The organism is Shewanella sp. YLB-07 (assembly GCF_009377275.1).
In genome coordinates this window covers 346,029-403,699 of record NZ_VOQB01000004.1, presented here as the reverse complement: position 1 = coordinate 403,699, position 57,671 = coordinate 346,029, and the positions used below count along the sequence as shown (strand labels likewise).

Below are 57,671 nucleotides of genomic sequence, written 5' to 3'. Positions count from 1 at the left end.
CATCAAGTCGTCGAATGGTTTAGGTCGGCAAATTAAAAAACCTTGCAAGCGTAAGTTATCAATTTTCTCCAGATAGTTAAGATCCCTCAGATCTTCGACTCCCTCGGCTACCAGCTTCACCCCTAGTTTATTACTGATCTCTTGTAAGGATTTTAGAATCGTTTGCGCTAGAGGGTCATGGTGAATCCCCCTAACCAGACTCATGTCTAACTTCAACTCGCTGATGGGTAAGCAACACAACTGAGTGAGATTAGTGTATCCGGTGCCGAAGTCATCGATAGCGACCCCGAAGTCATGTAAGCGTAGTCGACTGATACTTGAATATTGACTCTGCTCACTCAATGCCTGGTTCTCGGTGATCTCTATGGTGAGTTGCGCTGCCTCCATTTGATTGTCATGGCAATACTTTAGCAATCGATTGGGCCAGCTAGCTTGATTCAGTTGGCTGGGGCTCAGATTGATGGAGAGGCTGCAATTAGCACAGGAGTCATCTTGGCTTATCAGCTTCCATTGTGACAAGGCCTTCTCCAGTAACTTTTCAGTCAATTCGTTGAGAAGATTTTGAGATTCGGCTAGTTCAAGAAAGTTTGCAGGAGAAAGCAGTTGCAGCTTATTGCCCAACTGAATACGGCATAGGACTTCAAACCCGACAATGTCTCCCGTTTTGGCATCCATCTGAGCCTGGAAATAGGGGACCACCTTATTTTCATTCAAGGCCCGATGTAACTCATCAAGAGAGATAGAAACAGGCTTAGGCGCCAGGTCTGATTCCATCATAAATAGCCGCTCGATACACAGCTTAAGTTGCTTAGTTGAAACTGGTTTAGTTAATGCGCCTAAGAGACGAAGACTTGAATTAATTACAATTTTATCTGCCGCTTCTATGATGCGATTTTCCATCGCAGAAGCTATAATGACGCCTCCCTTATAACCTAGGTCACTTAGCTTCATCAAGAGTTCGATACTATCCATATTTGGCATGTGCAGATCGACGACAACAACTTGATAGTCCTTGATATACTTGGTCAAAATTTTAATCGCCGAGTCAGCATCGGTGCAATATTCCACACGATTAACATCAAGTTGCATTAGGTATTCGCTGAGAACACGGCAGCAAGTTAAGGAATCATCGATAACGAGTACATTGATAGACATATTAGTTCTCTAGTGAGATAGCGATGGGCAGATGAATACTGCGAAAAGAGACTGGTAGCCAAAAATGAAACAAGCGAAACAAGGTGAAAATAGATCACCTAAAGTATGACGAATTATCCCTTTCAATACACAATGAAAAAGTGCCATATAGCCTCCATGCGTTATATCAAGCCTACTGACCAGATAATAGGATTAATATGAATCCAATAAAGCCTAGTCCAAAGCCTCAAACTGTCAAATCCTTCGCCTTTTCTCTCTATATATCGGCTCAAAAATAATTCAAAGAAAGCTAGCATGGGCCTGATATAGAGCAGAAAATGATATGCTGTTAAAACCGGCTAAAAATTGCTATACTCCGCCGCCGCGAATTATTCGTGGTTTAGGCGCTCACCGCCTGATGAGTAGATAAGATTACCTGCGTATGGTCAGGTGAATGAACAAGTTAAATAGAGGCCCCAAGATGAGATTTGAATCTTTTAGTTTTGCTCCCGAGATTTTGCGCGCTATCTCTGAATGCGGTTATCAAAAAATGACGCCTGTTCAGCAAGAAGCCATACCGGCGATCCGCCGTGGTCAGGATGTCTTAGCCAGTGCTCAAACCGGCACAGGTAAAACCGCAGCCTTCGCACTGCCTATTCTGCAGAAAATGTTCGATAACCCGATGCAGACACAGAGATCGAATACTCGGGCGCTGATCCTCACACCGACACGTGAACTTGCCTCTCAGATCGCCGACAACATCAGTGATTACAGCAAGTATATCGATATCTCCGTCTTGACCATCTATGGTGGGGTAAAGTTAGAGAGTCAGGCACAGAAACTTAAACGTGGCACAGACATCATAGTCGCTACCCCGGGCCGCCTGCTCGAGCACCTTCAAGCCTGTAACTTAAACCTATCTAATGTCGAATTTTTGGTGTTGGACGAAGCCGACCGCATGTTAGATATGGGCTTTATTAGCGATATCCAAAAAATAATGCAGGCTGTCAACAAGCAGCGTCAGAACTTACTCTTCTCGGCGACATTCTCCAGTGCCGTGAAGAAACTGGCTAACGACATGTTAGTCAAGCCTAAACTTATCAGTCTAAACAGCCAAAACAGTACAGCTGACACAGTTAGCCAGGTCATTTATCCTGTTGAACAACGTCGCAAGCGCGAGCTACTCTCCGAGCTTATCGGTAAGAAAAACTGGCAACAGGTACTCGTCTTTACCGCCACTCGTGATGCCGCCGATAAGCTGGTTAAAGAGCTCAACCTGGATGGTATTCCTTCATCTGTGGTCCATGGTGAGAAGGCCCAAGGCAACCGTCGCCGCGCCTTAAGAGAATTTAAAGAGGGTAAGGTTCGCGCCTTAGTTGCCACCGAAGTGGCAGCACGCGGCCTTGATATTCAGGATCTCGAATACGTAGTTAACTATGATCTGCCTTTCCTTGCCGAAGATTACGTTCACCGTATCGGTCGTACCGGTCGTGCGGGTAAATCTGGAGTAGCCATCTCTCTGGTGAGCCGTGAAGAGGAGCGCACCCTATACGATATCGAAACATTAATCGGCAAGAAACTGCGCCGTATCACAATCCCCGGATATGAAGTCGGTAGCCGAGACCTGCTAATCAAGCAACTACAGAATCGTCGTAGCTTCGCCAAGAAACAGCAGCGTGAAGATAACGCAGGTGCCCAGATCGTCGGTGAGAGAAACATGGAAGGCCGTCGAGTAAAAGTGAAAAACTCCTCTAACAGACCGGCCACTAAGGCCAAGAAAATCCGCTAAGGCTTAAGGGAATAAATTGATGACTAATTATAATCAGGCCCTCATCGAAATTACTCAAGCAGGCCTTGCAGCGCTCGAAGAGCGCAGCAAGAGCAAGAATGTCGTTAAAACGGCCGCGGCCGAGAGTCACTTCCTGTGTAATTGGATGGTTCAAGCTCTGAAGGAGCGACGCTTCTCTAAGTTGATCGCCAAAGAGCTTAACCAGTGGATCCGTGATGCCCGCAGCATGGGTGCTGCAGCTCAACTGACCTCTGTGTTGCAACGCATAGAAGGACAATATCTGGCAGCAGAACAAAATCAGGCAGTGGGTGCATCTCTGAACGCCATGTTAAGTGAGCTTAAAGAAAATGACTGGGTCGTTATCTTAGATTCTGAAGTCACCACTAAGCTAAAGCTAGATAGCAGTGGCCAAAACAGCCTGATTATCTCGAATAAACAATATGATGGACACATAGATGGCGATCAGTTGACTAAAACCATCACCCTCTATGTCCGCGCCAATGAGCAAGAGTTGGCAAAAATGGCAGCCAAACATGGTTTGCTGCTAAGCCAAGGCAATAAGAAAGCTAGCCTCATTAAACATCATAAGGCCTATCTCATCTGCCCCGATAATCAGCTACCGGCCATGGCACTTCTTGTAGAATAAGCAAGTTAACCTATCGCTTTACTCAAGACATTAAAAAAGCACCTTAAGGTGCTTTTTTAATGTCTTTCTTATCTCTTATCTATCTGATATTAGCAGCGCAAAGCTCCCCAATATCTTGAACGGTTAAGAATCAAACCTTGCTGCAGACCATACAGTCCCTTCCCTTCTTAGCAACACGACTTGAGTACCACGACTAAATTCGATGCCAGCTAATTCCGGCTCCACCAGTACATAATGTTTCTGTTGATACTGATCTTTGACTAAGGCCTCACTGGGATTGCCTTTAATCGCACAACCTATGGTCACTGTGCCAACACTGCCGAGTAGGCCATCGATAGACACGGCACTGGATTCATTTTTAGGTAATATACTGGCAACGAGTGCACCGATATAACGGCAGGAGAAGGCCGTAAAGAAGAGTGCTATGGGCAGAGTTGCACTTTGAGGAAGTAGCTCATTATTGATAGCCAATGAGATGTAATTACTAATATAGCCAGTGATTGAAAAACTGACCAACACCAGCACAAACCAGATAAGTAATGGCAACCTATCCAGACAAAGCCAAGCGGCAATCTCGGTTAAGCCACTCCCGCCCGCGGAACTATCCGCATCGGAGTCAATATCGAGATCGCTGGGCGCCCAATCATCCAGAGCCCCCACTAGGCTGTAACCAATGCACAACGACAGTGCTTCGAACACGCCGAGTATGAGTACAAACGTAAGAGAGAGTGTAAAAGGTAAATTAGCTTGGGTGAGTAGAAAGTCCACCATATTGTCGCCTCCATGTGTATTACCGCATCCATTTTATTGAAACTTAACGAGATTAGTGAACTTACCTTGTTCACAAACTTAATCCGTATTGTTTAAAATAATAGCAAAGCCAAAACAATATAGAAACAATATTAAGATTAAGCTTTTTACATATCACTAAGCACTGCTGAAGATTGAGTGATAACATAACGCAAGTGAAAATTTGATGAAGAGCCAGCATGACACACTCACCGAGTACGCCCCATTACCTGCATTTAACTGAACACTTTCAGAAAATCGCCCACTTCGAACATCTTAGTGCCTTAGGTGATTGGGATCAGGCCACCATGATGCCTATTGGCGGCAGCGAAAGTCGAGGGGCCGCTATGGCCGAACTGGCTCGTCATATTCATGAGCTAAAAACAGATTGTTTTATCGAAACCAGTATCGAACAGGCCGAAGAGGAGCTACTCGATAGTCACCAAATGTCTAACCTCAGAGAGATCCGTTATCAGTTCATGCAAGCCAATGTCGTTCCCGCCGACCTCGTTCAAGCTAAAACACAGCTGGCTTACCGCTGCGAACATGCTTGGCGTGAGCAGCGAGCTAATAATGACTGGCAGGGATTCAAACCTAATCTTGAAGCCCTGATGAAACTGGTAAAAGAGGAAGCTTCCATACGGGCACAGGCGCAAGAGCTCACTCCCTACGACGCCTTGTTAAATAAATTTGAGCCAGGCATGACCACCAAACGCCTCGAGCATATTTTTGGCGATCTTAAATCCTGGCTACCTGGATTAATAGAGACGGTTCAAGGGCTGCAAGTCGGTGACAGCAAGATATCATTGGCTAAATATTCAGCCCGAAGCCAGGAGGCACTGGGCCGGGATGTGATGGCATATCTGGGGTTTGATTTCACCCAAGGTCGTTTAGATGTCAGCAGCCACCCTTTCTGTGGCGGCGTACCCGGTGATATACGTTTAACCACGCGTTACGATGAAGCAGACTTTACCAGCGGCTTAATGGGAATAGTCCACGAAACGGGGCACGCGAGATATGAACAGGGACTCCCGAAGGAGTGGCGTGGTCAACCTGCTGGCGGTCATCGTTCAATGGCGATACATGAGAGTCAGAGCCTATTTTGTGAGATGCAGCTAGGCCGCGGCGAAGGTTTTCTCACTCAGATCCAGCCTAAGCTACGCAAGCACCTAAACAGCCAACTCACCATAGGTGAACTCAATCACATCTATACCCGAGTCAAGCCAGGTTTAATACGAGTCGATGCAGATGAAGTCACATACCCATGTCATATTCTATTGCGTTTCGAGGCCGAAAAGGGCTTAGTCGACGGTAGTTTAGACGTTGCTGACCTTCCCGAGTTCTGGGCGGAGCATATGAAGTCGTTGTTGGGTATAGATACCCGAGATGATTACCGTAATGGTTGTATGCAAGATATCCACTGGGCCGTAGGTGAACTAGGTTACTTCCCCAGTTATACCTTAGGTGCCATGTATGCGGCGCAATTTAGATTCGCCATGGAAGCGAGCTTAGGTCCGGTTGATGAACTGCTGGCCCAAGGTAACATAGCTCAGGTTTTCGATTGGCTGGACAAGAACATCTGGTCTCAAGGCAGCTTATTAACCACCGAAGAACTGGTTAAGCGCGCTACAGGAGAGACCCTAAACCCTAAATTCTTTAGGCGTCATCTAGAGCAAAGATACCTTAAATAACGTATCATACGGGGATAAATTAGGCTGTCAGGATAAAATGATGCACCTGCGAAATATCGACTCCGGAGACTGGGCGTCTATCCTCTTGATTCAGGAGGAGTGTTACCCTGAAATAGCGCCTGAGTCTCTGAGTGTGTTGCAGAGTAAATGGCAATGTTCCCCACAAACTTGCTTCGTCATAGAGGCAGAAAAACACCTGGTTGGATACTGCCTGGCACATCCCTGGATTCTCGGCTCGCCACCCTCACTGGAACAAGTGGTCAGTCAGGTTAAGCAAGCCGATACCTTGTATCTGCATGACATAGCCCTATCGGCAGACGCTCAAGGAAAAGGAGCCGGACGCGCCGTTTTCGAAAAGCTGTTAACATTGGCTCGGCAGCTCTCATTTAACAGTATCTCCTTAGTGGCAGTCCAAGGCGCGAGTAGCTACTGGAAAAAACATGGCTTCGTGCCGCAGTCTATCGATAAAAGCCTGGAAACTTATACTGCGGATGCCTGTTATATGGTCTTGAAAATATAGGCATATGACAGTGTTATTAGAAGTTTTATCAGATTGAATAAACACTTAGTACAAGAGAATCAATAGAGTAAATTATGGCAGTAAGAGTAACGTACAGATATAAGAAACAAGCGAAAGAGATCAACTTTGCTTACGACAAGCATCATGATATCCATGAGGCCATTGCAGCCGCCGAAGGCGTCGACCTTACCCGCTACCATATGATGGAGCAGCAAGTCGCCATGACATCGAAAGGCTCTGCAGCAGTGAGAGACTTCAGAGATAAAGAGTTCGCTCGTATGGGCTTTAGCGATATCTATTACATTAAAGATGACCCAAAAGCCAAATAGCTTTAGCTTAGAATCTTAGTCTTAGAACTTAGACTAACAACTACAGCAACGACAAACTGAATGTGAGAGTGAACACCAAAATGACCGAGAGTTCAATGCCAAACCGCGAACACGCTAACTTTCCTCGAGCAGGTTTCTTTCGCCGCTGCGGTGCTGCCGTCTATGATCTTCTACTCGCGGTAGCCGTCTATATGATAGCCGGCGCCATAGGTTTTGGCGTGTTTACCGCCCTCACCTCTTCGGGTTTGATAGACATGGGGACCTATGAGCATGTATCAGATTTGCTCAATAGCGACTCGCTTTACAAGGGGCTATACCAGCTTTGGATAGCAGTGTGTGTAGGTCTGTTTTACATCTCCTTCTGGAGCTACGGCGGTCAAACTCTAGGCATGCGTGCCTGGCAACTAAAAATCCAGCACCCAAACGGCCAATGCCTGAGTATGATCACAGCCTCGGCTCGTCTGGTATGGTCTCTGTTAGGCATTGGTAACCTGTGGATCCTGATCAACGGTGATAAACTTGCCCTGCAAGATATGATGACCCGCTCAGAAGTCGTGGTGTTGTCGAAAGAAGCCAACAAGATGCGTAACTGGCGCGGCGTTTAACAGCAGCAATAAGCCAAATAAACAGCATAGAAAGTTGCGAGCCGCGAGCTAGTGCAAAGAATATTAGCTCGTTGCTCGAAACTCGTAGCTCAACACTCAGCCTTCTTTTGCACTTCATTAGCTACAACATAATCCGTCGATAACCTTCAATTTCAATCGTCTGTTTTAGAAACGGCATCGCTGCCATAGCTCTGAAGCCTTTGTTGGCCCTCTTATCGCCCCAGATTCAAACGCAACGACCATAGCCAGTAATCACGATCTGGATGACACTTCCGATAATGACTTAAGTGTATTTGAAACCACAGGTATCAATGGTCATACAGGAAAATTTAAGAGATCAAGAGGGAAATCCGGTGCAATATAACTTCTCGGCGCTAGAGCAAGCAGATCTTGTCGCCTTCCTGCACACCTTGACCGATGAGAGTTTTCTAAATGATGAGAAGTTCAGCGATCCGTTTAGGTAAAAACAAAGCTCCTAAAGCCTAATTTGCTTATCTAAAGGCATAAAAAAATCCGAAGCTAGATTAGCTTCGGATTTTTATATTTAAAAGATGAGTCAAGCGTTCCTAATCTGAACACCATCTCTCTTTATAAGCGAGCTTAATCACTGCAGCCTACTATCTTTAAACTGAGTAGAATGACTCATGCTTAGTAAGTCGCTTCACGCTTCTTAGCTTCTGCATCCCACTTAGGCAGTACAGTCTTCTTGAACTCTGCTTTATCGGCATTCAGCTTCTTCATATCCATGCCCATGGCAGCTTGTGCCTTAGCCTTGGTAGAAGTGTCAGGGTATGAGATAGGCTGTTTAACACCTTTATTAGCAAGCAGGTGCGCCAGCTTAACACGAGCATCAGCCGCCTTATCTACCGCTGTACCTAAGATACGTAGGGCTTCAGCAGGAGCGTGAGCCGCAACACCGTGAGAGGCTGTCGCATAATCCCAGCGCCACTGTGAATGACGAATATCGGTCAGAATAGGCTTCATCTCGGCTTCGGTAGCACCGGCTTCCCAAGCTGCACCAGCCTCGAAGTGTGCCTTAACCAATTGACCTTCCGCTGCCATCTTAAGCTCTTCAACTTTCGCCTTGCGCTGATTAGTCAGGTCGACCATGAACTCTTTGCTCTGTTCATGACAAGAACCACAAGTTTCTTCGAAGCGATCGAATGGGTTACCCACCTTGTGATCGGTATACTTACGGCCTTCAGCATTCTTGACTCTAGGCATGTGACAGTCAGTACAACTTACATTGTTCTGTCCATGTACGCCAAGCTTCCAAGTTTCATAACCAGGATGCTGTGCTTTCAACATAGGTGTCTTAGAGATCTTGTGAGTCCAATCAGCAAACTCAATCCCATCATAATAGGCTTCTGCAGCATCTACGGTAATACCTTGATCCCAAGGGAACTTAACAAAACCTTTCTTATCTTTAGTCTTCTCGAAGTAGTATTCGACATGACATTGGCCACAGACCATAGACTGCTTATCTTTACGAGAAGCTTCATCGAATGGCGTACCTATGGTTTCCATCGCGCGCTCGGCGAAAGGACGAGAGATACGTAGCTTAGACTTACCGCTCACGTGACAATCACTACAACCGATAGTGTTGACTATTTCAGCACCGCCTTTATACCACTTACCCGTGAAGTAACCGTCTTCCCCTTGCTCCTCGATCATGCGAGGTACATCCGGGCCCTTACAGCTCCAACATGCCATAGGCATTGGGCCATCTTCATCTGACTTAGGTGCACCGGTACGCAGTGTATTGCGCAAATCAGTTACCGCGTAGATATGGCCACGGGCCTTGTTATAATCTTTAGCGAAGCCATAGCCTGCCCACAAAACCACTAGATTAGGATCGGCTTCCAGTGCATCGACAATCTCAGAGCTCTCAGAGGTTGCATGCCAGCTGTTGTACTGCTTAGAAAACTTATCTTTATAGACTTCGCTTCTAGGCTCAGTTTTATTATCTGCCATCACGCCGGAAGCCATCAGGCTCGCTGCGACCATTGCACTTAGTACAAAGGATTTTTTAGTTAATGTTCTCACCATCTCATCTCCGTGTTACTTTTATAATAGTCTTAATAACCACATCATCTCCAAGGCCAAAGTTAGACCCTTAACACCATTTAGAATATACCCCCAAGTGAGTATACGATGTAAAGTTTGCGGTAGATCAAAATGTAAACGTGTTGTTGTTCACACTTTTGCCAATTTGTTAACGGGCTTAAGTGGGAACTAAATTAGAACGAGTCTAACAAATAGACTATTCAAAATAATTTAGCGAGTTTTTAACTAATGAAAAAAGGCAGTTTAACGTCGACCATTTTGGGTCTAATGTTAACTTTAATATTATTATCGAGCGGTCTGGCGACCTTCGCCATCATCAACTTAGCCTATAGTCTTGGGGATGCAAGGGCCATCAATGCATCCGGTTCTCTGCGAATGCAGAGCTATCGTTTAATGTTCTATGCAAACTCTGGCAGCGAAAATGCCTTACAAAAGATAGAAGAATTTGAAAATACTCTATATTCAGATGCGCTTAAGCGTTCACTCGACTGGAAAACCCCCGACGAGCTCGGCGAGCAATATCGTCTGGTTATTCACAAATGGAAGGTGATGAGATCGTATATCGAAGAGGAGAATTCACGCCTCTACGCTGCCGCACTGAAAGACTTTGTCGATACTATCGACCTATTGGTTCTGGAAACTGAGCACTACGCCGCATTCAAATTGAAATTGTTAGCCGTGAGCCAAATTATCGGGCTGGCCTTAATGTTATTTATCGCTTTCATCGCGGTACGTTTCACCAAACGAAAAGTGGTCGCGCCCCTCAATCAGTTAATGGAATCAGCCAATACCATCTCCAAAGGAAACTTCAATGTCGAGATGCCTAAATCTGAGTATATTGAACTCAGCGCCTTAAGTAATGCATTCCAATCTACAGCTAAAGAGCTGTCGGCCCTCTACCAGGGTCTGGAGAGCCAGGTAAAAGATAAAACATTAGCCCTGACACGCAGTAATAACGAGTTAACCCTCTTGTACGATAACCTGGTCATGCTCCATTCGGGGAAGCTCGAAATTAGCAGCTTGAAAACCGCACTCAATCAGCTCAGAGCTCATGAACCTGAGACATTCCTTCGCCTGGTGATAGTGCAGGACAATGAAGAGGAATTAGTCATAGAGGCCGACGGTGGTTGGCCTCTGAAACCGAATATCCAGACCCATTTCCCGCTTAAGTTTGAATCCAATGAGCTGGGTTACTTAGAGGCTAACTCCAGCGAGGAGCCGAATTATCAACTGTTCGAAAATTTTGCCATCATGTTGGCTCGCTCGATCGTCATCTATAATGCCGGAGAGCAGAGGCAACAACTCGCGCTTATGGAAGAACGAGGCGTCATAGCCAGAGAGTTGCATGACTCCTTGGGTCAAATCCTCTCCTTCTTAAAGATCCAAGTCAGCCTGCTGTCTAAAGGGCTGGACAGTGCTTGCCGCAGCCCCCAGGTCGAACAACAGATATCTGAAATCAACGAAGGGGTAAACACCGCCTATGTGCAATTAAGAGAGTTATTATCGACCTTTAGGCTGACCGTCAAAGATCCAAACTTGCACCATGCCATCGAAGCCATGTTAGAACAGCTTCGCAGTCAATCCGACGCTAAGCTCACCTTAGATTATAAACTGCCCATGCAACTGCTCGGCGCCCATCAACATATCCATGTGTTGCAATTAACCCGAGAAGCGACGGTTAACGCCATCAAGCATGCCCAAGCAGATCAAATTAACATTCGATGTTTTAAAGACTCAGATACCCATGTCACCATCACCATCAGTGACAATGGCATCGGCATAGATAGGGTGAAGAAACGTGATCAGCATTTCGGCATAGGCATTATGCATGAGCGTGCAAGCCGCTTATCGGGTATAGTGGAGTTCAACGGCAATCCCGAAGGAGGAACGAGAGTAACACTGACTTTCCCTCCTCAGCAGGAACCAGCCTAGATAAATGATTAACTTCATATTTTTCTTTGTATGTAATACAAGGCATAAGAAAACACCCTTGCAGGAGGCGCTTTAAAAAATGGGCAAACCTTACTCAGTGCTCGTTGTCGATGATCACCCGCTGTTACGCCGCGGTATTTGCCAATTAATCACTTCTGACTCAGATTTCACTCTCTTTGGTGAGGCTGGTAGCGGATTAGATGCCCTGTCGGCTATCGAAGAAAGTGAGCCGGATATAGTGCTACTCGACCTCAACATGAAAGGGATGACTGGATTAGATACCTTAAACGGTCTGCGTCAGGAAGGAGTCACTTCCCGCATCGTTATTCTAACGGTTTCCGACGCCAAACAGGATGTCATTCGTCTGGTTAGAGCCGGTGCCGATGGTTATCTATTGAAAGATACTGAGCCCGATCTCCTGTTAGAGAAACTAAAGCAAGCCATGCAGGGACATAGAGTGATCAGCGAGTCCGTTGAGGACTACCTCTATGAACTCAAAGATGCAACCGATGAGAAGGACTGGATCGATAACCTGACCCCCAGAGAGTTACAGATTTTACAACTCGTGGCTCAGGGAAAGAGTAATCGTACAATCTCGGAGCAATTGCATATCAGCGAAGGCACGGTCAAAGTTCACGTTAAAAATTTACTGAGAAAGGCCAACGCCAAATCGAGAACCGAGATGGCGGTTAGATACCTCAGTCAATAACAGTTTCAAATCGAGAAAGGCAGCCTATGGCTGCCTTTTTTATGGGTGACGTTATTTGAGGAGAAAGCCTCTAACGAGTCTCGTCGAGAAACTCTCGCCAGCTCAATAATGCCGACTGGAAATCTTCTAAACCACAAAAAGCCTCTGATTCACCGTTATAGAGTGACATGTCATCTTCAAATTCATGATCTAATCCATCGTCTAATTCGTTGGCGAACACCCTGACCTCTTCACTGTCCAGCTCCAGTGATAGCGCCTTACCTAGCCAGCGCTTTTGGGTAAGTGAACCCACTTGTAACTGTTCGATTATCTGACTGAGCGCCTTGAACTTATCTTGGCACTCACCCAACTCCTCGACGAACCAGAAACCTAATACCTCGTGATCCATACTAAAATTCGCAATCACAGTAGCTGTCATGGTATTACGCCGAAACTCATATTCCATACTAAAACCTATTACTCAAAAATTTAACCGTATCTCTCCCATAATTTTACCCTAAAGTCAGTCTCTATGTGTAATTCATGCTTCACTAACCCTAAATATCAGGCAATAAAAAGGACGCCTAAGCGTCCCTATGTCAATCTCTGCCAACTTAAAATAAGCGAGAACTAGTGAGCGTGGCCATGATCTTCGCCAGCGGCTGCAGCTTCGGCAGTCGGTGCACCAGCCTTTTCGATAGAAAGTAACTCGACCTCGAATATCAAGGTTGAGTTAGCCGGGATAGTCCCAGTATCGCGCTCGCCGTAGGCTAGGTCAGCCGGAATAACGAACTTGTACTTAGCGCCAACAGGCATAAGCTGAAGGCCTTCGGTCCAACCAGGAATCACACGGTTTAGCGGGAACTTAGCAGGCTCGCCGCGAGCGACTGAGCTATCAAATTCAGTGCCATCGGTAAGTGTACCAACATAATGAACTTCGACCATGTCTTCGGCAACAGGCTTCTCACCCGAACCTGGAGTCAAGACTTCATACTGAAGACCAGATTCTGTGGTGACAACGCCTTCTTTAACCTTGTTAGCCTCTAAGAATGCAGAGCTATCGGCTAAAGCTTTCTCAGCAAGAACAGTCGCTTGAGCCTCACGCTTCTCATTTAACTTCTCATCGAGACCCTGAAGGACTGTCTGCATCTCTTCTTCTGTCAGCTTAAGCTGGTCATTCAGACCGCTACTGAAACCTGACACGATAAGGTCACGATCGACTGGCATACCAAGCTCTTCTTGCTCTTTGATATGACCAGACATGTATTTACCGATAGATGCACCAACACTGTACGCTTCTTTCTGTGCCTGTGTCTTCAACTCAACATTGGCCGCGGCTTCCGTTGTTTGTTGCTCTTGGTTACAAGCTGATAGACCGATAACGGCCAAAGCAACCAGTGATAATTTATAAATAGATTTCATTAAAAAGCTTCCTCAGGATCTTCTAGTCGAGACAATAACCTTATCTTATAAGGCGATCCACTTTATACTAGTTAAATACGTTATTCCAATTACATTACTTATGTTTAATAATCGAATGTAAATGCAGGTTCACTAGAGCTAGAGACAACAGCATTGAGGGCAAGTTCATGAAAAGTTTCTTTTCGATTGTTTTTTGCACTCTCGCCATTTCAGCTTGTCAGCCTGATGCCATAGACACACAGGCATTGATCACCGAGCCTAGCTATGATGCCAGCCTGTCTCAGAGTGGACAACTAGTCCTGGTTAGCACGGCCAATAGCGGCATACAGCTTTGGGATATCGACACTGGCAGGCAGAAATATACCTGGATACACAGTGAATCCGATAATGACGCCTTCGATGTCGCCATCTCAGCCAATCAAATGTTTGCAGCTTCCCTAAGCAGAGACTCAGTCGCCCTCTGGAGCATCTTAAATGGTTCATCTCTAGGTTGGTGGTCATTGCCATCGACCGGGCAAAGTGTGGCGGTATCCAACTCAGGTTCATTGCTCATAGGTCTCACCGATGGCAGTGTCATGTCTCTGATGCCGTCCGTCTCCACCAAGACCCCCTCCTTAATTAAGTTTCTCGGCCATTCAGAAAAAGTGAATAGCGTGGCCCTTTCCGCCGATGGCAAACTGGCCCTAACCGGCTCAAATGATATGCAGGCCATCTTGTGGCGCACCACCACAGGTCAGCCCATTCATAGCTGGAAGTTCGATAACCGAGTCATTAAGGTGAGCTTAAATGAATCAGGAAGCCTGTCATTTATTGGTGACAGCACTAAAATAGCCAAGATTATGGATAATCTCACAGGCGAACAAATCAGTCAGTTGAAAATCAACCGCAGAAAAATGAACTTTTCGGCGGCGCGCTTTTCAAACCATGATACATTGCTCCTGACGGGCACTCCGGCGAGAGAAGTTCGGGTCTGGGACATCAAAACAGGTCGTTCCTTGGCCAACTGGCAAGTTCAGCGTACCAAACATGCCAAAATCAAGAGCGCCGTTGTATACTCTGTCGCGAACCTGGATTCAAACCAGATCCGTACCATCAGCAGCAATGGCTTAGTCGAAACTTGGCCAGTACCTGTCCATTAGAGGTAAAAATGGAACAATTAGAACAGAGAGTCGAAGATCTTGAGATGAAACTGGCATTTCAGGATGCCACCATAGAAGATCTTAATCAGCAAGTGATCAAGTTAAATGATCTGCTATCTGATCAGCAGCAAGCAATACGACTCTTAGTCAGTAAATTACAAACCGCAGAACCGAGTAACATAGTAAGTCAGTCAGATGAGAGCCCGCCACCTCACTATTAAATATGACAGCAAAAAATTGAAGGATCAAGATGTTAGCCATAGCTCAAGTTGGTGAGTCCATACTTAATAGACAAGCACAAAAGGTGATAGAGTTTTCACCGGCATTAATGCAACTTGCCAATGATATGCTCGACACTATGCTACAGGCCAAAGGTGTGGGCATAGCAGCGCCTCAGGTTAATCAAAGCCTATCACTGTTTATCATGGCTTCCAGACCCAATGAGCGATATCCAGACGCCCCTTTTATCGAACCAAGCATAGTAGTTAACCCTAAAATTATTGTTTGTTCGGATGAAAAAATATCCGGTGAGGAAGGCTGTTTGTCCATCGCAGAACAAAGATTCACTATCTTGAGACATGAATGGGTTGAAGTTAGTTTTCAAGATCTTAATGGCCTAGAGCATCATCAGACCTTAACGGGCTTTATTGCCCGGATTTTTCAACACGAATATGATCATCTTCAAGGTATCACCTTGATTGAAAGGAGCGCTATGCAAGCCAGTAATAGCCTCAATGAGGCTGTACGATGAAAAGTACCATAAAGAGCACAATGAAACATTGGCTATTAATCCCTCTGTTGACTCTCAGCCTATCTGGTTGTGCATTTAACAGCATTTTCATCAATTATCCGTCGCAAATTGCCCCGGTAAAAGCCCAGCTCAACACTAATACCCCCATGAAAGGGGTTCAAGATGTGGCATCGAATATCTCCGGCGCAGATGGCCTACTCTATGCCCAAGAGGCTGGGCGGGTCGCTCAGATCAGTGGGGATTTCGAGGCGAGTAAGAATTACTATCAACAAGCCGTGTCTGCCTATCTTAAGTTTGATGATAAAGCGACCCTGAGTGTCACCGACATTGGCGCCACCGCCAGCAGTCTTCTTATTAACGACAATGTGATCCCCTATCGCGGGCCAGGTTATGAGCGTGTGATGTTGCACCAATATCAGGCGCTAAACTACCTGTTCAGTGGCGATCGAGAAGGAGCCTTAGTAGAAGTCAGGCGCAGTAACCAGCTGCAAAGCTCAGAGCAGGCCAGATATCAAAAATCGCAGAAATCTGTTCAATCCATGGCGAACGGCACCATAGATGCCGAAGTGAATAAACTAGGCAAGGCCGCGGGCACAGTCACCAGCTCCTTCTTAAATGCCTACAGTTACTACACCACAGGTCTGTTACATGAAATTTTAGGTGAGCCCAACGATGCGTTTATCGATTACCGTAAAGCCGCGCAAATTACCCCTGACAACCCCTATCTGCAACAAGATCTTGTCCGTTTAGCGACACAGCTCTCCATGCCTCAACAGGAGGAGTTTGAACGTAGATGGGGAAAATCTAAGACCCAAAAGAAGGGGGAAGGCCAAGTCATCGTCCTGCTCGAACGTGGCTTTGTCCCTGAAAAGAAGAGTATAACGGTTCCATTCACTATTCATGGAAACTGGCAGACCGCCTCACTAGCCACCTATACTTCAAATTCTCGTGCTGTTTCAAAAGGTAAGATAAACGGCTTAGGAAAGACCCTAACCGCGGCTCCCATCGCTAATATAGACGCACTGGCAATCACGGCCCTGAAGGAAGATCTCCCGGCCGCCTTAATGAGGCAAGCAGCCAGAGTCTATGCCAAGTCTGAGATGGCCAGAAGCGTAGAGAGCAGCAGCAAGAAGAGACATAACGAAACCGATATTGCCGCCATCGCCATGCAGATATTCAACGTAGTGACGGAGCAAGCCGACAGACGCAGCTGGCTTACCTTGCCCAAACAGGCACAAATTGCCAGAACTTACCTCAAAAATGGTAGTTACTCACTCAAGCTTGATAATTCACCGAGCCAAGAGATAGAAGTAAAGAGCGGTAGAACTACCTTAGTTTGGGTAATAGACACTGGTAATCACACACGTTTTTATTCAATAATCATCTAATACACATTTAATGGAAGCCACTATGAAAAATTTTAAAGTCATTTTTATGCTAGCAGTCGCAGTCGGACTGGCTGGTTGTCAATCAAAAGTCGAATATGGAGACGCCACTGAGGTGGAAACGGTCAATGAAAACTTCGGTTCTTCAGATCTTCAAGCCATCACGGCTAAAATGGTTGATAGCATGCTGACTTTCCCACCTATCGTGGCGATGACAGTAAACGACCGTCCCATCATGTTCGTCGATAAGATCAAGAACAAGACTTCAGAGCATATCGATACAGAATCGGTAACAGACTCGATCAGCAACAAGTTACTACGCTCGGGTAAGTTCCGTTTTATCGATATGACCAAGGTCGACGCGGTGCGTAAGCAGCTGGACTACCAGAACAATGCCGGTATGGTTGACCCATCTACCGCCATCAGCTTCGGTCGTCAGATCGGCGCTCAGTACATGCTTTACGGCAACCTTTCCAGCATAGTAAAGCAGTCTGGCAGCACTAAAGATGTTTACTACAAGATGACCATGCGTCTGATGGATCTCGAAACTGGCCTCATCGAATGGTCGGATGAAAAAGAGATCCGCAAGGTTAAGTCTAAGTCATTCCTAGGAATGTAATTTAGCCTAAACTGCTAACTTGCAGAATGATAAAAATGCCAGTCTAGATGACTGGCATTTTTTATATCCCCCCTCTCTCTAACAAAAAGTCATTCCCTTGTATTACTATCGCACTCGGCAAAGAAATCGGTTAGTGTTGCCACTCGCCACTCAACTGCTACTCACCATTCAACTGCCGGGAATCAAGCTGTGAATCTACTGCGTGTCTGTCTGCTCTGCCTTGTCTCACTACTGCTCATCTCATGTAACAGCACCAGCCAACCTAAGGTTCACGATAGCGCTTCACTCAACTCCTCTGCCGCTAAGCTAGCCTTAGCCCAGTCTCGTCGTGCCCGTATCTCAGAAGTCAGCTATCAAATAACCCTGGATTTAACTCAAGCAGAGCACTTCAGTGGCAGCACACAAGTTAACTTTCAGCTAGCCGATACCAGTACGCCGCTCTCCTTAGACCTGCTCCGAGCCGACATAAAATCGTTTACCATTAATGGTCACAAAATTTACCCCAGCTATAACGGTAAGGCTTTTATCTTGAGCCCAAGTCTCTTGGTGTCAGGCAGTAACACGGTGGAGATCAGTTACACACAGAGTTATGGCAACAATGGCATGGGCTTAGTCCGCTTCGTGGACCCAAAAGATGCTAACGTCTATCTTGAATCGAACTTCTCCCCCAATGCCGCCAGCATGATGTTTCCCTCATTCGATCAACCCGATCTTAAGGCCAGCTATAGCCTGAATGTCACAGTGCCCAAAGACTGGGTGGTCATCAGCTCAGTCAAAGAACAGAGTGTCATAGACTCATCCGAGTCAAACCAGTGGCAATTTCCCACTAGCCCAATATTGAGCCCGCATATGTTTTCCCTGCACGCTGGCCCCTATCGTGTCTGGCAAGATGACAGTGCTAAATCAAGCTACCCCATTCGCTTGTTTGCCAGGCAAGCTATCGCAGACGACATCTCCCCACAAGTCTGGTTTGAAGATATCGATAAAGGGCTCCACTTTATGAGGGAGTATTTACAGACTCCCTACCCATTCAACAAGTTCGATCTGCTGCTTAGCCCGACTCTGACCAATAACGACTCACTCGCCAGCGCAGCAGTCACCAGCATAGATGAAAATATCGTTCTCTTTGCAGGACTCTCCCCGCAAGAGCAGCAAAAACGCATCGCAGTAACCAGCATGACCGGCCTCTCCGCCCAATGGTTTGGCGCGCTCATTACCATGAACTGGTGGGACGAAAGCTGGCTGAATATGAGTTTACGCTCGCTGATAACCAACAAAACCTTGGCTCAACTTGGCTACGGCCCTCAAGAATCGAAGCAGTTCTATGACTCGATAAAATCCAGGGCTTATATGGATGATGTGCTGTTCGCCAATCATGTTTATGGATCCGGACTACCTTCTGTCGGCGTCTTTAAGGGAGAGGCCAGTTTACTGGGACTCGAGCAATTGATCGGCGAATCAGATTTCAGACTCGGCCTGCAAAGCTATCTGGAAAAATTTGCCTATCTAAATGTCAGCCCAACCGACTTTTTCGCCAGTCAGAGTATCAACGCCAAACGTGACCTGACTCAATGGCAGCAAAACTGGCTCTTAACACCCGGTGTTAATACCCTAAGGGCGGAGTTTACCTGTAAAAATAACCGCATTAGTGAGTTTTCCCTCCTACAATTTCCAGCCAGCGAGCAAAGCCCAACTCTGAGGGAGCAGAAGATAACACTGGCACTGTTTACCAAGGGAAGAAATGAGCTTCACAGACTTCGCACTATTTCGTTAACCTACAAGGGGGAGAAGACACCAGTTAAGCAGTTAAACGGCACTCGATGTCCCGACCTTGTCTATCCTAACTATCTCGATTCAGGCTACGTGAAAGTGAACCTGGATGAGCGCTCACTCGAGACGGTGAAGCAACACCTGAATATGGTCAGTGAACCTCAGTTGCGTTCCATGTTATGGCAGAGCCTGTGGGAGAGCGTATCTGACGGTGAACTAGCATTAAATGAATACTTAGGCGTGGTCTTCATTAATCTCCCCAAAGAGCAGGATTCAGCCATCCTGGAGCAGGTGCTGATCAAGCTTAATCAGAGTAAAGCCTATCTTGAGCAGATACTGCCAAATCACAGCAGTTATATTCAGATGGCACTGAAAGGCTTAGAGCAGATGAGCCTGAGAAAGACCATGGTCAATGGTGAAAACGCCGATATTCAACGCCTCTGGTTTAATGCATATATTCAGTTTTCACGCAGCCAGGATGCCTTGACTCACCTCGCTAAATTACTGGCAGGAAACTCTAGTATCAAGGGATTGAAAATCGATCAACAGATGCGCTGGAGCATCATCACCCAACTCAATCGTTATGACTATTTGGGCAGCCGCTCCCTGATAGACCAAGAGCTAAGTACAGATCTGAGCCAGCGCGGAAAAAATTCCGCCATTGCGGCCCGGGTATCCAGACCCGAAGCCGGCATTAAACGCTATTGGTTGACTCATATTCAACATGACAGCCAATTGCCATTTTCGACGCTCAGTATTGCCATGGCTCACCTGTATCCAAGAGAGCAACAGAGATTAAGCTCTGCCAGCTCAGAGCAGAGACTCGAGTCGCTAACCCGAGTAGACGAGCAAAAGAGTGACCGTTTTATGAAACTCTATGGCCGATATTTGATCCCGACTCGATGTACCCACGGAGGAATAGCCATACTCGAAAAAACCATCAATACCCAACATGGACTCTCGGCTACCACTCGAAAAGCCTTATTACAGACACACCAGAGTGAGTTGAGATGTGTCGCCATTAAGGAGCGCTTGCTGAACTAATCTAGTGAGCGAATTTAACCTGATCTGGGGTTAACTTGGTCTGGACGAGTGTGGTTTATATCATTAATGTTTAGTAAGAAGCGCTAACGTTCGATATTGGACTCGCATACAAAAAGATTAACTAACTGATGAGTATCAATATTTAGTCATGGCATAGAGATTGCTCTTACAATGCTTATGACATGATTAACAATCAACAAATACCAACAATTAGAATCAGCTCAAGCAGAGTTGCAGATAAAGCACAAAGGGAATTAGAAATATGGGACCATTTGAAGTCATCACAGTAGCCATAGTCGCCGTATTCGGTGTAAAGGCCTTTAAAGAATACAACCAGAGAAAAACCAGCGTCGATAACAGCGAAGTCGATGCGCTTAAGTCTGAACTCGTCAAACTACAAGATCGCGTAGCGACTCTCGAAACCATAGTCACTGATAAATCATATCAACTCGGTGAACAGATAGATAAGCTATAGCTTCCCAGCCATTAAAACAAAAAACCAGTGCATAGGGATATGCACTGGTTTCATTTATTGAGCTGAATACTGAGCCTTACTTAAACGAAAAGCTCTTTAATATTCGCCAGATCGCTTTTGCCTTCGAGGATCTCCTCAGGCGTTAACCCTGAGACTTCATGAGGAAAGACTAACCACTCTTCCGACTCATGAATGTAGTAATCCGGCTTTAGCGGTACCGAAGTATTCTTGGGCTTATAGTAAGGGCAGGCAATACGCACATCTTTTGGCATATTCAAACGCATCAACTCACTGAGCTTATCCTTGAGTGCGTGAATACTGCGGCCAGAATCGAACACATCATCGACAATCAGCAAACCATCATCGGCGTTGGCATTCTCGACGATATAATGCAGTCCATGAACCTTGATTTTTTTATTCTGCTTGTCGGTGCCGATACCATAGTAAGAAGAGGTACGAACCGCGATATGATCGGTTTCAACCTGTTTAAAATCGAAATATTCCTGCACCGCGATCCCTATAGGTGCACCACCACGCCAAATCCCGACGATAAATTGCGGACGAAAACCGCTCTCATAAACCTGCGCCGCCAGGCGAAATGAATCTTCAAGCAATCCCTGTGCTGTAATAAAGTGCTTATCTGACATTCGACCATCCCCATCTTGTTATTTATTTAGGTCAACTTGGTAGGCAGAGCGCTTATTCCAAAGACGGAATATGCGCTATTTTATACCGGTGAAATAATCACAGGTTAAAGTGTAGGCACCTACCAGATTTTGGGGCCAAACTTTATACTAAAATGAGATTTGATGCTTCATTTAAAATAAAAACTTAGACGCTAATCGCTATTTATTGTGCTTATCGCCTCAAGGAAGTGGCTAATTCAGAGATTAAAGCTGGGGGGTTGAAAGCAGCATACTATCGAAACTGTGCTACCGAAAAAGAACAATCAAAAAAATGAGCCACACCTTATTAGATGTGGCTCATTTTTTACTACCAAGTTCTGCTCAGGTTTTACACTCTTGAATTAGTCTCTAACTGACACTCACCACTTGCGCCGTCCCTATCGCACAAACACACGCTTGCTGTTTACTCATATCTTCGCTGAAATCTGCAGAAAGTATGGTATCGACATAATGCCAGTCACTGCGTACCTGCTCGGCAGTGAAGGTGAGCACCATAAAGCCTCTGTCTCTTAAGTTGGTATACTTAAGACCCTCGACCATCTCCTTGATCCCAGCTTCAGTTTGCACCTGCTGATCTTCCGGGATCCCCAGGTAGTACTCGAGTCCGGGAGAAGATACCGAGCTGGTCGCAAACTCCACGCCCACAGGGTCACCATGACTGTCCATAAGCTCATTTGCCCAAGCATTATGGGTATCTCCCGCCAGTACCACTAAGTTACAGCCTATAGACTTAGCCGTGGCCAGAACCACTTCACGCTCATAGGCGTAGCCATCCCAGGCATCTAAGTTATAAGGCACCGCAGGCATCTGCAGCAAAGCCATGGCCTCAGGGGTAAGCCTGTGTTGGTTCTCGATAAGAAAGGTATATTCAAATGTCGTCACCGTCGGATCTTTCGCCTCCCAACGGGCGGCAATTTTCGCCAGGGCCGCCAGCTCACCAAACTCAGACACGCTAAGCTGCTGCATGGCTATCGCTGCCGGTAGCATCATGCTACCCATCAAGACTTGCTGCCCCAGAACTTGCCACTTGCCTGTCGCTGTCAGCAGGCTAGATTGCAGCCATTGCAGCTGCTCGGTGCCCAGCAAGGTTCGCTCAGTCCCCGTCACTGCCGCCATAAACTTCTGGCTATCCATGGCTTTGGTCACAGGATCGATATAATCGACATAATCCAGTGGCTTATCACGAGCTAAGACGCGCGTGTCTAACATATGCAGATCGACCAGATCCCCGAAACTGAAGGAGCGATAGATCTCCTCATGATTGCCTTCACGCCAGGGGCGGATGGGCAACCACTCGAAATAGGCTTGCAGGGCTCCCTGCTTTCTCGCATCGAAATCACCGTCTTCCTCGTTATGATTCTCGGCGCCATCCTTCCAGGTATCGTTAGCGACTTCATGGTCGTCCCATACCGTAATAAAGGGCACCTTGGCATGCAGCCCCGTCAGGCTGGGATCGGTTCGATATTGCGCATAGCGGGTACGATAATCACCTAAGGTGAATAGCTCACCAGCCGGTAAAACCTCACGGCCCAGTTCGGCAGCATGCTCGCTGGCATACTCGCCGCGCGCATATTCATAGATATAGTCCCCTAAATGGATAACCGCATCCAAGCCCTCTTGTTGAGCCGCTAGCGCATACACATTGAAGTGTCCTGCCGGAAAGTTAGCGCAAGAGAGCACCGCCAATTTAACTTGATCTATGGCCCCTTGAGGCAAGGTGAGCGCCCGTCCCACTTCTGAGACGGCTTCCCCTTGCTTAAAACGGTAGAAATACTGAGTCCCGGCGTCCAGTCCGGTTGCATCGACCTTAATGGTGTAATCTCGCTCGGCACTGGTGGTGGTTTCACCATTGGTGACTAAATTACTGAAATCGGTATCCGTAGCAAGCTCCCAAGCAACCGTCAGCTCCCCTTCCACTTCCGGGGTCACACGTGTCCACAAGATGATTGCATCATGGCTAGGATCACCGCTGGCGACACCGTGTAAAAATTCAGCTTTAACAGCATCATCACTGCTGCCGTTACTGTCACTACAGCCCATCAAGCCATATGACACAACTGCTGCGCCCACACCTTTAGCCGACATTTCCAAAAAATCCCGACGTGTAAATCTCCGTTTCATTATTATTATCCTTATAATGCACAAGTGGTAAGAGGTCTAACGAGTATTGTGCAACACCACTATTACATTCGTGCTACACATTGTCTAATGTGGTGAAAACCTGCGCAGACAAAGATAATTGAGGTATATTACTCAGGGTGTTAAATGGGACAAAGCGATTGAGCCCGACTCTAAATTGCAATCAGACATAAGGATAAGTGGATGAAAGTACAAGATATAATGACAAGGAAAGTAGTGTGTATCAGCGATCAGGCCAGTTTAAAAGATGCTCACGCTCTGATGACCAATAGAAATGTCAGGCACCTTCCTGTTATCTCTGAGCAAGACTCAAGTTTAGTCGGCATTCTTACCCATAAGAAGATGGTTGCGACCGTGATGGCACTAGTCAATAAATACGGCAGTGGAGCCTTAGACAGGCGAGAGCGGGCACAAACCGTTGAAAGTATCATGGACAAGCATTATCAACATCTCACCGCCGATGAGCCTTTACCCATAGTGGTAGAATACTTTATCGACAATAAACTCGGCTGCTTACCCGTCATCAATGCTCAGGGCAAAGTTGAAGGTATAGTCACCTCTTCAGATTTTGTGAAGCTGTGCGCCAAGCTGCTAAAGCTAAAGCCTGAAGCAGCTTAAGTTTCACACAGCAATGGCTTAACTTGGTAATAACCAGGACATAAACAGGCAAAGAGCGAACTAAACAAACAAAGAGCTAAATAGCGGGGCCGTTAATACCATAGCTATGCCGGTAAAAATCATGGTAAGACTGGCGACAACCCCCTCCTCCTCTCCTATTTCAGACGCTTTTGCGGCGCCGACGCCGTGAGCCGATGCGCCCAACGCAGCGCCCTTGCCCAGGGATGTGTTGATTTTTGCCAGCCTAAAAATTGGCTCACAAATTATCATGCCTAATACCCCAGTGAGCAAAACCAACATGGCCGTCAACTCAGGCACACCACCAAAGCTCGACGTGGCTTCCATGGCAAAAGGCGTAGAAACGAAACGGACTAGCACACTCTGAGCGAGTTCCGGTGGCAGAGAAACTAACTTAGACAGGCCCCAGGACGAAATTAAGCCTAAGAGGAGGCCGAAGATCACACCAATAGAGAGCGTGAGTGGGTATTTAGCAATTAAGTGCCGCTCACGATAGATAGGCACAGCGAAAGCGATGACCGCAGGCGTCAACATCAAGGTCAGCAGATGACTGAAGTGAAAATAGCTAGGTAAGGGAATATCCAGCAACAAGACCAGAGAGATAATCCCTAACGGAGCCAGCATGATGGGCGACAACCACCAGAACTTAAATTTTGCATAGGCATATTTAGCCCCCCAGTAACACACGAGTGTCATCACTAAACTAAAAATTCCTACCAAGGCCGAGCCTGTACCTTCGAAAATAGACATGCGTTAACCTTCCATACCGGGTGCCAGCAAAGCCTGAGCGCGCTGACGATTCATTCTACGCTCGAAACGAAAGACCCGGTCAACCACAAACCCTGTCCCCACCAGCACGAATACCGTCCCCAGCACTAACATCACGATCAGCTGAACACCATAATTCTCAAATAAGCTTTGATATTTAATCACAGAGACCACTGGAGGAATAAAAAACAGTAGCAGCTCGGCGATCAACCAGGCCGAGCCTAAGCTAACCCTATGTTCGGGAATGGTCTTGGTCAGCAAGAGTAACAGGACTATGGCCAGACCTATGACGCTTCCGGGGATAGGCAAATTAAAGTATTGCTCGGCTTGTACGCAGATGACTGCCAATAGACAAAACAAACTCACCTGCACCAAGGTCTGTAGCATGAGTTTCAGCTTGCCATTGCTCTTAGTCGCTAAAGCAACCTTAGCGTGATCCCCACGAGTGAAGCTGGAATTGGTATCACTCTGGTGAGTGGCTCTTGAAACTGGCATAGGTCAATAAACTCATTCATTAGCAGGAGTACAAGTTTAAGCTTGCACTCTCAATAAAAAAAATGAATATTAATCATAGAATACATTCCTTAAGGTTATACAAATGGATCTACGCGTTATTCGTTATCTGATTGAGATAGTCGACTCGGGTGGCTTTGCCAAAGCCTCCGAGAGAGTCCACATTACTCAACCCGCTCTATCCAAGGCGATTCAACAACTAGAACATGAACTTGAGGTTACTCTGCTCGAACGCGGCAAGCGAGGGACTCGAGTCAAGCTCACCCCCTCCGGTGAGCTAGTCTACCGTCATGGGCAAACCTTACTGGCTAACAAGCAAGCCTTACTCAATGAACTCGCCGCTCAACGCGGGCTAACCTCGGGTCAGTTAACACTCGGTCTGGCTCCATTGGGCAGCGCCGAGCTTTTCGCACCGGTTATCGCCAAGTACCGAGACACCTATCCTAAAATAGAAATGGAGCTATTAGTCCGTGGTTCAGTAGAACAAAAAGAGGCACTTATTAAGGGGGAGATAGAGCTAGCCACAGGCATTATTGCGCTGAACAAGGAGTTCGAAGGCATTCTGGTTCGTGATGAGCCTATGGTCGTCATCTTGCCTAAACATCACGTCCTAGCCAGTGAGAAGTCCCTTAGACTCGAACAGATCTCCGAAGAACCACAGATCATGTTCGAACCCGGATTCTCCCTCCATAGCATGGTCTTAGACAGCTGTGAGCAAGCGGGCTTTACACCGAAAAATATCACTCGAATAAGCCAGGCGGAATTTGGTATCGCCTTAGTCGCCGCAGGTGCGGGCAATATGTTACTGCCTAAGATGATCGCCGAGCGTCACAGGGTAGCCGGAGTCGTCTCGGTGCCACTTATCGGCTCAGACTTAAGGTGGAAAATGTCGCTATTTTGGCGAAAGGAGCAAGCCCTCTCTTTTGCAGCGAAAGCTATGATTGAGATGATAAAACAAACAAGCCCCGTTTAAACGGGGCTTGTTTGGCAGAGATACAGCTTATACCGTTTGGTATTAAGTCGCTGGGCAAGCCATTTGAGCAATACTATTAATTACTATGTCTTCCACTGGGACATCGGTGAGGATCCCTCCAGATTCAGTCACTGCATTAGCAGTATCTACTATATCAATCTGATCGATAATTTCTATTCCCTCGATCACCTGACCAAAAACAGCGTAGCCATGACCATCTGACGAGTTCGCTTTATCCAAAAACGCATTATCTACTGAGTTAATAAAGAATTGCGATGTGGCCGAATCCGGATCACTGGTTCTTGCCATGGCTAGAGTGCCGCGCAGGTTACTAATCCCAACGCCAGCCTCATTTACAATAGGATCATTACCCGCTTTCGACATGGGTCCAGATTTAAATCCGCCACCTTGGACCATAAATTGATGGATCACCCGGTGAAATATCAAGCCATCATAGAAGCCGGTATCCACATACTGCTTGAAGTTCTCTCCCGTGATAGGGGTATTAGTCGCATCGATAGCCAAGCTAATGTCCCCCATGCTAGTGCTCATGGTATAACAATAATCTTGCGCTAACTCGGGAGTGGGAGTCGGAGGTGTTATCGGTGGCGGTGTCGTCGAATCATCTGAACCACCGCCACATGCGGTTAACACGCCGGCCAACACTAAACTTGAGGCTATACTTACTGCAAATTTGTTCATCTATATCCCTATCTTCTTACCGGCTCGTTAGCATTTTCATTAGTAGGCCAGACAATGACTACTTTAAGACAGGTTAAAGCCTACAAATATTTAACCTTATGCACAATAGGAGATACAAATTAGAACATCTAGGCAACTTGGGGTTAGGCCTAAGTTCTAAGTTCTAAGTTCTAAGTTCTAAGCTTTTGCACACCAGACATAACTAGCAAGGCTAATGCACCGGCAATCACACCGAAAATAGTATTGAGTAAGCTAGGCGTGAGAAATGATAATACAGGCCCGATAATAGCGAGCTGATCAACCAGAGCGGCGACAGTTTCAATCTGTACACTGATCCAATGCAAGCCATGGGTCAGAATTCCGCCTCCCACCATAAACATAGCTATGGTGCCGACTATGGTCAGTCCGCGCATTAAATAGGGAGCAGCATTAACCATTTTTGCGCCAAGCCAACGGCCGCAGCGAGTCAAGAGACTAGCGCCTTTTCTCAGGCTCAGGTACAAGCCAACATCATCCATCTTGACAATTGCAGCCACCAAGCCGTAAACCCCTATGGTCATCACCAGAGCAATCACAGAAAGCGTCACCACTTGAGTGAGAAAGCTACTTTCGGCGACGACCCCTAAGGTGATGGCGATAATCTCAGCTGAGAGTACGAAATCGGTACGAATGGCACCTTTGACCTTCTTGGCTTCGTATTCTCCAAGATCATCAATGTGCGGCAGTTCATCATCCACATCATGAGCCGCACCGCCTTGGGCTAAAGCGGCGGCTTTCTTCTTTCGTTTCTCATAGGTGTGATGCAGCTTCTCGAAGCCTTCGAAACAGAGAAAAAGGCCGCCAAACATCAGCAGAGGCGTCACAGCCCAAGGGATAAAGGCGCTGATCAATAGCGCTGCTGGCACCAGGATGCACTTATTACGCAAGGAGCCCATGGCTACAGCCCAGACGACCGGCAACTCCCTATCGGCGCTGACTCCTGAGACTTGTTGGGCATTGAGAGCTAGATCGTCGCCCAGCACCCCCGCGGTCTTCTTGGCGGCAACTTTACTCATCAAGGCCACATCATCCAAGATGGCGGCAATATCATCCAAAAGCGTTAACAGGCTAGCTCCAGCCATAAATAGTCCTTCCCTTTCCCTATCCTAAATGCTGCAAACCCGTGCAGATTTGATACATGCTTGCTTAAGCAGTCAAATGCTTAAACCAAACTTAATTTCAAAGGGCTAAAGTTACTCTTTTGCAGTGATTTTTACCACAGGCAAAAGATTAACTTGTCTTAATTTGTAAACAAAAGCAGAGACAAGGCGAAGAAAGCTGTAAGACTATAAAGAAGCTTTAAAGTCCTCAAGCTTATAGTCACTGATTCAACTGATAACACTATAGTTTCAATAAAGTGCGCGACTCTTGCTTAAATCACTACCCGAGCCACATAAAAATTCTAGGTTCAGCAAATCGAGCATTTTGACGTGGCTCGGGTATAATACCATTCCATATAAGTATCTGGTCAGTTCAGAGACTCTCAGTTTTTTCAATTCAAGGCACATTGATGAGGAAATGGTTATTCCCTTTTAAGTCAATGTAACGCAGAAGTGGAAACACTGAGAGCCTCACGCAGTACGGGTTTCAAAGCCCTTTATGCTACGTTGAATGTTCTCGATATAGAATAACTATTAGCTTCAAACATTCGCCTTGCCTACAGCGCTTTGAACTCCCGCTGAATGTTCAGATACTTACTCGGAATGGTATAATGACCTCAGAATTTTAAAACTCCTTACAGGAAACGACCATGACACAAGATGAGATGAAGAAAGCCGCTGGTTGGGCTGCGCTACAATACGTTGAAAAAGATACTATTGTTGGCGTCGGCACTGGCTCTACCGTTAATCACTTTATCGATGCTCTCGCGACCATGAAGGCCGATATCGAAGGGGCTGTATCTAGCTCTGCAGCGTCTACCGAAAAGATGAAAGCACTGGGTATTCCGGTCTACGATCTCAATTCTGTCAATGAGCTTTCTGTGTATGTCGATGGTGCCGATGAGATCAACGAACGCATGGACATGATCAAGGGCGGCGGCGCCGCGCTGACTCGTGAGAAGATCATCGCAGCCGTAGCCGAAAAGTTTATCTGTATCGTTGATAACACTAAGCAGGTCGATATCTTAGGCGAGTTTCCACTGCCAGTAGAAGTGATCCCTATGGCTCGCTCATACGTGGCACGCCAACTGGTTAAACTAGGCGGCGATCCGGTTTACCGTGAAGACTGTCTCACCGACAACGGCAACATCATCTTAGATGTGTACAACATGAAGATCATGAAGCCAAAAGAGCTCGAAGAGCAGATCAATCAAATCGTCGGCGTAGTGACTAACGGTTTGTTCGCTAACCGCGGTGCAGATGTGTTGTTAGTGGGTACACCAGAGGGAGTTAAAACGGTTAAGTAGACCGTTTTATTGCTCTTTTTGCTGGTACTTTACAGGTAGTTTGCTAGGTTCTATATCCTAGGTACCTTGTACCATGAAGCCACCCTTTTAACGGGTGGCTTTTTTGTGTCTGCTTCTCAAAGCAAAGCCATACACCAAAGTGATTTTCCCATGGTTGTTCTTTGAAGAGCTCACCTTCATGGATACATATCGCCTGTGGCGCACTTCATGTCCTAATACTTCTGCGAGACGCCGTGAACACGTCCATGTGGGCTCTGCGGCAGCTTCCATGCTGCCGAAGCTCGCAGCCGCATCAGGACTAGTTAATTTACAAGAAGGTTTGACCTTATTCACTACGATCCCTTTGTCGGCTAGGATGATTTAAAACGGTATCAACCCCAGCCCTCAAGCTAAGCGCTAGAAAAACAGATCAACCACTTGATATATATCAATAAGCATCCCGATACCTCCCCACATCCCTACAAAAACAGTTAGATTAGAAAAGAAACAAAGTGGTTTGAGGAGAAATCTTTCTTTGACCATATTATTCTTCTGCTAATACTAAAAAATTAGGGAGCCACAATGATTAATAGCATTATTCAAGCTATAAATAATCGCCAAGAAATTTCATTTGTTTATAGTGGGTTACAAAGGATCGCTCAACCTAGTGCTGTAGGGATTTCAACTGCTGGAAATGACATATTGAGATGCTTTCAAACCCAAGGTAAGCATATCACTCCAGGACATGAATGGGACTTATGTACTGTCTCAAAAATATCCAGTTTTAAAGTTACGGGCGAAACTTTTGATGTAAACCCTCCCGGTTATAAACGCGGAGATAGGGCTATGAAAAGAATACATGCTCAATTATAAATTTCTATCACTGAAAGGTGGGCACGTCATATCTTTCTAGTTAAGAAGATATGGCTATCCTGTCTTTTTATAAAAATTTTACTCTGACTCGATCTACTGTAAACAGCTCCATAAACCAAACAGAAAACAGCAACAAGAACAGAAAGCTAGGGCAAAACACAGAGTTTTATATTTCAATTATAAATATGTGATGGAGATGTTGAATTCACTATTGTAAGCAAGAGTAAAAGTAGGTTAATGTGTGTGCAGTTAGGGAAACGCAGGGCAAACTCTTACATCGACAAGAGAACGCCATTCAGGGAAGAAAAAGCCAATCATTAGCTTGTAAAGGGTCTGCTCAGTGACCACATGCAAGCACCAAGTGATAACGTTTACTCTGACGCTGATTTTAATGTCATCCAATAAAGCCAGAATAATCAAAAGAGCTAAAAGCTAATGTGCTCTGACCCCTTTATCTTTGCTTTATCTTCTTGACCCCTTTATCTTCTTTATCTTGTCGATGACAATAACTTTAAAAAGATGAAATTAATAACAATCAATATTTTTTAAACTTCTTGACACATCGAAAATAAATGTTTAATTTCTGTTAGCCTTAGACTCAATTCTTTTCCGTTAATTTTACTTTGACTACAATCTTCAATTAATTTATTTGTGAGCCTCTCTATACCTTCCAACAGTTTAGTTTTCTTAGATTCTATTTTCCTTCTACGCCTAATATTGACTCGACTTGCGCGATTCAATTTCATTTTCTTTATCATATAATTAACAGGCCCAGCAAGATGAACAATCGTCCCATCCTCTTCAACCCTAAGAAAGTTATCAGCCTTGTGCTCAAATCGATCTAAATACCCAACACCTCCGATAAAGGAAGGTGCGTCATCAGTATTTTTACTGCATGGCCAATCGGATGTTTTCAGTACATTACACTTAGGACAAGACAAGTAGAGGTTATATGGATGCGTATCTAAATTTTTAAAATGTTTTTGAGGACGAAAATGATCAAGTTGCATCTCATCTCCTCCGCATTCATTAACCGTGATATCACAATAAACACATCGATGTTTGCAATCTTCAGAAACCTTTGAATAGTTCTGCCTGTAGTCAGCATAAAATTGTGCTAAATTATTTAAATAATCTTTTTCATTTCGACGTTTCAATTCAGGAAAAAACATATTTTCACCCATCAATTAATTTTTTTAATTTTTGTTCTATTTCGTCTATAAGCGATTGTTGTCTATCAAGCTCCTCTGCATCCCCAGAACATTCTTCAGATAAAACAGGTTTAATACGAACAATATCTAAATTTTCATACTCGATTTTCTCTTGAGCAGTTAGCCCCTTCTCAATAGATTTTTTAAGTAGTTTATCAAACCTTTCAGCTCTTTTAGTTTTAATATCATTAAAAGAATTAATATGACGCCGCATTAATATTGAATACTGCTCTTTATAACTCGGTCTCTCGACCTCATTTTTATCAATAATATACTCCACAGAACCTAGAGGTGGCGTAATTAAACTTATTTCGCTGGTTAAAATATAGAGCGGTAATTTACTATCCAGTACACGTATGGCCTCTACTAACTGTGATCCTTGATAATTGGTTGCTAAACCTACTTGTAATTTTTCATCAATGACAATTGATACCAGATTTGTAATAGCACTTAGTTTACTAACCATATCACTAATTGTCTGTTCAGGCTCAATAGCAACAACATCATACTCTTCACCGTAAATATCCTGAAGAACATCTTCATATATAATTCTAGAATCTTCTTCATCATCTATGAAAATCACTTTCTCTTTCATTTTCTCTCACTTTTTGGAATTGTAATGCTAAATTCTGCTCCGCCAATATCACTATGAGCAATTGCTTTAATAGTACCCTTCATGTGGTCTTCGACATGAGTTTTAACTATTGCTAATCCCATCCCTGTCCCAACAGAATTACCGATTCTATCGCGTTTTCCACTTTGCATAGGTAAGAAAATACTTTCTTCAGTACCTTGTTCTAACCCAATACCAGAGTCCTTATAATTTATGAATATTTCTGATTCTGACTCTGAAATATTCACTTCTATTTTTCTCTGTTTAGTCACATCAGATTCTTTCTCAATAGCCCATATTGAATTGGTCATAAAGTTAATGACTATACTTTCCCAATCAATCTCAAAAGCAAAAACATTATACTGTGCAGCTTCCGTTAATAGAGATATTTTAGTTTCCACTTTCATTTTATCTAAAGTGGTAGCAAACATCTCAAAAACATACTCGAAGACCTCTGGTATACATATCTTGTTCTGTCTTCTTTTATCAGGTTTAATGTTCGCCAAGGCAAATCTAGAGAACTTGTCTACATATTGTGTGCTTTTTTTTACTATCTCAATAAACTTAATTGGTTTGGTTAATTGTCCATCCTGATTGTCTAAACTTTTTAAGTGACTTAGCGTTCTGGACGCACCATTAAATGCTAAGCCAGTATGCTGTCTAACTTCATGTCCAAAACTAATAGTTAATATACCGATTGAAGCTAAATTTGATAAAGTATTCTTTTGATGTTTAAGTTGTTTTTTTTCTTCTTGTAACGCTTCTAAGTAACGTCTCTCTGCTTCAGCCTGCTTTGCTCTTAAACTTTCTAGTTCTTTTAACCTATTAGCAACTATCTGTTCAGGTTTTAGTTGTTTTTTCTTGGTTTTGTTCTTATGACTGGTTTTGGAAACAGATCTTTTTAAGTCTTCAATAACCTCTTCAACTTTTTTATTATTTTTAATTAAAATCTCTGCTAACTCATCAGATAAATCAGTCTGTCGATTTCCTGCTGCATCTTTTTGAACTAGCAACTCAAAGGTTTCAACGATCTTCAATACAAAAGTTCTCAGCTGGAAAAAGGCCTCATTCTCAACAAGCCCTTCTCGGTTAGCCTGATCATCAAGTACAGCATTGGTTTCTCTAGAAATAATGATAGAACCTAGTATCTGATTTGGACCGATTCTCCAACCAGGTTGAGATACACCACCTGGACTTGCTACTTTTCTTAATCCGAGATCTAACCAATCTCCTTTTCCTGTAGGCTCACCATATGGCCGAACTCTAAAATGATCTCTATATATACGAACACCTTGATTCAGTCCCATAAACCCCCTTAAATCTTTAACCCTCAAGTTAAGCTTATTTAGGTCTGTGGTATCTTGTACAAAATAATAAAACTCGAAATCAAGGGGGCCAAAAAGTGGTTTTTCTCCTGAATTTTTTACCCAAAGGTTCCAAGGTAAACCCTCTTGATTGATGTCTAATTGCTTTTTGTTATTTGTATAACAAACAGACACCAATCCTTCTTCATCTACAGAAGCCTTAATCTTCCACCTTGCAGCAGTGAGCATTTTCTCCGAGCTCAAAGCTTTCTCATCAAACTGACCATTCAAATTAGTTTTTAGAACGATTGAAAATTCATTTTCAGCCTGGAATGGCGATATCAACAATCGAAGTTCATTTTCTAGAGTAGAAAGAAATTTATCATCCCAATGATCCTTTAATCCAATCAGTATCATTCGAGTACCGGAACTTTTTTCATCTAAAAAAACCTCCCCATACTTATCTTTGATCGGCAATTCTACTTCAAATATCTCGTGTTCAATTTCTGATAAACTTCGACTGGTGTTCTCAAATTGTTTCCAATCTAAGTTAAGCTGTATAGCCGTATTCATATCTTCTGTTTTAGTGTAGAGTACAAGCTTTTTACATAATCTATCAATTCCAAGCCGTCCCAAACCTTTCGCACCAGTAAGTACCCGACGTTTTGTTGCCGATCGCTCTTTAAGTGATTTATTATCCGTACCAATTTTTAACCAATGATCAATAAGTGTTTCCGCATTCATTCCATAACCATCATCTTCGATAATTAATGTCGAAATCGAATGTTGTCTCAAATGAAAGTCTATCGTGATATTTTCGGCATCTGCGTCATATGAATTTTTAATAAGTTCAGATATGGCAACAGTAGAACTGGAGATACTTTCTCGACCTAATTGCAAAGTTACACGGGCTGAAAATTCAAATGGTTTTTTTGCGATTAATCTACGTCTCATGATTTCCTTACTTACCGAAAAGGAATTTCTTTAACAACACTAACCGTTAAGTGACGACAACGGATTCTATTATTAAAATAATTGTTGGTTTTTGAAGACTTAAGCACTTTAAGTAACAATTTGCAATCATTAAAAGTAGAACTTTTAGGTTTGATTACAATCAGATGGTTCTCTACCGCAATATACCTCTTCCCCGTGATGATAGTACCTGCCGCTCGATATTTATCACTAGGACTCGATGTGCGGCGAATAACTACAAATGGTGGCTCAATGACTCTACCTTTAAACTTTCGATATTCATCAAACTCTTTTATTGTACTCCAAACAGGTGCATTTTTAGAGTGAACATAAGGAAATGACGGTCCATCTAATGGGTCACGATAAGCAACCAAAGGACCTATACATACGTCAAAAAAATCCGAAATAGGAATATATTTATCTAATTTAGAAAACCAAGAAATATCCTTTTCACTTTGACTTACAATACCATCCAATATGAAGACATCGATATCAGTTTTTTCATTGAAACGTCCATAAATCTCACAAATACCATCTATATTTTTAGATGTAAATTCACGCCATGCTTCATATCGGCTTCCAGAACGTAATACATCAGGCAAAATAGCACTTACAATACATCCTCTCGGTAAATTACGAATATAGTGATCAAATAGCACTCCAGCAGCATTAACTTTACCTTGTTTCCAATAACCTACCTTAGGAGAGTCCCAGCTAGAAAATGGTGGATTCATGATGGTATGAGTAACACCAACTAAATCTTCCTCCTGCATCGACATTGCATCTACAACTTTTATATCAGGGAAGTACAGCAGCGCTTCTTTCAACGAACAATCTTTTACTGCCCCACGATTCAGTGCTTCGAGTACAATACGTAATTTCGTTGCTTCAACAAACGATTCATATAGATCATATCCCCTCAGTACCTTTCCCCAAAGTGCTAAGGTTTGTGAAAGATTTTGTGCAACCCCCAGTTGCCTGGAGCATTCAATCAACAAGTTACCTGCACCACAGGTGGGATCGAGTACAACTGAGTCAAACGTAATTGCCCTACTAAATCTTTTTACTGCAATTGAAGACAATTTTTGTCCAGTGAAGAAAGTTCCAGCTTCTCTCATTTCATCAATTGATAGACACTCTCTTAAAACTACATCTATGGAGTCTAGATCGACCATCTCTTTCAATTGTTTTGTATTGATAACATCCTCAATTGATTCAAAAAAACACTTTAGCGTGTGATTATGGTAGTAAAGTTGATTCATATTAGATGATATTATTCTGCAGGTTAAATGATGGGATTATGGTTTGAACTCTACCATGATACAGCCATTGACACTAGATCATATTTGTTTAACTTGTTGATTATTTTATACAAAACTAATAGCTAAATTTGTTATGCCTCTGTCTTTTCTGCAGTTATTCTATTCCCTTAGATAAAAAGATAGGACAGCCATATCTTTTGCTATGTCCAAGCGCGGCAGTAATGAAAAAGACAGGACAGCCATATCTTTTTTTACTCTGGATAAAATAGATAGGACAGCCATATCTTTTGCTATGTCCAAGCGCGGCAGTAATAAATGTGAGCGGACTTCTCTGCTCTTCTCTAGACAATAGCTAGGCATTTAATCGCTACACAATTCATAGCGACTTGAAAGCAGAAAGAAGCAGCCTGCGCCGCCGTAAACAGCCCCATAAACCAAACAGAAAACAGCAACAAGAACAGAAAGCTAGGGCAAAACACAGAGTTTTATATTTCAATTAGAAATATGTGATGGGGATGTTGAATTCACTATTGTAAGCGAGAGTAAAAGTAGGTTAAGAGAAAAAGACAGGACAGCCATATCTTTTGTACTTTAGATCATCCCCCCCCTTGTTCAAAGTAGAAGTGCACCACCAAGCGCTAGGCTTCCACGGAGAAAATAAAGGTAAAGATGAAGCTTTCTAAAATGCTTAAGTCGTTGACTTTCTCCGTGGTCCTTAGTGTCCTCCGCGGTGAATCGCTTTTGCCCAGTTTGTTATAAAAAGGCAGTAAAAGGCAGGACAGCCATGTCTTTTCTTGATGAATAGTAGAAAGTCGCCCCTTCAATGTTATCTATCGCATTTACGGCGAGGAATGCGCACTCTATATATTTGAGAAGGTTCTGTGGCACGCCAGTTCTTGATTTTATAAGGGTTACCCTATAGCCTCGGCCGTGATATCTGATGTGAATGGATTCACATCAGTGAAACCGCAGAGCGGCCAGGGATGGCTTCACAGCGTCCCACAGAAGTGGCTACATATGAGCCTACTGCAAGCAATAAACAACTGTGAACTTATGGGCCTAAACACAGTTAACCAAAGATAGGACAGCCATATCTTTTGCTATGTCCAAGAAGATAAAGGGATCAAAACACATTAGCTTTATGAAGGTAAATAATCATGATGTATAAATCACTTATGATGACGGTTTTAATATTGATACAGGTGTCTTGCGCTTCATACACAAAAGAGGAGATTGACTATGTCGTCCGCGACCTTATAGGGGAATGCTATAAAGTTAATGTAGACAGCTTTCTTTACTCATTAAATCGATGTAGTAGCGCAGATGTTTGCTATGGTATTCAAGCTTATACTGACAAAAGTAAAAGCATCAAGTATAAAAATACACCATATTCCCATGAGCAAGTTATCGGTGATTTAGATTTTTGGAATGATGTCATAAATAGGGACCCTAATTTACCAGGTATTGGGAAAGGTGAATATATAGGGACTGTGCCCGCTGGAACAGAGTTTGCGTTTGTTGACATTGATTATAAGAATATGCCTGGCTATCGAGAGTTCTGGGCGGCAGAAGTGGTATTGAAAGGTGGCGAATTTAAAGAACGTCATGTCAGAATTCCTGATCTGTCCTATAAACAGATTTTTCCACCATGGACGGTTGCGAGTCCATTTGTAAATGGTCCCGTTTGGAACAAAAAATACATAGCTAAATGCATGTTGTAGTGATTATAAAAGACGAGACAGCCATATCTTTTTTTAGTTATATTTGTGGACTAGGTTTACTTTTAATGAGTGTGGCAACTTAAAAACCCAAGCTAAAACAATAAGGTTATGGTTAGTTCCCTATGATTACTGAACAAGATATTCAATTTATGAGTTTGGCTCTGGAGGAGTCTAAGAAGGCTTTGCCTGGGTGCTTGCCTAATCCGCCTGTTGGCTGTGTATTAGTAAAAGGTGGGAAACTAGTAGCGAAAGGTTTCACCCAAGCCCCTGGATATCATCATGCGGAGGCTAGTGCACTTGAAACTTATTCAGAGTCACTTGAAACTGATTTTCAAAGCATGGCTGCTTATGTGACACTGGAGCCCTGCTCTTTTGCGGGTCGGACGCCGTCATGTGCGAAAGCTTTGATAGATAGGAGGATAAGCCAAGTATTCGTCGCTATCTTAGATCCTGATCCTAGAAACAGCGGTAAGGGAATAAAGATGCTCACTGATGCGGGGATAGCGGTAACTACCGGAGTTGAAGCTGATAGTGTTCAGAAATTCATATATCCCTATCTGAATAAGGGTTAAGTAAAAGGAAGTTCAGGGAATTAAAAGACGGGACAGGCATATCTTTTCTGAGTATCCAAGGCGGGTTCGGTGGTAACAGTACGGGATTGCTTCGACTCGGTGATATTGCAGGTGTCAGTTTAGGTTATCAAACGCCTGCGATGACATTAAGTCGATTCACGGAAAAATAGCATGTTGTTAGCCGCAACACTTTTTATATTTTTTACCACTGCCACATAAACAAGGATCATTACGGTTCGGGGTTTTGTCGAACCTAGTGGTAGTTGGCTTGTTTATAACCGCGTTAAGATCATTGATATTTTCATCAATAGCACTATCTACAGTAATCTCGGCAAATAATCCATTATCAGCAACTAACGCCACTACCTCTTTTTTTCTCTCATCACTGTTAACCACTAGCGATAATGGCTGCTTTTCTGTACCAAGCTTAACGATACGCTTAGTATTATAACCACTTATCACATGATTTTCTCTGGTGTAGATACGCCCTTTGTAATACAGATCGTGCACAATGAACTCCGCTAATTAAATACTAGATTTTAGCGCGGAAGTATAACGTAAAACGTTAAATAGTCGACTGTTGAATTAAGGAACTCAGATAAAGCAGATAAAGGGGTCAGAACCTGACAAAACCCCACAAAATATTATGAGTAAACAATAAGATAAATTAAAGATAAATTAAAGATAAATTAAAGATAAAGCGGATAAAGGGGTCAGAACACATTAGCTTTTGCTATGTCCAAGTACAAGTAAAGATAGGACAGGCATATCTTTATTGATGAGCTTAAACGACTCGTTGAAGAGTCCGTTTTTATATACGATGAAATGAGGCCGCACTTAAGCTTGGGAATAATAAATCGTGCCACCCATTGTTAATCAATAACATACAGTGCCCCCTTGTTCAAAGTAGAAGTGCGTCACTCATTTTTAGTTATTGGTTTAAGGTGATTATGCCCCGTCCCAGAAGAACACAAGTCAAAGCCGCGATTAACAACCAATGCACCACTTCCTCAACCAAGAGTGTTATTGACGCTGGAATACTACAGGGGTAAAATTATGGCCTTCTAATTTTGAGGTTAACCATGCGATTCAAGCAAATCATAAGCGTTGAAATGGCTAATACCACCGATATATTGTCAGTGTCATTTGGTAAGGACATTGAAGTCGTCAGCAATGATGGTTCCAGAGTGGCAGACTACTGGCAGGAAGTCGCTTATCTAGTATTACTCGATGGTAAAGCCGTGGATGATGGTCATACAAGATCTAATGCGAATGAAGTAGCGAAAAAATGGCAAATAGACGATGATTTGCGATTAACAGGACTTGGCACACACTCAAACAAGCGTTACTGGCAATTACCTATTAAGCTGCAACGACAGATCAGACAATTTGGCAGTGTGTTACCTTCGCTCGCGCCTTAAGAACGTTAAAGGATCGCACCTCAGTTTCTCTCAAGATACTCAAGAACATATAGTTGAAAGCCCCGATGCCGTGAGGTATCGGGGCTTTTTTGTTTGATAAACAGATAAAGCAGATAAAAGGGTCAGAACCTGGCGAATCCCCCCTTTGTAGATTTGCGGCTATGCTACACTTATAAGTGGCTAAGCTTGTCCCTGCAGGAGGTATAAAGTGGCCATCGCAATTACACTTAGTGAGTATTTGTCAAAAAACAATGTTAAATATGAATTAGTGAAGCATAAACATACCGCCGCTTCACTGGACTCTTCAAAATCGGCCCATATCCCCTCATCCCACATGTCTAAACCCGTTGTCTTAGTTAACAAATCAGGAGAACACATAATGGCAATTGTGTCTGCTGGCAACAGGCTGTCATTGCCAAGATTGAATGATATAACCGGACAAGAATATAACTTAGTTAGCGAACAAAAATTGGGTGAGCTTTTCCCCGATTGTGACAGAGGTGCGATCCCCGCAATAGGTGAGGCATACCAGATGAAGATGCTTGTCGATGACTCCTTGTTAGCGACCGAGCATGTTTACATAGAAGCCGGTGACCATAATCATTTAATTAAGATGCCACATAAACAGTATGTAAATATGCTAGATAAAACACCCCATGGTGACATTTCCGGCAAGCGAATAGGCATATCTAGATCAGCCAGAAGATACCAGCGCGATTGGCGATTGTGATCTCATTCCATATGAGTATAGACTCAAGTCCAAGCCTACTTACACTTTGAAACAGAACACCGAGTTAAGCTCGGTGTTTGAACATCCTGAGGACAAACCCCACTCAAAAATTGACAGGGATATGCCAAGGTTTAGCTAGATAAGCAGACCTAAAATTACAGCGCCTGTATCTGTTCTACCATCAACTTCATCTTATTTCTAACTCCTTATTTCTAACGACCTTGGATTTAGTATTCATTAAGAAATAAACCTACTTAAGATTATCTGTGGATTTAAAGTCTGAATTATTACTCCGCAATAGAGAAGCTGATAAACAATTGAATCAAATGGTTAGCAAGTGTAGGCTAGCGACAAAGATAATTTATCTAGGCTCCTACTCTACATTTTAATCAGTAGTGATTAAGCACCTTTAAAGGTTAAGAAAAAGGAAGTTCAGGGAATGAATATATTGTTAGTGGTAGCTGGGGCGCTGAGTGCGCTTGCGGCTTTGGCGCATATCGGCTGTATCTATTTTGGTGCATCCTGGTATCGCTTCTTCGGTGCCGGAGAGCAGATGGCGATAATGGCGGAGCAAGGCAGTTTAAGGCCGACTATTATCACCTCGGGGATTGCCTTAGTCCTGTCTATCTGGTCTCTTTATGCCTTCAGTGCCGCTGGACTTATCGGCAAGCTGCCACTCATTCGAACCGCTCTGATCATTATCACTGCTATTTATCTACTCCGCGGTGTCGCAGGCTTCTTTTTCATCAGTAACCCACTCGGGCGCAGCCCTGAGTTCTGGTTCTGGAGCTCAGCCATCTGCCTGTCCCTCGGCCTACTCCACCTCATCGGACTAAAACAGCAATGGGCTAGTTTGTAAGTCGTAACTATAACTATCTAAAGGGAACTAGATAAGTTTACTGTTAATTCAAGACAGAGTTGAAAGCTAGATGCTGATCGCTGTGTTATTGATTAGTCACGGGAGCCCGATTTTTATATAACAATGCCGACCCAGCGCTGAAGGTGTATAGTGCGGCCAGTATTTCTCACTAAATAGACCAACAATATGCTCGGCTACTACCTACATTCAATCAATGCCAAACAGGCGCTGGAAGCTATCGTTAAAGGACTGTCCTGCATCCGGCTCTCTACTGACCTAAACCTTTCGGAACGGGACTTTTCCTTAAGTGATCAGAGTCTGGTACTCGACGATGACAATCGACTTTCCATTGACGAACTCAAAAGAATCGCCAAGAAGACACAGAGGATCTACCTCTGCCGCGATGGAGATATGGTTCCGCTTGAAGACCGCAGCTCTGGCTACTACAAGCTCGTTCCCACATCTGGCGCACCTCTGCTAGAAATTAGCGGCGTCAAGATGCACATCTCCAAGGGAACTGACCCCTTTGTTAGTGCCTCCGAGATGGCTAAACAGGCGGTGAGCAAGGGTGACAAGGTACTGGACTGCTGCAGCGGACTTGGCTATGCGGCCATAGCAGCCCACCGACTAGGTGCAAGCGAAGTGCTCACCATAGAGTTGAGTCCGGAGGTAATGGGGCTACGCGCGCAGAACCCTTGGTCAAACGATTTGGGCAAAGAGGGGATTGTGCAACGTCAGGGTAGTAGCTTTGAGCTGATCACCACAATGCCTGCGATTTCCTTCGATGCTGTGGTTCACGATCCACCGCGTTTTTCCCTCGCCGGGGAGCTCTATAGCGAAGAGTTCTACCGGGAGATCTTCCGGGTGCTGCGCCCAGGCGGACGACTTTTTCATTACACTGGCAATCCACACGTAGTGAAGAAGGGAAGCAGCTTTGTCGATGGCGTCATTCGCCGGCTCAAAGCGGCCGGCTTCAAACACGTGAAAAAAGTCGAGCATCTTATGGGGGTCAGTGCGCAGAAATAAGGCATAACCGAACCAAGAAGCAGACTTACATAGGTTCTATCTGCTCTACCATCAACTGCACCGTCTGATTACCTCTAAACTCGTTCACGTCGAGTTTATAGACCACCTGAGCATGCTCTATGGTGGCATCGGGCCAGGTCTTAAGATCGATATTAAAGGCGATGGCATCTAGCATGGTTTGGCCACATTCGGTTTCCAGCACCAGTTTAAGATGCTTCTCACCGACGATACGTTGTTGGATGACTTTAAAGTGGCCATCGAACAGAGGCTCAGGGAACTCTTGGCCCCAGGGGCCTGCATTACGCAGCTCTGAGGCGATTGTTAAGTTCATATCTCCAGCGGACAAGTCTCCGTCGGTCACGAACTCACCAGTCAGCTGCTCAAGCTTTAACAACTCACGCACAGCTTGATCGAATGCCTGCTCGAAGGTCTCAAAGTCTTTCGCTCTCAAAGAGAGTCCCGCTGCCATGGCATGGCCACCAAATTTGAGGATCATTCCGGGGTGACGGCTATTGATAAGTTCAAGAAGGTCGCGCATGTGCAGTCCCTTTATCGAGCGCGCCGAACCTTTTATCTCGCCTTCCCCCGCATCGGCAAATGCAATTACGGGTCTGTGGTATCTGTCTTTGATTCTGGAAGCCAGAATACCGATAACTCCCTGATGCCAATCCTCCTGGAAAAGGGCTATGCCCCAAGGCAGGCTCGCTTCATTGAGCTCAACAGACTCCAGGCTCTTTAGCGCTTCTTGCTGCATATCGGCTTCGAGATCCCGTCGCTGTGCGTTTAGGCCATCAAGTTCCGCCGCCATACGCCTGGCACTCATCATGTCATCACAAAGCAAAGTCTCGACCCCAAGGGCCATCTCATCGAGACGCCCCGCCGCATTAAGCCTGGGGCCTACGGCGAAGCCAAAATCGGCAGCGACTATTTTAGCCGGGTTACGTTTCGCGACTTCTAATAAAGCCGTGATGCCGGCGCGGCAGCGACCCGCCCTCACCCTCTGTAATCCCGCTTCCACTAAGATGCGGTTGTTACCGTCGAGAGCCACCACATCGGCAACTGTGCCCAGGGCGACGATATCGAGCAGATGACCTAAATTCGGTTCGCTAATGCCCTGCTCTTGATACCAGTTGCGCTGTCTAAGCTCGGCTCTAAGGGCTGACATCAGGTAGAAAGCCACCCCAACACCCGCGATAGATTTACTGGCGAAGCTGCAATCCACTTGATTGGGATTCACTATGGCGTCTGCATCGGGAATAGTCTTACCCGGCAGATGGTGATCTGTTATCACCACTTGCATGCCCAGCGCCTTAGCGGCAGCAACGCCTTCTATGGATGAGATACCATTATCTACCGTGATCAACAGCTCTGCGCCCTTACTATGGGCGACAGCAACAATCTCAGGGCTAAGTCCATAACCGAAATCGAAGCGATTAGGGATAAGGTAATCGATTTTACTGGCGCCCATCATCTTGAGGGCCAACATGCACACACAGGTCGAGGTCGCACCATCGGCATCGAAGTCACCCATGATTAAAATAGCGCGATTGTCTCTGATCCCATCGGCGATAATCTTAGAGGCTATGTCCAAACCTTTCATGGTATTGGGGCGCAGCAGGCGTGACAGAGTCAGATCGCATTCCTCGGCAGTGGTACCACGGCTGGCATAGATCTGTTTTAACAGAGGAGAGAAGGAATCTGGCAGATGAGTGTCATCAACCTTAGAACGTCGGACTATCTTATGGATCACGAATTACTGCCTTATAGCTAGGTTGAGCACAGAGAAATCAAACGACGGCTAGCATATCAAACCGCAGCCCAGATAACACTGCAAACAAACCAGTTTTAGGTTAAGTATGGAAGCAAAAATTCACTAACCTGAAATGCGTCATCTGATATGCTGGACATAAAAAGGCCAGCGATATCGCTGGCCTTAGGCTTTATATAGTCAAGAAATCTAGTTAATAGCTTCCAGAGCACGCAGTAGATCTTTAGGTGGCTGATAGCCCGGGATCATGCTGCCATCTTCGAGGATAATAGCCGGGGTGCCATTGATACCGAAGCTCTGTCCCAAATTATACTGCTCGGCAATTTTCGCGTCACACTGCTTATGCTTAACGCTCTTACCCGCCTTAGCTTCTGTCATCGCTTTCAGTGGATCCGCTGCACACCAGACCGCCTCCATCTCATCTGCGTTAGCAGAAGGCACGCCGCGACGAGGGAATGCCAGATAACGAATGGTGATGCCTAAATCGTTATACTCATCCATCTGATTATGCAATTTGCGACAGTAACCGCAGCTAATGTCGGTGAAGACGGTAACCACATGCTTCTCGTTCTTAGCCTTATACACCAACATATGGTCTTCAAGGGGTTTCATCATCTCGATACGAGGTCCTGCCATAGCAGCCTCAGTCAGATTCTTCATACCGTTATCTAAATCGTACAAGCTACCATGGAGTAGCTTAGAGCCATCTTTAGAGATATATAGCACGCCACGATCCGTTAAGGCTTCGTATAACCCTGGGATCGGCGACTGATTAAGGGAGTGAACCTCAACATTGAGTGTTTCACTCAGCTTCTGCTTCAGCTCAGCTGAATTGGCAATTGTGTCGCTGGTAGTATTCGATGTGGCCATAGCGAAAGGTGCTATTACCACAGCAAGTACCAAAGAAAATATGCGGGTAAACTTCATTATATATCCTGTTCTTTGCATGGGTCTGGTGCGGTTATTTAGAATTACAGTTGATTAGACCCTGTTTAGGCCAGAAAAGTTACAGTTTCAACAGGATTAAAGCAAATAATAACTGTAACTAAATCACTGCCAGTAGAGGTAATTATAAACTACCTCACAGTTAAGCAGCTTCGAATGAAGCTTGTTTGCATTTTTTGATGGTTCATTTGGGTATCAATCCTTCTTCCCCGTCGTTCCGGCAGATCTTTTTAGCCGGAATCCAGTGGCTTTTGCTATTGGCTTATGTGTTTGAAGCTCGTTCCTTCATGGCAACCTAACGCTTCCGGGCAGGCGTTTGATAACAAAACCATTTCGGCATACGGTAAATTGCCAAACACCGAACCCGCCAAATGAACTCAACTTAAAAAGATACTTCCAACTTGCTATCTGGCAACCTAGCCCCTGGGGTGATGCTCGCTGTGGAGTTGACTGAGTCTGGCTTTGGCCACATGGGTGTAAATCTGTGTGGTGGACAGATCGCTATGCCCCAGTAACAACTGCACCACACGCAGATCTGCGCCATGATTTAGCAGGTGCGTCGCGAAAGCATGCCTCATTGTATGGGGGGAGATATGCGTCACTATGCCTGCCCTAAGCGCGTAGAGTTTAATTCTATGCCAGAAGGTCTGCCTGGTCATCATCTGGCCACGTTTAGAGGGGAATAACACATCACTGAGCTTGCCTTTAAGCAACTCGGCTCTGGCTCCCTCAAGATAGTGTTCAACTTCGTTGACGGCAAGCTCTCCCAGAGGCACTAGCCTCTCCTTACCACCTTTGCCCACTACCCTCACCAGCCCCTGCCTGAGGCTGAGCTGCTCCATGGTCAGGCTCACTAGTTCAGTCACTCGTAGCCCGGTAGCATAGAGAAGCTCCAGCATAGCCCTGTCACGGCACTCAATGGGATCTTGTAGATCCGGTTCATTGAGCAAGATATCCACATCGGCCTCGCTGAGTGAATCAGGTAACTTACGGGCTAATTTAGGCGACTTTATCCGAGCGATAGGATCCGCTTGAATCAACTTTTCAAGCAACAAAAAACCATAGAAACGCCTCAGACTACTCATCAGACGAGCACTGCTGGTACGGGCGAAACCTTTATCAAATCTCACATCCAGATAGTCACGGATCAATTCCTGAGATACCTGAACTAACCCGGCCCCCAATTTCTGAATATAACGATCGAAATGGCGTAGGTCGGTTCGATAGGCTGAGAGCGTATTATCACTCAATCCCCGGTTCGACCAGAGGTCATCAAGAAAGGTATCGATAAGCGGGTCGGGTTGATATTGTTTAGATTCAGCAGGCTCAGCCAAGCTAATCACTCCTTTGAGGCATTAAAAAAGCGCGTTCTCATCGAGACCGCGCTTAGTATTCTATGACATACTCAGGAAATTAACAGAGTATGTATGGAGTTATCCCAAAACAGGCTCTGCTTTACTCTTCTTGATAAATAAACACGCCATAATTGCCAGCCCTGTCGGCAGTAACCAGGCCATGCCTTCATTATTCATTGGCATGAAATCCACCAAGCCCATATCGATACCGGCCGCTTTAAGACCATCGATAATACCAAATACCAAAGCGACGCTCAGCACGATACGATGAGAGAGCTCAGGCATGGCAAACTTATTCGTTAAGAAAGTCACCGCAACTAAGGCGATAGCAACAGGATAGATGGTGTAGAGCACAGGTACGCTTATGCTGATCAGTTGAGATAAACCAACGTTCGCCACTGTGGCACAGGCCAGACTCATGATAACCACGAACATTTTGTAGGATATGCGTGGAAGCAGATCATTGAAGAACTCGGCACAAGCCGTCACCAGACCAATAACCGTGGTTAAACAGGCTAGTGTGACCACGGCCGCCAACAAAATCTGACCTAGACTGCCGAACTCATGGTTCACATAGTTGGTTAATATCGTCCCGCCATTGTCTGCGCCATTGGCGAGTTCACCGGCAGAGGCACCTAGATAAAAGAGAGAGATATAGACAAATGCCAGACCGGCTGCGGCAATCAAGGCGGCTCTAATCAGGTATTTAGTCTGATCTTTACTGTCACTCACCCCTTTACGACGAAGAATATCGATAATCAACATGCCGAAGATGAGTGATGCCAAGGTATCCATGGTGTTATAACCTTCCAATATACCTTTGGTCAGCGGGTTAGTCTGATAATCACCCACGGCTTGGCCAACGTCTGACCCAGGTAACACCATGACAGAGATAGCTAAACCCACCAGAAGAAAAATCATAATAGGCGTAAGTACCTTACCCACACTGTCGAGCAGTTTTCCCGGATAAAGTGCCATTAGCATGGCTCCACCAAAGAAGATTAAGGTGTAAATAAGCTGGGAAACATTAAGCACTATGCCAGCGATCATAAAGGTTGCATTGCTATCTGCCAGGAAAGGTTTAAAGCCCATTTCATAGGCCACTAATCCCGCTCGTGGGGCCGCGAATGCAGGACCGATAACGATATAAATAGCGATGGCAAAAATGGTTGCAGCCAAAGGAGGGAGTAAACCCATGATCTTACCGTTCGCCTTAGCAACCGCGATCAGGGTGATCAGGGGCAAAGTTACCGCCGTGATCAAGAAGCCAATCATGGCTAAAGTCATATTTTCCCCAGCGAGGAAACCTGCCAATGGCGGGAAAATAAGATTACCGGCGCCCAAGAAGAACGCGAACGTCATAAAACCTAACCCTAAGGTATCAGCCATGCTCATCTGTTTGTTTTGCACTTTTTGCCCCATCATCTTTTATTGTTTTGTAACGATCTCAAGTTATTAGGCCAATCACAGGCTCTGTAATTGGAGATTATATTATGTGTAAACTAATAATTACATGAGTCCGTGGTAAATTCGGTCGACACTTGGCGAGTTTATGAGCAAAAGCGGAGTACCTGACGCTAACATTACTTAAAACTGGCTTACCTAGCCTAAAAAAGTGCTTAAAGCCCTATTCCAGAAGCATACTATTAGCAAATACCGCATTATTTAACAAGGAACCTACTAAAATCAGAAATAATTAACACCGGAAATACAACGGTATCGCAACACCAATGTAAATATTCCCACAGAGCAACAGCATCAAGCGTAGAAAAGAGGCTGTCATCACAAGCCAGCAACATAATTAAAATCAGAGCCCAAATGAAAGCCATTAACCAATCTCTGCTATTAGAGTACAATCCTGCACCTAAATTTTTAATTCAGAACAGATCAGACTCGATGCCATTTACCTTCAAACAATTTCATATAGATGACCATAACTGCGGCATGCCTGTTAGCACAGATGCTGTGATTCTCGGAGCCTGGGCACCTCTGACCCAAGCCAAGAATATTCTTGATATTGGTGCAGGAAGCGGACTACTAAGTTTAATGGCCGCTCAGCGAAGTGAAGGGATTATCACCGCAATCGAACTCGATGAAACCGCGGCATCGGCTTGTGAGAGAAACTTTCAGGCCTCTAAGTGGGATAAGAGGTTTACAATAGAGCAGTGTGCTATTCAGGACTTTGTTCTACAGGGCTTGGACACCCAAGTAAAATTTGATCATATCATCTGCAATCCCCCTTATTTTAAAGGCGGGACACAATCCAAAAATCAACTTAGGGCAAAAGCCAGACATACCGACAGCTTAGATTTTTCATGCCTAATAAAAGCCATAACTCGCCTCTTGGCAGCCGATGGTACCGCTAGCCTCATTCTCCCCAGTCAAAGTATGCCTAAGTTTCAGCAAGAGCTGGCATGCTCAGAACTCGTCATGACCCGGGTCATGGATATTGCAGATTCTGCAGCTAAGAAACCCCACAGACATGTGTTTAATTTAGCTCACAGGCAAGCTCCCTCCCCAGAACAGAGCAATCGAGTCGACTCGAGCCACTTCTGTATCAAGGAAAGTGATGGCAGTTATACCCAAGAGATGATTGCCCTAATCACCGGGTTTTATCTCAAATACTAGCCCGTTTCCGGATGAAGTTTATCTCCGGAACGACCGATAATTTAGATGAAATTAAGAGCTAGTTTGGTATATTTTGGTGTATAATGCGCGGCTATTATTTATTGAGAACGCTGCGCATGCTATTTGAAGACTTCCTGCTTGACCCTATTTTACTAGAGTCATTAAGAGCCATGGGCCATAAAAAGCCCACCACGATACAGCAACAAACCATTCCATTGGCGATGGAGCAGAAAGACATTTTAGCTCGGGCACCAACAGGGACAGGCAAAACTGCCAGTTTTCTGCTGCCAGCGATCCAACATCTCATCGACTTTCCTCGTCGCTTCGGCGGTCAGCCCCGTGTCCTTGTATTGACACCGACCCGTGAGCTTGCCAGCCAAATTCATCGTTATGCCTCGCATCTGTCGACAGGTCTGGATCTCGATATCGCCATCATCACAGGCGGCATGCCCTACGGCCCACAAGAAGAAGCGCTAAAGAATAATGTCGATATCTTAGTCGCCACTCCCGGCCGCTTGATGGAATATCTGGACAAGGGTAACTTCAATGCCGAAGAGGTTGAAGTGTTTGTCATCGATGAAGCCGACAGAATGCTGGATATGGGATTCTCCGCCGCGGTCGAGACCTTAGCCATCGAATCAGTTGGTCGCAAACAGACCATGCTATTCTCGGCAACGCTAGAGGGCAGTGATGTGGGACGTTTCTCACACCAGCTGCTGACAGATCCAGTTAAGGTAGAGGCCGAAGCACCGCGCAGCGAGAAAGCCAAAATCCACCAATGGATCCATATTGCCGACAATAAAGAACATAAATTCGCCATGCTGTGCAACATCCTCAGACAGGAAGATGTGACGCGTACCATAGTGTTTGTTAAGACCCGAGAAGGTGTAGCAAGCCTGGAAGGCTTGCTACAGAGAGAAGGGATAACATGTAGCTTTATGCGTGGCGACATGGAACAAAAACAGAGATTCCAGGCTTTGGGCCGCTTCACTAAAGGCGAAGTCAATGTCCTATTGGCCACCGATGTCGCCGCTCGCGGCATCGACGTAGATGATATCAGTCATGTAATCAACTTCGATATGCCAAGATCTGCAGATACTTATGTACACCGCATCGGACGTACTGCCCGCGCAGGCGCCAAAGGCACGGCTATCTCTCTGGTCGAGGCTCACGATATCCGCGTAGTCGGCAAGATTGAACGCTACATTGACCAGGTCCTTAAGCGCAGATTCATCAAAGATCTTCGCCCTAAGAACAAGGAAGCTAAGCCTCCTGGGAAAAACAAGGTTAAGCCTGGTGCAACAAAGACATTCAGTAAGAAAAATAAGAAGAAAAAGAAGAAGTAGGTCTTTCATCTGCACACTTTATTCTTATTCATTAATAAAAAAAGAGTCGCTAACCGCGACTCTTTTTTTTACATTTTTTCTGTAGGAGGGGCTTTAGCCCTACCAGCGCAGCGTTGTCTTTGCCCTACCAGCATTTAAGCAGGTTGAATAGCAAAGACGACGGCCTTCGGCCTATCGCTCCGCGGACGGCTACGCCTATTCGACGGGCTCCGCCCTGTTAGTAAAAGCGAACTGCGCAGCGTCATCTTTCCTGTTGTTTAGCCCCGAGGCTTATAGGTTCAATATCTCCCGGCTAAAGCCAATCCTACTCTCCTGATCCAAAGTCAGGAAAAGGTTAAATTTCTAGGTGTTAGATACATTTATTTTACAAAAACAGATTTATCCAACCCTGATACTCTGGTAATTTAGTTAGTAGAAAAATTTCAGCAAGGAAAAGCGGGAAAATAATGATAAAAACAATCCTGAGAAGATCTTCTCCCCTATTGATTCTTTTGGTTTTCGGTGCAGCTGCAGCATTACTCATCAGCACCAAGGAAGCACCCGAGCAGAAAGAAGATGAAGTGCCTGTGCCCATCATAGATGTTACCCGTGTCGAGCAAAAAACCGTGTCTTTAAATTTGCCTTCATACGGTGTCGTGACTCCCAAGAACAAGACACAGCTGGTAACAGAAGTTCAGGGAAGAATGCTGACAATAGCCCCCAATTTTGTCGCCGGTGGTGTGGTGAAAAAAGGCGAACAACTTGCCGTTATCGAGCCTTCTGATTATGAAGCCGACCTGATGCAGGCCCAGGCCTCTCTCGCTCAAGCCGAAGCAGCACTCGAAGAAGAGGTTGCCCGAGGCGAAGTGGCTAAGAATGATTGGAAAGGATTCGATGGCGGCATCCCACCCGAGCTTGGATTACGTCTTCCTCAGCTGAAAAAAGAACAGGCCAATGTTAAATTCCAACAGGCAGCGCTGGCTCGCGCTCAACGTAACCTTGAGAGAACCATCATTCGTGCACCTTTCGATGGCATCATCAAGTCAAGAATTGTCGACTTAGGCCAGTACGTCACCTTAGGCACTAACCTAGGTGAACTCTACGATACCCGTACCGCCGAGATCCGTTTACCTCTTGCAAATAATGACCTCGCCTACCTGGAGTCAGTCGATAAACCCGATACCTTGGTCACCCTCAGTGCATCATTAGCCGGGAAAAATGTCACCTGGATTGGGACTATAGTAAGAAGCGAAGGCGTTATCGATGCCGAAAACCGTATGGTGTATCTGGTTGCCGAAATTAAAGATCCTTACCTGAGAATGAACCGTAAAGAAGGTCAACTTCCTCTTAAATACGGCAGTTTCGTTACCGCCGTAATTAAAGGCCGCACCGTAGACGGTATTGTACAGTTACCCCGACATCTGGTGCGTAACGGCAGTGTGGCCGTAGTATCGAGTGACAATGTCATCGAGATCCGCGAAGTCAATGTGGTCAGAACCGATATCGACAGTGTGTATATCAAGGACAGTCTGATCGATGGAGAGCGTATTTCACTGACTAAACTCAATAATATGTCTACGGGTCAGGTTGTTAAAATCCTCGGTGAAATGCAGAAAAATGATACCGGGGCTGACACCCCAGATTCAGAGACCAAGGAGCAGCGACTCGCTAGCGCGGGTGAACACTAATGGATGTACAAAAAGTGGATGCTCAAAAAGGCATAATTGCCTGGTTTGCTCGAAACAGTGTTGCTGCAAACCTATTAATGGCTTTCTTAATTTTAGGCGGCCTGTTTAGTAGTTATTTCTTGGTTAATAAGGAAATCTTCCCCTCGTACGAGCTTAACTACCTGCAGATATCGGTGGCTTACCCTGGCGCTGCGCCTCAAGAGATTGAGGAGGGGATCAACATTAAGATTGAAGAATCGATCCAAGATATCAATGGCATCAAGAAGGTCACCTCAGTGGCCAGTGACGGCTTTGGTAATGTCACCATAGAGGTCGAAGATAACTATGATCCTCAGGATATCCTCGATGAAGCTAAACTTGCGATAGATGCAATTTCAACCTTTCCAGATAATATCGAAAAGCCAAATATTTTTCGTATCAAACCAGAGAACAATGTTATCTGGGTCTCTGTGTATGGCGACCTGACTCTCCATGAGATGAAGGAGTTAGCTAAGTCTATCCGCGAAGATATCACCTCCTTACCTGCGGTTACCCGGGCAAAAGTCACTGGGGTCCGTGACTATGAGATAAGCATTGAACTGTCTGAAGATAAGCTTAGGGAGTATGGCCTCAATTTCGCCCAGGTCGCTCAAGCTGTACAGAACTCTTCGATAGATCTTCCCGGCGGCTCTATTCGCGCCCAAGATGGTGACATCTTGCTACGTACTAAGGGGCAGGCATACACAGGTGAGGATTTTGAGAAAATAGTCGTCAGCACCCGTCCCGACGGCAGCCGTATCATGTTGCCCCAAGTCGCCACCATCAAGGATGGCTTCGAGGAACGATTGGAATATACCCGCTTCAACGGCAAGCCTGCGGCGATCATTGAAGTTAGTAGCATAGACGATCAAAATGCCCTCGATATCTCGGCTCAGGTAAAGGCCTATATCGAAGAGAGGCGTGCGACACTGCCTGCTGGTGCTCAGCTAGATACCTGGGGCGATCTGACTCATTACCTCAAAGGACGCCTGAACATGATGTTATCTAACATGTTCTATGGTGCACTACTGGTGTTTCTGATTCTGGCCATCTTCCTGGAACTCAAGTTAGCCTTCTGGGTCATGATGGGCCTGCCAGTGTGTTTCCTCGGCGCCGTGTTGTTGATGCCGGTAGAACCTTTTTCACTCTCTATCAACCTGCTTACCCTGTTCGCCTTTATTCTGGTGCTGGGCATAGTGGTGGATGATGCCATCGTCATAGGTGAAAGCGCCTATACAGAGATAGAGAAACACGGTCATTCACTAGAAAATGTCGTCAGGGGCGCCAACAAGGTGGCCATGCCTGCAACGATTGGGGTGTTAACCACAATCGTGGCTTTTCTACCTATGCTGATGGTCTCCGGTCCCCAAGGTATTATCTGGAAATCTATCGGTATGATAGTGATCCTCTGCCTGATGTTTTCTCTGGTGGAGTCTAAGTTGATTCTTCCGGCTCACCTCGCGCATATGAAGCCCAAGAAACCTAGGTCCAAATTAGGTAAAATGGGACTATTAAAAGCCAAGTTGAACGACAAGATCCAGTATTTTATCCATCATAAATATCGCTACTTTCTCGAACGCTGTATCAAGCAAAGATATAACGTTGTCGCCATTTTTATCGGGGTACTGATCCTATCCATCGCCTTAGTGGCAAGTGGTAAGATACGCATGGTCACCATGCCTGATCTTCCGTCCGACTTTATTCAAGTACATTTAGATATGGATGAAGGCAGCTCTGAAACTAATACCTTAAAGGTGGTCAAAGAGATCGAAGAAGCCCTCTACGCCATGAATGACAAGATGAAGTCTGAAAATGGCTACGAAGTGGTCAAGCACAGCTTTATCGACATGAGCTCGAGAACCTCGGCCTTTATCTTTGCCGAGCTGACTAAGAGTGAAGACCGTGAGGTCGATGGTGTCGCCATTGCCTCGGCCTGGCGTGAACAGCTGCCTGAGTTGATTGCCGTCAAAAAACTCAATATTAACGCCAGCACCAATGAGGGTGGCGGCGATATCTCTTTCAGATTAACCGCAAGCAATCTCGAACAACTGTCAATGGCTGCTACAGAGCTTAAACAGAAACTAAAAACCTATGAGGGTGTCTACGATATTTCAGACAACTTCTCATCGGGTAGCCATGAGATACGCTTAACGATCAAGCCAGAAGCAGAGGCTCAGGGACTCACCTTGTCAGATCTAGCCAGCCAGGTTCGATATGGTTTCTATGGTTATGAAGCGCAGCGCATCTTGCGCAACAAGGAAGAAGTGAAGGTGATGGTGCGCTATCCGCTTGAGCAGAGACGTACTATGGGCCATCTGGAAAATATGATGATCCGCACGCCCGAAGGTATTTCGGTGCCATTTTCGACGGTTGCTGAGATTGAAATGGGTGACTCTTACTCCTCAATCACGCGAGTCGATGGTCGCCGCGCCATTAGTATCATAGCCAACGCAGATAAAAATAAGGTCGAGCCTTCCAAGATTGTTGCAGAGATCCAGCAAGATTTCCTGCCTTATTTAGAAAATAAGTACCCTGCCATCTCGACAGCACTGGATGGTAGCAGCGCCGATGATCAGAGTGCCTTAATAAGTCTGTTGCAGGGCTTCTTCTTTACTCTATTTGCTATCTACGCACTGATGGCTATCCCGCTCAAGTCATACAGCCAGCCACTGATCATCATGTCGGTTATCCCCTTCGGTATCATTGGCGCCTTATTTGGTCACCTGTTGTTGGGACTGACGCTCAATATCTTAAGCCTGTGCGGTATCATCGCCTTGGCAGGCGTAGTCGTGAATGACTCTCTGATCTTGGTCGACTTCGTCAACAAGGCAAGAGCACAGGGTCAATCGATTACTCAGGCTGCTATTGAATCAGGGTGTTATCGATTCAGGGCTATCATCTTGACTTCTATGACCACCTTCGTCGGCCTGGTGCCAATTCTATTAGAGAAGAGTCTACAGGCACAAATCGTCATACCTATGGCGACATCACTCGCCTTTGGAATCGTCTTCTCAACGATAGTGACACTGATCCTTATTCCTCTGCTCTATATCATATTGGATGATATCAAACGCACTAGCCGCCGTTTCTACAACTGGTGGTGGCAGCCTAAGACACTAATGTCTCATTCCCATGAGTCTGATGCGGTGACCAGAAACAAATAGATAAATGCTCTCTCCTCCTTCAGTGAGCCAGTGAACGGCCTAGAACCTAAGTTCTAGGCCGTTCACGCTAGATATATCTAACTTCCGTGATCGCTTTGGCAGTTTCCAGCCCCAAGCTTGCCTACAATAAAGTCCAGAGAGAATAACTTAGGGCTTATACCATTCCGAGTAAGTATCGGATCATTCAGCGGGAGTTCAAAGCGCTGTAGGCAAGACGAATGTTTGAAGCTAATAGTTATTCTCGGCAACAAGCTCCTGCGTTGCTCTACCTCCTGCATCCATGCAGTCGTATATCGAGAACATTCAACGTAGCATAAAGGGCTTTGAAACCCTTACCGCGTGAGGCTCTCAGTGTTTCCACTTCGGTGTTGCATTGACTTAAAAGGGAATAACCATTTCCTCATCAATGCGCCTTGAATTGAAAAAACTGAGGGCCTCTGAACTGACCACATACTTATATGGAATGGTATTATATGGCTAACTCAACCTTAATTTACGATATACGTAATAGTCGCTACCTTAATATTACCGGTCGATGCACGTTGCGTTGCCAATTCTGCCCTAAGCATAACGGCAGTAAACAGGTCCATGATTACCAGCTAGCTTTAGATCATCAGCCCACTGCCGAGGAGATCATCCCTCTGCTTGGCGACATCGATGCCTATGATGAATATGTCTTCTGCGGCTATGGCGAACCCACTCTTAATTTAGCGACCTTAATTACTGTGGCAAAGGAGATTAAGCTCAGAGGCGGCCAAGTCAGAGTCAATACCGATGGCTTAGGTAACTTGTTTCACAGACGCAATATATTGCCTGAACTGGCACCTTGGGTAGATAGTCTGTCAATTTCACTCAATGCAGATAATGAAACCGCTTATCTGATGCATTGTAAGCCCAAGTTGAAGGGGAGCTATGACAGCGTTAAAGCCTTCATTCGGCTGGCAGTCAATACTATCGATTCTGTACAGGTCTCGGCCATAGATGGTCTGGAAGGGGTGAATATTGCGGCTTGTAGAACTTGGGTTGAGCAGAGCGGCGCTGAGTTTAAACATCGAAGCTTAGGTGTCGTCGGCTGAATGCTCCACTCGTCACCTTAATGGGTAGACAAGAAGCTCATTAGCTTGAACAAGGCAAAGTTATATTCATGTAACCGGCAGTGCTCGCAAATTTGATTTATGTTAATATGATTTCCCATAAAACAAACAACAAAAATACCTTAGATGTTGACGCCAAAACTATCACCTCTTATCCCAGCCCAAGATATTCATTGGTCGAATCAAAGACTATTGTCGGTGGCAACACAGATCTTCATTCTGATAATCAGCGTGGTATTACTCAGTAACGTCATCATCACCTTAGGCGAACGTAGACTCCAGGAAGACTGGGCGACTCAGAGGTACAGTGAACTCCAGGCTGTGGGCACCTTGATTGCAGATAAGGTCTCTTTCCAGCAATTTCGCACTCAGATGTTTGCCAAGTCAGAACTGCTCAAGCGCTACTTGGATGTGCCTAGTATTCCCAGGCAAGACAAGCTGGAGAAAAACTGGGATGTAATCACCAGTAATATTCCCGAACTGTTAGATATCGCCTTGTTCGATCCCCAAGGTAACTTCAAATTCGCTACCAGCGATAATTTCGGCCATGAACCTCTGCCCCCTTCCCTGCTCGGCGGCTCGAGAAACATGGGTGGCAACGAGATCTATACCTCTCCACTGGAATTTAGTCCGGTCAATGGCAAGCTAGAGCCTTACCTCTATCAACTTGCCTGGCTCGAAAATCCCGATCAGAGTGTTCGAGGCTATTTAGTGACATATAACTCTATGTCTAAGATGCTTAAGAGTATCAAGCCTGCCTATTCCAGCGGTCAATCACCGTTACTGATGTTAGATACTCAAGGCTTGCTCTATGCAGGTGCAGATTCCCGTCCGTCATTAAAACGTGTTCCCGATACTATGGGAGGCAGCATAAAACAGAGCTATCCGGCGCTATGGCGTAAGATGGCCATGAGTAATTTCGGTCAGTTTCATGGTGATAATGCCACCTTCGTCTATCTAAAAATCGAGCTGACGACCCAATACGAGACCCGCAGAGAATACTTCTTGGTATCCTACGTGCGCAACGATGATATTGCAGCCAATTTTTCCCAGTGGCGCACCATACTCATGAGCTGTGCTTTTATGCTGACTCTGTTGGCCTCTGTGCTCATTCTGCTGAGTCACTTTTATCGTCTAGAACAGAGATCAAGACAGTTCAGCATAGAGTTATCGAATCGCCTCTTCCACCGACAGGTGGGGTGCATCATAGTCAATCATAACAATCGGATAATTTCGGCGAATGAATTGGCGGCAACTCAGTTATCTTTGCCTAAAGATGAGCTACTCGATCGCAGTCTACAAAGAATCCTACAGCTTGAGGACGATGACTATTCTCGTATCGTGACTGAGATCCAGCAAAAGCAAGAGTGGAAAGGTGAACTTAGTCTGGATATGGGTGCCGAGACACAGGCCAAGTTAATTGCCCATATAAAAACCCAGGCCTCTAAAGATGAACGCAGAGCTTATCTGGTCATCACCTTCGAA

53 protein-coding genes (2 of these 53 cut by a window edge) are annotated in these 57,671 nt (G+C 45.2%); 33 read left to right on the top strand and 20 right to left on the bottom strand.

Going from position 1 to position 57,671, the window contains the following annotated elements; all coding sequences use genetic code 11:
• On the bottom strand, positions 1-1,155 hold the 5' portion of the coding sequence (locus tag FS373_RS11370) for an EAL domain-containing protein (protein ID WP_227992685.1). Its footprint begins 159 nt before the window's first position; the window shows 1,155 of its 1,314 coding nt (coding positions 1-1,155); its start codon is at positions 1,153-1,155; its stop codon lies off the left edge, out of view.
• A gap of 460 nt (positions 1,156-1,615) precedes the next feature.
• Between FS373_RS11370 and FS373_RS11365 the strand changes: the two genes are divergently transcribed.
• Complete coding sequence (locus FS373_RS11365; protein ID WP_144045187.1) at positions 1,616-2,923, top strand: DEAD/DEAH box helicase; 1,308 nt, start codon at positions 1,616-1,618, stop codon at positions 2,921-2,923.
• 19 nt (positions 2,924-2,942) lie between these two features.
• The gene (locus FS373_RS11360) at positions 2,943-3,569 is read left to right on the top strand and encodes a DUF2913 family protein (RefSeq protein ID WP_144045186.1); all 627 of its coding nucleotides are present in this window, start codon (positions 2,943-2,945) and stop codon (positions 3,567-3,569) included.
• A gap of 123 nt (positions 3,570-3,692) precedes the next feature.
• Here FS373_RS11360 and FS373_RS11355 read toward each other — a convergent pair whose 3' ends face one another.
• On the bottom strand, positions 3,693-4,340 hold the full coding sequence (locus tag FS373_RS11355) for a YqiJ family protein (protein WP_144045185.1): 648 nt from the start codon (positions 4,338-4,340) through the stop codon (positions 3,693-3,695).
• A 218-nt stretch (positions 4,341-4,558) separates the two neighbouring features.
• Here FS373_RS11355 and FS373_RS11350 point away from each other — a divergent pair, with 218 nt between their 5' ends.
• From FS373_RS11350 to FS373_RS31475, 5 genes are all read left to right on the top strand, one after another.
• Positions 4,559-6,049 carry a carboxypeptidase M32 gene (locus FS373_RS11350; protein ID WP_152829457.1) on the top strand — a complete coding sequence of 497 codons (1,491 nt, stop codon included), beginning with the start codon at positions 4,559-4,561 and terminating at the stop codon, positions 6,047-6,049.
• Between the two features lie 40 nt (positions 6,050-6,089).
• Positions 6,090-6,569 (top strand): GNAT family N-acetyltransferase, encoded by a 480-nt coding sequence (locus tag FS373_RS11345; protein ID WP_185977055.1) that lies wholly within the window; start codon positions 6,090-6,092, stop codon positions 6,567-6,569.
• Between the two features lie 74 nt (positions 6,570-6,643).
• Positions 6,644-6,898, top strand: coding sequence for a DUF2960 domain-containing protein (locus tag FS373_RS11340; RefSeq protein WP_144045182.1), 255 nt, complete (start codon positions 6,644-6,646; stop codon positions 6,896-6,898).
• Positions 6,899-6,993: 95 nt separating this feature from the next.
• Positions 6,994-7,503 (top strand): RDD family protein, encoded by a 510-nt coding sequence (locus FS373_RS11335; protein WP_144048843.1) that lies wholly within the window; start codon positions 6,994-6,996, stop codon positions 7,501-7,503.
• A 287-nt stretch (positions 7,504-7,790) separates the two neighbouring features.
• Positions 7,791-7,967, top strand: a complete 177-nt coding sequence (locus FS373_RS31475; protein ID WP_194165842.1) for a hypothetical protein — start codon at positions 7,791-7,793, stop codon at positions 7,965-7,967.
• A 184-nt stretch (positions 7,968-8,151) separates the two neighbouring features.
• Here the strand turns inward: FS373_RS31475 and nrfA are convergent, their stop codons facing one another.
• On the bottom strand, positions 8,152-9,552 hold the full coding sequence (nrfA, locus tag FS373_RS11330; RefSeq protein WP_144045181.1) for an ammonia-forming nitrite reductase cytochrome c552 subunit: 1,401 nt from the start codon (positions 9,550-9,552) through the stop codon (positions 8,152-8,154).
• 246 nt (positions 9,553-9,798) lie between these two features.
• On the opposite strand from nrfA, the gene narQ reads away from it, so the two are divergent.
• Both narQ and FS373_RS11320 read left to right on the top strand, forming a co-directional pair.
• The gene (gene narQ, locus FS373_RS11325) at positions 9,799-11,502 is read left to right on the top strand and encodes a nitrate/nitrite two-component system sensor histidine kinase NarQ (RefSeq protein WP_144045180.1); all 1,704 of its coding nucleotides are present in this window, start codon (positions 9,799-9,801) and stop codon (positions 11,500-11,502) included.
• 79 nt (positions 11,503-11,581) lie between these two features.
• Positions 11,582-12,211: a response regulator gene (locus FS373_RS11320; RefSeq protein ID WP_144045179.1), complete on the top strand. Its 630-nt coding sequence runs from the start codon at positions 11,582-11,584 to the stop codon at positions 12,209-12,211.
• 70 nt (positions 12,212-12,281) lie between these two features.
• On the opposite strand, the gene FS373_RS11315 is transcribed toward FS373_RS11320, so the two are convergent.
• On the bottom strand, positions 12,282-12,656 hold the full coding sequence (locus FS373_RS11315; protein WP_144045178.1) for a YacL family protein: 375 nt from the start codon (positions 12,654-12,656) through the stop codon (positions 12,282-12,284).
• 164 nt (positions 12,657-12,820) lie between these two features.
• Positions 12,821-13,612, bottom strand: a complete 792-nt coding sequence (fkpA, locus tag FS373_RS11310; protein WP_144045177.1) for an FKBP-type peptidyl-prolyl cis-trans isomerase — start codon at positions 13,610-13,612, stop codon at positions 12,821-12,823.
• A gap of 167 nt (positions 13,613-13,779) precedes the next feature.
• On the opposite strand from fkpA, the gene FS373_RS11305 reads away from it, so the two are divergent.
• From FS373_RS11305 to FS373_RS11275, 7 genes are all read left to right on the top strand, one after another.
• Entirely contained in the window at positions 13,780-14,751 is a 972-nt protein-coding gene (locus FS373_RS11305; RefSeq protein ID WP_152829456.1) for a WD40 repeat domain-containing protein, read from the top strand.
• 8 nt (positions 14,752-14,759) lie between these two features.
• Positions 14,760-14,972 (top strand): SlyX family protein, encoded by a 213-nt coding sequence (locus FS373_RS11300; RefSeq protein ID WP_144045175.1) that lies wholly within the window; start codon positions 14,760-14,762, stop codon positions 14,970-14,972.
• Between the two features lie 29 nt (positions 14,973-15,001).
• Complete coding sequence (gene def / locus FS373_RS11295) at positions 15,002-15,502, top strand: peptide deformylase (RefSeq protein ID WP_144045174.1); 501 nt, start codon at positions 15,002-15,004, stop codon at positions 15,500-15,502.
• 20 nt (positions 15,503-15,522) lie between these two features.
• A complete protein-coding gene (locus tag FS373_RS11290) occupies positions 15,523-16,890 on the top strand; it encodes a COG3014 family protein (protein ID WP_152829525.1) in 1,368 nt (455 codons plus the stop codon).
• A 22-nt stretch (positions 16,891-16,912) separates the two neighbouring features.
• Entirely contained in the window at positions 16,913-17,506 is a 594-nt protein-coding gene (gene lpoB, locus FS373_RS11285; RefSeq protein ID WP_144045173.1) for a penicillin-binding protein activator LpoB, read from the top strand.
• Between the two features lie 189 nt (positions 17,507-17,695).
• On the top strand, positions 17,696-20,320 hold the full coding sequence (gene pepN / locus FS373_RS11280; RefSeq protein WP_322619488.1) for an aminopeptidase N: 2,625 nt from the start codon (positions 17,696-17,698) through the stop codon (positions 20,318-20,320).
• A gap of 262 nt (positions 20,321-20,582) precedes the next feature.
• Positions 20,583-20,795, top strand: a complete 213-nt coding sequence (locus FS373_RS11275; protein ID WP_144045171.1) for a hypothetical protein — start codon at positions 20,583-20,585, stop codon at positions 20,793-20,795.
• An 80-nt stretch (positions 20,796-20,875) separates the two neighbouring features.
• On the opposite strand, the gene FS373_RS11270 is transcribed toward FS373_RS11275, so the two are convergent.
• Together FS373_RS11270 and FS373_RS11265 are read right to left on the bottom strand one after the other, a co-directional pair.
• Positions 20,876-21,442, bottom strand: a complete 567-nt coding sequence (locus FS373_RS11270) for a phosphoribosyltransferase (RefSeq protein WP_144045170.1) — start codon at positions 21,440-21,442, stop codon at positions 20,876-20,878.
• A 387-nt stretch (positions 21,443-21,829) separates the two neighbouring features.
• Positions 21,830-23,602 carry an alkaline phosphatase D family protein gene (locus FS373_RS11265; RefSeq protein WP_144045169.1) on the bottom strand — a complete coding sequence of 591 codons (1,773 nt, stop codon included), beginning with the start codon at positions 23,600-23,602 and terminating at the stop codon, positions 21,830-21,832.
• A 201-nt stretch (positions 23,603-23,803) separates the two neighbouring features.
• On the opposite strand from FS373_RS11265, the gene FS373_RS11260 reads away from it, so the two are divergent.
• Positions 23,804-24,238 (top strand): HPP family protein, encoded by a 435-nt coding sequence (locus FS373_RS11260; RefSeq protein ID WP_152829454.1) that lies wholly within the window; start codon positions 23,804-23,806, stop codon positions 24,236-24,238.
• Positions 24,239-24,298: 60 nt separating this feature from the next.
• Here FS373_RS11260 and FS373_RS11255 read toward each other — a convergent pair whose 3' ends face one another.
• Both FS373_RS11255 and FS373_RS11250 read right to left on the bottom strand, forming a co-directional pair.
• A complete protein-coding gene (locus tag FS373_RS11255) occupies positions 24,299-25,006 on the bottom strand; it encodes an LrgB family protein (RefSeq protein WP_152829453.1) in 708 nt (235 codons plus the stop codon).
• Between the two features lie 3 nt (positions 25,007-25,009).
• The gene (locus FS373_RS11250) at positions 25,010-25,411 is read right to left on the bottom strand and encodes a CidA/LrgA family protein (protein WP_144048842.1); all 402 of its coding nucleotides are present in this window, start codon (positions 25,409-25,411) and stop codon (positions 25,010-25,012) included.
• Between the two features lie 211 nt (positions 25,412-25,622).
• Between FS373_RS11250 and FS373_RS11245 the strand changes: the two genes are divergently transcribed.
• The gene (locus FS373_RS11245; RefSeq protein WP_144045167.1) at positions 25,623-26,510 is read left to right on the top strand and encodes a LysR family transcriptional regulator; all 888 of its coding nucleotides are present in this window, start codon (positions 25,623-25,625) and stop codon (positions 26,508-26,510) included.
• A gap of 42 nt (positions 26,511-26,552) precedes the next feature.
• Here the strand turns inward: FS373_RS11245 and FS373_RS11240 are convergent, their stop codons facing one another.
• Entirely contained in the window at positions 26,553-27,212 is a 660-nt protein-coding gene (locus FS373_RS11240; protein WP_144045166.1) for a peptidylprolyl isomerase, read from the bottom strand.
• A gap of 170 nt (positions 27,213-27,382) precedes the next feature.
• Positions 27,383-28,333, bottom strand: coding sequence for a DUF808 domain-containing protein (locus FS373_RS11235; protein WP_144045165.1), 951 nt, complete (start codon positions 28,331-28,333; stop codon positions 27,383-27,385).
• A 668-nt stretch (positions 28,334-29,001) separates the two neighbouring features.
• Here FS373_RS11235 and rpiA point away from each other — a divergent pair.
• From rpiA to FS373_RS11220, 3 genes are all read left to right on the top strand, one after another.
• On the top strand, positions 29,002-29,658 hold the full coding sequence (rpiA, locus tag FS373_RS11230; RefSeq protein ID WP_152829452.1) for a ribose-5-phosphate isomerase RpiA: 657 nt from the start codon (positions 29,002-29,004) through the stop codon (positions 29,656-29,658).
• A gap of 178 nt (positions 29,659-29,836) precedes the next feature.
• Positions 29,837-30,022 carry a hypothetical protein gene (locus tag FS373_RS11225; protein WP_152829451.1) on the top strand — a complete coding sequence of 62 codons (186 nt, stop codon included), beginning with the start codon at positions 29,837-29,839 and terminating at the stop codon, positions 30,020-30,022.
• Between the two features lie 197 nt (positions 30,023-30,219).
• A complete protein-coding gene (locus tag FS373_RS11220) occupies positions 30,220-30,510 on the top strand; it encodes a hypothetical protein (RefSeq protein ID WP_152829450.1) in 291 nt (96 codons plus the stop codon).
• Positions 30,511-31,055: 545 nt separating this feature from the next.
• Here the strand turns inward: FS373_RS11220 and FS373_RS11215 are convergent.
• The 4 genes from FS373_RS11215 to FS373_RS11200 are packed head-to-tail and all read right to left on the bottom strand — an operon-like array spanning position 31,056 to position 35,872.
• Positions 31,056-31,682: an HNH endonuclease gene (locus FS373_RS11215; protein WP_194165841.1), complete on the bottom strand. Its 627-nt coding sequence runs from the start codon at positions 31,680-31,682 to the stop codon at positions 31,056-31,058.
• A 4-nt stretch (positions 31,683-31,686) separates the two neighbouring features.
• On the bottom strand, positions 31,687-32,316 hold the full coding sequence (locus tag FS373_RS11210; RefSeq protein WP_152829448.1) for a hypothetical protein: 630 nt from the start codon (positions 32,314-32,316) through the stop codon (positions 31,687-31,689).
• Positions 32,313-34,592, bottom strand: a complete 2,280-nt coding sequence (locus FS373_RS11205; RefSeq protein WP_152829447.1) for an ATP-binding protein — start codon at positions 34,590-34,592, stop codon at positions 32,313-32,315. The genes FS373_RS11210 and FS373_RS11205 overlap by 4 nt, the downstream gene beginning before the upstream one ends.
• A gap of 11 nt (positions 34,593-34,603) precedes the next feature.
• Complete coding sequence (locus FS373_RS11200; protein ID WP_152829446.1) at positions 34,604-35,872, bottom strand: N-6 DNA methylase; 1,269 nt, start codon at positions 35,870-35,872, stop codon at positions 34,604-34,606.
• Between the two features lie 1,157 nt (positions 35,873-37,029).
• Between FS373_RS11200 and FS373_RS11195 the strand changes: the two genes are divergently transcribed.
• Positions 37,030-37,593 (top strand): hypothetical protein, encoded by a 564-nt coding sequence (locus FS373_RS11195; protein ID WP_152829445.1) that lies wholly within the window; start codon positions 37,030-37,032, stop codon positions 37,591-37,593.
• 122 nt (positions 37,594-37,715) lie between these two features.
• Complete coding sequence (locus FS373_RS11190; protein ID WP_152829444.1) at positions 37,716-38,165, top strand: bifunctional diaminohydroxyphosphoribosylaminopyrimidine deaminase/5-amino-6-(5-phosphoribosylamino)uracil reductase RibD; 450 nt, start codon at positions 37,716-37,718, stop codon at positions 38,163-38,165.
• A gap of 177 nt (positions 38,166-38,342) precedes the next feature.
• On the opposite strand, the gene FS373_RS11185 is transcribed toward FS373_RS11190, so the two are convergent.
• The gene (locus FS373_RS11185) at positions 38,343-38,675 is read right to left on the bottom strand and encodes a PBPRA1643 family SWIM/SEC-C metal-binding motif protein (protein ID WP_322619487.1); all 333 of its coding nucleotides are present in this window, start codon (positions 38,673-38,675) and stop codon (positions 38,343-38,345) included.
• 572 nt (positions 38,676-39,247) lie between these two features.
• Between FS373_RS11185 and FS373_RS11180 the strand changes: the two genes are divergently transcribed.
• From FS373_RS11180 to FS373_RS11165, 4 genes are all read left to right on the top strand, one after another.
• Complete coding sequence (locus FS373_RS11180; protein ID WP_152829443.1) at positions 39,248-39,586, top strand: hypothetical protein; 339 nt, start codon at positions 39,248-39,250, stop codon at positions 39,584-39,586.
• 208 nt (positions 39,587-39,794) lie between these two features.
• Entirely contained in the window at positions 39,795-40,316 is a 522-nt protein-coding gene (locus FS373_RS11175; protein WP_322619486.1) for a YbaK/EbsC family protein, read from the top strand.
• A 439-nt stretch (positions 40,317-40,755) separates the two neighbouring features.
• Complete coding sequence (locus tag FS373_RS11170; protein ID WP_144045158.1) at positions 40,756-41,175, top strand: hypothetical protein; 420 nt, start codon at positions 40,756-40,758, stop codon at positions 41,173-41,175.
• 186 nt (positions 41,176-41,361) lie between these two features.
• Positions 41,362-42,201 carry a class I SAM-dependent methyltransferase gene (locus FS373_RS11165; RefSeq protein WP_152829442.1) on the top strand — a complete coding sequence of 280 codons (840 nt, stop codon included), beginning with the start codon at positions 41,362-41,364 and terminating at the stop codon, positions 42,199-42,201.
• A gap of 25 nt (positions 42,202-42,226) precedes the next feature.
• Here the strand turns inward: FS373_RS11165 and recJ are convergent, their stop codons facing one another.
• The 4 genes from recJ to brnQ all read right to left on the bottom strand — a co-directional run bounded on the left by recJ (position 42,227) and on the right by brnQ (position 47,694).
• Positions 42,227-43,951, bottom strand: coding sequence for a single-stranded-DNA-specific exonuclease RecJ (gene recJ / locus FS373_RS11160; RefSeq protein WP_322619485.1), 1,725 nt, complete (start codon positions 43,949-43,951; stop codon positions 42,227-42,229).
• Positions 43,952-44,158: 207 nt separating this feature from the next.
• Positions 44,159-44,896 (bottom strand): bifunctional protein-disulfide isomerase/oxidoreductase DsbC, encoded by a 738-nt coding sequence (dsbC, locus tag FS373_RS11155; RefSeq protein WP_144045155.1) that lies wholly within the window; start codon positions 44,894-44,896, stop codon positions 44,159-44,161.
• A 434-nt stretch (positions 44,897-45,330) separates the two neighbouring features.
• Positions 45,331-46,248: a site-specific tyrosine recombinase XerD gene (gene xerD / locus FS373_RS11150; protein ID WP_152829441.1), complete on the bottom strand. Its 918-nt coding sequence runs from the start codon at positions 46,246-46,248 to the stop codon at positions 45,331-45,333.
• A 99-nt stretch (positions 46,249-46,347) separates the two neighbouring features.
• The gene (gene brnQ / locus FS373_RS11145; RefSeq protein WP_185976964.1) at positions 46,348-47,694 is read right to left on the bottom strand and encodes a branched-chain amino acid transport system II carrier protein; all 1,347 of its coding nucleotides are present in this window, start codon (positions 47,692-47,694) and stop codon (positions 46,348-46,350) included.
• 471 nt (positions 47,695-48,165) lie between these two features.
• On the opposite strand from brnQ, the gene FS373_RS11140 reads away from it, so the two are divergent.
• The 6 genes from FS373_RS11140 to FS373_RS11115 all read left to right on the top strand — a co-directional run.
• Positions 48,166-48,897 (top strand): tRNA1(Val) (adenine(37)-N6)-methyltransferase, encoded by a 732-nt coding sequence (locus tag FS373_RS11140; RefSeq protein WP_152829521.1) that lies wholly within the window; start codon positions 48,166-48,168, stop codon positions 48,895-48,897.
• A 116-nt stretch (positions 48,898-49,013) separates the two neighbouring features.
• Positions 49,014-50,243, top strand: a complete 1,230-nt coding sequence (gene srmB, locus FS373_RS11135; RefSeq protein ID WP_144048839.1) for an ATP-dependent RNA helicase SrmB — start codon at positions 49,014-49,016, stop codon at positions 50,241-50,243.
• Between the two features lie 446 nt (positions 50,244-50,689).
• Complete coding sequence (locus FS373_RS11130; protein ID WP_144045153.1) at positions 50,690-51,910, top strand: efflux RND transporter periplasmic adaptor subunit; 1,221 nt, start codon at positions 50,690-50,692, stop codon at positions 51,908-51,910.
• 14 nt (positions 51,911-51,924) lie between these two features.
• Entirely contained in the window at positions 51,925-55,092 is a 3,168-nt protein-coding gene (locus tag FS373_RS11125) for an efflux RND transporter permease subunit (RefSeq protein WP_322619491.1), read from the top strand.
• A gap of 473 nt (positions 55,093-55,565) precedes the next feature.
• Entirely contained in the window at positions 55,566-56,168 is a 603-nt protein-coding gene (locus FS373_RS11120) for a TatD family nuclease-associated radical SAM protein (protein ID WP_152829439.1), read from the top strand.
• 144 nt (positions 56,169-56,312) lie between these two features.
• On the top strand, positions 56,313-57,671 hold the 5' portion of the coding sequence (locus FS373_RS11115) for a PAS domain-containing protein (RefSeq protein WP_144045151.1). 852 nt of this gene lie beyond the right edge of the window; the window shows 1,359 of its 2,211 coding nt (coding positions 1-1,359); the start codon lies at positions 56,313-56,315; the stop codon falls past the right edge of the window.

Bases quoted from the DNA above. Each gene is read 5' to 3' on its own strand.
- FS373_RS11235 (WP_144045165.1), bottom strand. From the start codon at position 28,333: ATGGCTGGAGCTAGCCTGTTAACGCTTTTGGATGATATTGCCGCCATC.
- FS373_RS11195 (WP_152829445.1), top strand. From the start codon at position 37,030: ATGATGTATAAATCACTTATGATGACGGTTTTAATATTGATACAGGTG.
- FS373_RS11245 (WP_144045167.1), top strand. From the start codon at position 25,623: ATGGATCTACGCGTTATTCGTTATCTGATTGAGATAGTCGACTCGGGT.
- srmB (WP_144048839.1), top strand. From the start codon at position 49,014: ATGCTATTTGAAGACTTCCTGCTTGACCCTATTTTACTAGAGTCATTA.
- FS373_RS11170 (WP_144045158.1), top strand. From the start codon at position 40,756: ATGAATATATTGTTAGTGGTAGCTGGGGCGCTGAGTGCGCTTGCGGCT.
- FS373_RS11265 (WP_144045169.1), bottom strand. From the start codon at position 23,602: ATGAAACGGAGATTTACACGTCGGGATTTTTTGGAAATGTCGGCTAAA.
- FS373_RS11190 (WP_152829444.1), top strand. From the start codon at position 37,716: ATGATTACTGAACAAGATATTCAATTTATGAGTTTGGCTCTGGAGGAG.
- fkpA (WP_144045177.1), bottom strand. From the start codon at position 13,612: ATGAAATCTATTTATAAATTATCACTGGTTGCTTTGGCCGTTATCGGT.
- lpoB (WP_144045173.1), top strand. From the start codon at position 16,913: ATGAAAAATTTTAAAGTCATTTTTATGCTAGCAGTCGCAGTCGGACTG.
- FS373_RS11365 (WP_144045187.1), top strand. From the start codon at position 1,616: ATGAGATTTGAATCTTTTAGTTTTGCTCCCGAGATTTTGCGCGCTATC.
- def (WP_144045174.1), top strand. From the start codon at position 15,002: ATGTTAGCCATAGCTCAAGTTGGTGAGTCCATACTTAATAGACAAGCA.
- FS373_RS11345 (WP_185977055.1), top strand. From the start codon at position 6,090: ATGCACCTGCGAAATATCGACTCCGGAGACTGGGCGTCTATCCTCTTG.
- rpiA (WP_152829452.1), top strand. From the start codon at position 29,002: ATGACACAAGATGAGATGAAGAAAGCCGCTGGTTGGGCTGCGCTACAA.
- FS373_RS11300 (WP_144045175.1), top strand. From the start codon at position 14,760: ATGGAACAATTAGAACAGAGAGTCGAAGATCTTGAGATGAAACTGGCA.
- brnQ (WP_185976964.1), bottom strand. From the start codon at position 47,694: ATGATGGGGCAAAAAGTGCAAAACAAACAGATGAGCATGGCTGATACC.
- FS373_RS11205 (WP_152829447.1), bottom strand. From the start codon at position 34,592: ATGAGACGTAGATTAATCGCAAAAAAACCATTTGAATTTTCAGCCCGT.
- FS373_RS11200 (WP_152829446.1), bottom strand. From the start codon at position 35,872: ATGAATCAACTTTACTACCATAATCACACGCTAAAGTGTTTTTTTGAA.
- narQ (WP_144045180.1), top strand. From the start codon at position 9,799: ATGAAAAAAGGCAGTTTAACGTCGACCATTTTGGGTCTAATGTTAACT.
- FS373_RS11355 (WP_144045185.1), bottom strand. From the start codon at position 4,340: ATGGTGGACTTTCTACTCACCCAAGCTAATTTACCTTTTACACTCTCT.
- FS373_RS11320 (WP_144045179.1), top strand. From the start codon at position 11,582: ATGGGCAAACCTTACTCAGTGCTCGTTGTCGATGATCACCCGCTGTTA.
- FS373_RS11240 (WP_144045166.1), bottom strand. From the start codon at position 27,212: ATGAACAAATTTGCAGTAAGTATAGCCTCAAGTTTAGTGTTGGCCGGC.
- FS373_RS11210 (WP_152829448.1), bottom strand. From the start codon at position 32,316: ATGAAAGAGAAAGTGATTTTCATAGATGATGAAGAAGATTCTAGAATT.
- FS373_RS11260 (WP_152829454.1), top strand. From the start codon at position 23,804: ATGAAAGTACAAGATATAATGACAAGGAAAGTAGTGTGTATCAGCGAT.
- FS373_RS11305 (WP_152829456.1), top strand. From the start codon at position 13,780: ATGAAAAGTTTCTTTTCGATTGTTTTTTGCACTCTCGCCATTTCAGCT.
- nrfA (WP_144045181.1), bottom strand. From the start codon at position 9,552: ATGGTGAGAACATTAACTAAAAAATCCTTTGTACTAAGTGCAATGGTC.
- FS373_RS11165 (WP_152829442.1), top strand. From the start codon at position 41,362: ATGCTCGGCTACTACCTACATTCAATCAATGCCAAACAGGCGCTGGAA.
- FS373_RS11250 (WP_144048842.1), bottom strand. From the start codon at position 25,411: ATGCTACAGACCTTGGTGCAGGTGAGTTTGTTTTGTCTATTGGCAGTC.
- FS373_RS11360 (WP_144045186.1), top strand. From the start codon at position 2,943: ATGACTAATTATAATCAGGCCCTCATCGAAATTACTCAAGCAGGCCTT.
- FS373_RS11335 (WP_144048843.1), top strand. From the start codon at position 6,994: ATGCCAAACCGCGAACACGCTAACTTTCCTCGAGCAGGTTTCTTTCGC.
- FS373_RS11255 (WP_152829453.1), bottom strand. From the start codon at position 25,006: ATGTCTATTTTCGAAGGTACAGGCTCGGCCTTGGTAGGAATTTTTAGT.
- FS373_RS11290 (WP_152829525.1), top strand. From the start codon at position 15,523: ATGAAACATTGGCTATTAATCCCTCTGTTGACTCTCAGCCTATCTGGT.
- FS373_RS11180 (WP_152829443.1), top strand. From the start codon at position 39,248: ATGCGATTCAAGCAAATCATAAGCGTTGAAATGGCTAATACCACCGAT.
- FS373_RS11225 (WP_152829451.1), top strand. From the start codon at position 29,837: ATGGATACATATCGCCTGTGGCGCACTTCATGTCCTAATACTTCTGCG.
- FS373_RS11275 (WP_144045171.1), top strand. From the start codon at position 20,583: ATGGGACCATTTGAAGTCATCACAGTAGCCATAGTCGCCGTATTCGGT.
- FS373_RS11220 (WP_152829450.1), top strand. From the start codon at position 30,220: ATGATTAATAGCATTATTCAAGCTATAAATAATCGCCAAGAAATTTCA.
- FS373_RS11350 (WP_152829457.1), top strand. From the start codon at position 4,559: ATGACACACTCACCGAGTACGCCCCATTACCTGCATTTAACTGAACAC.
- FS373_RS11270 (WP_144045170.1), bottom strand. From the start codon at position 21,442: ATGTCAGATAAGCACTTTATTACAGCACAGGGATTGCTTGAAGATTCA.
- FS373_RS11315 (WP_144045178.1), bottom strand. From the start codon at position 12,656: ATGGAATATGAGTTTCGGCGTAATACCATGACAGCTACTGTGATTGCG.
- dsbC (WP_144045155.1), bottom strand. From the start codon at position 44,896: ATGAAGTTTACCCGCATATTTTCTTTGGTACTTGCTGTGGTAATAGCA.
- FS373_RS11340 (WP_144045182.1), top strand. From the start codon at position 6,644: ATGGCAGTAAGAGTAACGTACAGATATAAGAAACAAGCGAAAGAGATC.
- FS373_RS11120 (WP_152829439.1), top strand. From the start codon at position 55,566: ATGGCTAACTCAACCTTAATTTACGATATACGTAATAGTCGCTACCTT.
- FS373_RS11140 (WP_152829521.1), top strand. From the start codon at position 48,166: ATGCCATTTACCTTCAAACAATTTCATATAGATGACCATAACTGCGGC.
- FS373_RS11215 (WP_194165841.1), bottom strand. From the start codon at position 31,682: ATGTTTTTTCCTGAATTGAAACGTCGAAATGAAAAAGATTATTTAAAT.
- FS373_RS11130 (WP_144045153.1), top strand. From the start codon at position 50,690: ATGATAAAAACAATCCTGAGAAGATCTTCTCCCCTATTGATTCTTTTG.